The sequence below is a fragment of the Kitasatospora phosalacinea genome, from assembly GCF_000717185.1.
Classification (GTDB): Bacteria; Actinomycetota; Actinomycetes; order Streptomycetales; family Streptomycetaceae; genus Kitasatospora; species Kitasatospora phosalacinea_A.
Map to the genome: position 1 here is coordinate 1 of NZ_JNYE01000059.1, position 47,837 is coordinate 47,837.

General features: G+C 74.2%; 37 protein-coding genes. 24 read left to right on the forward strand and 13 right to left on the reverse strand.

Annotated features, from left to right (window positions below; genetic code table 11):
- Positions 1 to 89 precede the first annotated feature (89 nt).
- The 5 genes from OO57_RS23665 to OO57_RS23685 form a co-directional block, all read right to left on the reverse strand.
- Complete coding sequence (locus OO57_RS23665; RefSeq protein WP_033254637.1) at positions 90 to 1,103, reverse strand: ABC transporter permease; 1,014 nt, start codon at positions 1,101 to 1,103, stop codon at positions 90 to 92.
- Positions 1,100 to 1,996, reverse strand: coding sequence for an ABC transporter ATP-binding protein (locus OO57_RS23670; protein ID WP_033254638.1), 897 nt, complete (start codon positions 1,994 to 1,996; stop codon positions 1,100 to 1,102). The genes OO57_RS23665 and OO57_RS23670 overlap by 4 nt, the downstream gene beginning before the upstream one ends.
- Positions 1,993 to 2,382, reverse strand: a complete 390-nt coding sequence (locus tag OO57_RS23675) for a GntR family transcriptional regulator (protein WP_033254639.1) — start codon at positions 2,380 to 2,382, stop codon at positions 1,993 to 1,995. The genes OO57_RS23670 and OO57_RS23675 overlap by 4 nt, the downstream gene beginning before the upstream one ends.
- A gap of 179 nt (positions 2,383 to 2,561) precedes the next feature.
- Positions 2,562 to 3,119, reverse strand: coding sequence for an acetate uptake transporter (locus tag OO57_RS23680; RefSeq protein ID WP_033254640.1), 558 nt, complete (start codon positions 3,117 to 3,119; stop codon positions 2,562 to 2,564).
- A 278-nt stretch (positions 3,120 to 3,397) separates the two neighbouring features.
- Entirely contained in the window at positions 3,398 to 5,947 is a 2,550-nt protein-coding gene (locus OO57_RS23685) for a SpoIIE family protein phosphatase (protein ID WP_033254661.1), read from the reverse strand.
- Positions 5,948 to 6,466: 519 nt separating this feature from the next.
- Between OO57_RS23685 and OO57_RS23690 the strand changes: the two genes are divergently transcribed.
- The 9 genes from OO57_RS23690 (at position 6,467) to OO57_RS42820 (ending at position 19,311) form a co-directional block, all read left to right on the forward strand.
- Positions 6,467 to 10,930, forward strand: coding sequence for a HAMP domain-containing protein (locus OO57_RS23690; RefSeq protein ID WP_051778159.1), 4,464 nt, complete (start codon positions 6,467 to 6,469; stop codon positions 10,928 to 10,930).
- Positions 10,931 to 11,132: 202 nt separating this feature from the next.
- A complete protein-coding gene (locus tag OO57_RS23695) occupies positions 11,133 to 11,768 on the forward strand; it encodes a response regulator (RefSeq protein WP_033254663.1) in 636 nt (211 codons plus the stop codon).
- Between the two features lie 120 nt (positions 11,769 to 11,888).
- Positions 11,889 to 14,573 carry a DNA translocase FtsK gene (locus tag OO57_RS23700; RefSeq protein ID WP_033254641.1) on the forward strand — a complete coding sequence of 895 codons (2,685 nt, stop codon included), beginning with the start codon at positions 11,889 to 11,891 and terminating at the stop codon, positions 14,571 to 14,573.
- Positions 14,574 to 14,730: 157 nt separating this feature from the next.
- Complete coding sequence (locus tag OO57_RS23705) at positions 14,731 to 15,591, forward strand: helix-turn-helix domain-containing protein (protein ID WP_234337469.1); 861 nt, start codon at positions 14,731 to 14,733, stop codon at positions 15,589 to 15,591.
- 83 nt (positions 15,592 to 15,674) lie between these two features.
- Entirely contained in the window at positions 15,675 to 17,147 is a 1,473-nt protein-coding gene (rimO, locus tag OO57_RS23710; protein WP_033254642.1) for a 30S ribosomal protein S12 methylthiotransferase RimO, read from the forward strand.
- Positions 17,144 to 17,776, forward strand: a complete 633-nt coding sequence (pgsA, locus tag OO57_RS23715; RefSeq protein WP_033254643.1) for a CDP-diacylglycerol--glycerol-3-phosphate 3-phosphatidyltransferase — start codon at positions 17,144 to 17,146, stop codon at positions 17,774 to 17,776. Before rimO ends, pgsA begins: the two co-directional genes overlap by 4 nt.
- On the forward strand, positions 17,769 to 18,254 hold the full coding sequence (locus tag OO57_RS23720; RefSeq protein ID WP_051778155.1) for a CinA family protein: 486 nt from the start codon (positions 17,769 to 17,771) through the stop codon (positions 18,252 to 18,254). Before pgsA ends, OO57_RS23720 begins: the two co-directional genes overlap by 8 nt.
- Before the next feature lie 315 nt (positions 18,255 to 18,569).
- Positions 18,570 to 18,938: a helix-turn-helix domain-containing protein gene (locus tag OO57_RS23725; protein ID WP_033254644.1), complete on the forward strand. Its 369-nt coding sequence runs from the start codon at positions 18,570 to 18,572 to the stop codon at positions 18,936 to 18,938.
- A gap of 52 nt (positions 18,939 to 18,990) precedes the next feature.
- A complete protein-coding gene (locus tag OO57_RS42820) occupies positions 18,991 to 19,311 on the forward strand; it encodes a hypothetical protein (RefSeq protein ID WP_033254645.1) in 321 nt (106 codons plus the stop codon).
- Here the strand turns inward: OO57_RS42820 and OO57_RS23735 are convergent.
- Positions 19,296 to 23,921 (reverse strand): ATP-dependent helicase, encoded by a 4,626-nt coding sequence (locus OO57_RS23735; RefSeq protein WP_033254646.1) that lies wholly within the window; start codon positions 23,919 to 23,921, stop codon positions 19,296 to 19,298. The genes OO57_RS42820 and OO57_RS23735 overlap by 16 nt on opposite strands.
- Positions 23,922 to 24,071: 150 nt before the next feature.
- On the opposite strand from OO57_RS23735, the gene OO57_RS23740 reads away from it, so the two are divergent.
- The 7 genes from OO57_RS23740 to rny all read left to right on the forward strand — a co-directional run bounded on the left by OO57_RS23740 (position 24,072) and on the right by rny (position 31,763).
- Positions 24,072 to 25,688, forward strand: a complete 1,617-nt coding sequence (locus OO57_RS23740; RefSeq protein WP_033254647.1) for a S8 family peptidase — start codon at positions 24,072 to 24,074, stop codon at positions 25,686 to 25,688.
- A gap of 50 nt (positions 25,689 to 25,738) precedes the next feature.
- Positions 25,739 to 25,933 carry a DUF3046 domain-containing protein gene (locus tag OO57_RS23745; RefSeq protein ID WP_033254648.1) on the forward strand — a complete coding sequence of 65 codons (195 nt, stop codon included), beginning with the start codon at positions 25,739 to 25,741 and terminating at the stop codon, positions 25,931 to 25,933.
- Between the two features lie 34 nt (positions 25,934 to 25,967).
- A complete protein-coding gene (locus OO57_RS23750; protein WP_081973905.1) occupies positions 25,968 to 27,449 on the forward strand; it encodes an AI-2E family transporter in 1,482 nt (493 codons plus the stop codon).
- 139 nt (positions 27,450 to 27,588) lie between these two features.
- Positions 27,589 to 27,894 (forward strand): hypothetical protein, encoded by a 306-nt coding sequence (locus OO57_RS23755; protein WP_033254649.1) that lies wholly within the window; start codon positions 27,589 to 27,591, stop codon positions 27,892 to 27,894.
- Between the two features lie 187 nt (positions 27,895 to 28,081).
- A complete protein-coding gene (recA, locus tag OO57_RS23760) occupies positions 28,082 to 29,191 on the forward strand; it encodes a recombinase RecA (RefSeq protein ID WP_033254650.1) in 1,110 nt (369 codons plus the stop codon).
- A gap of 4 nt (positions 29,192 to 29,195) precedes the next feature.
- Positions 29,196 to 30,140 (forward strand): regulatory protein RecX, encoded by a 945-nt coding sequence (locus OO57_RS45890; protein WP_234337470.1) that lies wholly within the window; start codon positions 29,196 to 29,198, stop codon positions 30,138 to 30,140.
- A 219-nt stretch (positions 30,141 to 30,359) separates the two neighbouring features.
- Positions 30,360 to 31,763 (forward strand): ribonuclease Y, encoded by a 1,404-nt coding sequence (gene rny, locus OO57_RS23770; RefSeq protein WP_033254651.1) that lies wholly within the window; start codon positions 30,360 to 30,362, stop codon positions 31,761 to 31,763.
- A gap of 120 nt (positions 31,764 to 31,883) precedes the next feature.
- On the opposite strand, the gene OO57_RS23775 is transcribed toward rny, so the two are convergent.
- From OO57_RS23775 to OO57_RS23795, 5 genes are all read right to left on the reverse strand, one after another.
- Positions 31,884 to 33,554, reverse strand: a complete 1,671-nt coding sequence (locus OO57_RS23775) for an FAD-dependent monooxygenase (protein ID WP_051778156.1) — start codon at positions 33,552 to 33,554, stop codon at positions 31,884 to 31,886.
- A gap of 107 nt (positions 33,555 to 33,661) precedes the next feature.
- Positions 33,662 to 34,489 (reverse strand): amino acid ABC transporter permease, encoded by an 828-nt coding sequence (locus tag OO57_RS23780; RefSeq protein ID WP_033254652.1) that lies wholly within the window; start codon positions 34,487 to 34,489, stop codon positions 33,662 to 33,664.
- Complete coding sequence (locus OO57_RS23785) at positions 34,486 to 35,136, reverse strand: amino acid ABC transporter permease (RefSeq protein WP_033254653.1); 651 nt, start codon at positions 35,134 to 35,136, stop codon at positions 34,486 to 34,488. The genes OO57_RS23780 and OO57_RS23785 overlap by 4 nt, the downstream gene beginning before the upstream one ends.
- Before the next feature lie 43 nt (positions 35,137 to 35,179).
- A complete protein-coding gene (locus OO57_RS23790; protein ID WP_033254669.1) occupies positions 35,180 to 36,103 on the reverse strand; it encodes a glutamate ABC transporter substrate-binding protein in 924 nt (307 codons plus the stop codon).
- Positions 36,104 to 36,179: 76 nt separating this feature from the next.
- Positions 36,180 to 36,962: an amino acid ABC transporter ATP-binding protein gene (locus OO57_RS23795; RefSeq protein WP_033254654.1), complete on the reverse strand. Its 783-nt coding sequence runs from the start codon at positions 36,960 to 36,962 to the stop codon at positions 36,180 to 36,182.
- Positions 36,963 to 37,355: 393 nt separating this feature from the next.
- Between OO57_RS23795 and OO57_RS23800 the strand changes: the two genes are divergently transcribed.
- Together OO57_RS23800 and OO57_RS23805 are read left to right on the forward strand one after the other, a co-directional pair.
- Positions 37,356 to 38,096, forward strand: a complete 741-nt coding sequence (locus OO57_RS23800; RefSeq protein WP_033254655.1) for a response regulator transcription factor — start codon at positions 37,356 to 37,358, stop codon at positions 38,094 to 38,096.
- A 7-nt stretch (positions 38,097 to 38,103) separates the two neighbouring features.
- Positions 38,104 to 39,543 (forward strand): sensor histidine kinase, encoded by a 1,440-nt coding sequence (locus tag OO57_RS23805; RefSeq protein ID WP_033254656.1) that lies wholly within the window; start codon positions 38,104 to 38,106, stop codon positions 39,541 to 39,543.
- Between the two features lie 6 nt (positions 39,544 to 39,549).
- On the opposite strand, the gene OO57_RS23810 is transcribed toward OO57_RS23805, so the two are convergent.
- The gene (locus OO57_RS23810) at positions 39,550 to 40,575 is read right to left on the reverse strand and encodes a TAXI family TRAP transporter solute-binding subunit (RefSeq protein WP_033254657.1); all 1,026 of its coding nucleotides are present in this window, start codon (positions 40,573 to 40,575) and stop codon (positions 39,550 to 39,552) included.
- A gap of 73 nt (positions 40,576 to 40,648) precedes the next feature.
- On the opposite strand from OO57_RS23810, the gene miaB reads away from it, so the two are divergent.
- Together miaB and OO57_RS23820 are read left to right on the forward strand one after the other, a co-directional pair.
- Positions 40,649 to 42,139, forward strand: a complete 1,491-nt coding sequence (gene miaB, locus OO57_RS23815) for a tRNA (N6-isopentenyl adenosine(37)-C2)-methylthiotransferase MiaB (RefSeq protein ID WP_106974086.1) — start codon at positions 40,649 to 40,651, stop codon at positions 42,137 to 42,139.
- Positions 42,140 to 42,313: 174 nt separating this feature from the next.
- Positions 42,314 to 43,006, forward strand: coding sequence for a hypothetical protein (locus OO57_RS23820; RefSeq protein ID WP_033254670.1), 693 nt, complete (start codon positions 42,314 to 42,316; stop codon positions 43,004 to 43,006).
- Positions 43,007 to 43,028: 22 nt separating this feature from the next.
- Here the strand turns inward: OO57_RS23820 and OO57_RS23825 are convergent, their stop codons facing one another.
- Positions 43,029 to 43,250 (reverse strand): antitoxin, encoded by a 222-nt coding sequence (locus OO57_RS23825; RefSeq protein ID WP_033254659.1) that lies wholly within the window; start codon positions 43,248 to 43,250, stop codon positions 43,029 to 43,031.
- A gap of 108 nt (positions 43,251 to 43,358) precedes the next feature.
- Here OO57_RS23825 and miaA point away from each other — a divergent pair, with 108 nt between their 5' ends.
- From miaA to OO57_RS23845, 4 genes are all read left to right on the forward strand, one after another.
- On the forward strand, positions 43,359 to 44,336 hold the full coding sequence (gene miaA / locus OO57_RS23830) for a tRNA (adenosine(37)-N6)-dimethylallyltransferase MiaA (RefSeq protein WP_051778157.1): 978 nt from the start codon (positions 43,359 to 43,361) through the stop codon (positions 44,334 to 44,336).
- Between the two features lie 252 nt (positions 44,337 to 44,588).
- Complete coding sequence (locus OO57_RS23835; RefSeq protein ID WP_033254660.1) at positions 44,589 to 45,074, forward strand: hypothetical protein; 486 nt, start codon at positions 44,589 to 44,591, stop codon at positions 45,072 to 45,074.
- 60 nt (positions 45,075 to 45,134) lie between these two features.
- The gene (gene dapF / locus OO57_RS23840; protein ID WP_234337471.1) at positions 45,135 to 46,013 is read left to right on the forward strand and encodes a diaminopimelate epimerase; all 879 of its coding nucleotides are present in this window, start codon (positions 45,135 to 45,137) and stop codon (positions 46,011 to 46,013) included.
- Positions 46,014 to 46,189: 176 nt separating this feature from the next.
- Positions 46,190 to 47,837 (forward strand): RelA/SpoT family protein (locus OO57_RS23845; RefSeq protein WP_033254673.1); only part of this gene is annotated, 1,648 nt, incomplete at its 3' end.

Below are 47,837 nucleotides of genomic sequence, written 5' to 3' on the forward strand. Positions count from 1 at the left end.
GGGCCGACAAATCCGCTGGAGGACAGCCAGTCGGCGTCGGTCAGCCGGTGGGTCAGACCCGCCGGAGGAGCCACTACACATCCTCACTGTCAGCCGAGGCGGCGCAGGCGCCAGGAGGTGAGGGCGGCGAGGGCGGCGGCGAGGGCGAGGTAGAGGCCGGTCTCGGCGAGTTGGAAGGTCCAGTAGCGGTCGGCGGGCTGGTAGTCGACGGCGACGTACAGGTCGGCCTCGGCCAGGCAGGCGCTGTCCGGGGGGTGTTCGTCGGAGCGCGGGCAGGGCTGGGAGGCGAGGGTGAGGACGCGGCCGGTGGCGTCGCGCACGGGCAGCGGGGTGCGGTCGGAGAGCACCCAGCCGTCGGGGACGTCGAAGGTGGCGAGCATGCGGGCGTCCGGGCCGAGGTGGCCGCTCGGGGTCTCGAAGCCGGCGAACGAGCCCAGGCGGCCCGGCCCCTTGTCCAGGGCGGCCAGTTCGTGGACGGGCTGCTGCAGGTGCGGGCGGACGGCCAGCGGCACCAGGACCTGGACGGCGGTGAAGACGGCCAGCGTGACGGCCATCGCGGCGAGGGTGCGACGCAGGAACAGGCCGGTGCAGGTGCCGAGCGCGACCGCGAAGGCGGCGTAGCCGAGCGGGACGAGGCCGCGCAGGTCGAACAGCAGCGGCTGGAAGCGGTCGCGGTCGAAGCGGTCGAACGGGGCGGCGTACCAGGTCACCAGCAGGCTGAGCAGGCCGGTGACGAGGACCGCGGCGGCAGTGGTGAGCAGCAGTTTGGCGGCCAGCCAGCGGCCGCGCGGGACGCTCTGGTTCCAGACCGTCCGGTGGGTGCCGGTCTCCAGTTCGCGGGCGATCAGCGGGGCGCCCCAGAACGCGCCGATCAGTGCGGGGGCGAGCAGCACGAGCGCGCCGGCGGCGAGGTAGGCGTTGCGCTTGCTGCTGATCACCCGTTCCAGGTCGAAGCACGCGTTGATGCCGCAGTCGGTGGGCAGGCCGTGGATCTGGTGGCGCAGCCGGACGCCGTCCACCAGCAGGTAGGCGGCGGCGAGGACGAGTACGGCGGCGGCGGCGAGGAACTGGGCGCGCTGCTGGCGCCAGGTCAGCCAGGTCATCGTTGCGGCTCCGGTACGGGACGGGGGTCGGCGGGCGCGGACGGGGCGGACGGGGCGGACATGTGGTGCAGGACGAGGTCCTCCAGGCCGAGCGGTTCCATCACCCAGGACGGGTCGTCGAGGTGCGCCTCGGCGCGGACGGTGAAGGTGCTCTGCCGTTCGGTGTGCTCGGCGCGCAGGACGTGCAGGGCGGCGGGCAGGGTGTCGGCGTCGCGGCGGGCGGTGGTGAGCCGGAAGTGGGTGGCGAGCAGGTCGTCGATGCCGCCCTGGGCGCGGACCCGGGAGTCGGCGAGCACGACCAGGTGGTCGCAGACCCGTTCCAGGTCGGAGAGCAGGTGGGAGGAGAGCAGCACGGTGGCCTGCGGTTCGGCCTCGGCGACGAACTCCATCAGGCCCTGCAGGAAGGCGCGCCGGGCCAGCGGGTCGAGGGCGGCCACCGGTTCGTCCAGCAGCAGGAGTTCGGGCCGTTTGGCGACGGCCAGGGCGAGGGCGAGCTGGGCGCGCTGGCCGCCGGAGAGGCGGCCGGTCTTCTGGGCGGGGTCGAGTCCGGCCTGCCGGACGCGGCGCTCGGCGAGGGCGGCGTCCCAGCGGGGGTTGAGCCGGGCGCCCAGCCGCAGGTGGTCGGCGACGGTGAGCGCCGGGTAGAGGGGGGTGTCCTGGGCGACGAAGCCGACCCGGGCGAGCTGGCCGGGCGGGGCGCCGAACACCTCGATGGTGCCGCTGGTCGGGGTGAGCAGGCCGCAGGCGAGCTGCAGCAGGGTGGACTTCCCGGCGCCGTTCGGGCCGACCAGGCCGACGACGCTCCCGGCCGGGACGCTCAGCGTGCAGTCGGTGAGGGCCGGGCGGCGGCCGTAGCGCTTGTGCAGCGCCCGGGCTTCGACGATCGCGGTCATCGCTCCTCTTCGGTGGGACTTCGGACGGTCTGGCGGAACAGCGCCTCGATGGACTCCTCGTCCAGCCCGGCGGCCCGGGCGGCGGCCAGCCAGCGGATCAACTCCCGCCGCAGCGGCTCGTGTTCGGACACCGCGGGGGCGCCGAGGGTGCCGCTGACGAAGGTGCCGACGCCGGGCTTGGGGGAGACGAGCCCCTCGTTCTCCAACTGGCGGTACGCCTTGAGCACGGTGTTGGGGTTGATCGCGACCTTGGCCGCGACATCCTTGACCTTCGGCAGCCGGTCCCCCTCGGACAGCAGGCCCAGGCGCAGCGCCTGCCGCACCTGGTGGACCAGTTGCAGGTAGGGGGCGACGCCGGACCGGGGCTCGATGCGGAACTCGATCACCGCAACCTCATTTATCTAGGTTCCTAGCACTATAGAACTGAAGGGCCGTCAGCCCTGTCAAGTGAATGATCGCAAACGGGAGTTGACCTGCGGACATGCCGGAGCCCGGGCGCCGTGGGGGTGGCGTCCGGGCTCCGGGACGAGCAGCGAGCGGGTGGTGCGGTGCTGCGGTGGTCCGACTACTTGACCGGCAGGGCGACCTTGCCCCAGCGGCCGCCGGTCAGTTCGGCGGTGGCCGAGTACCAGGCGGCCAGGCCGGAGACGGCGGCGACCCAGCCGCCGACCTTGCCCCAGCCGCTGGCCTCGCTGAACACCCCGATGGCGCTGAGCACCAGGGAGACGGTCAGCAGGCCGTAGACGGCGCGGGTGAGCTGGCCGGCGCCCCAGGAGGCGGCGGTCAGGGTGAGCGCCAGCAGCGCCCACAGCAGCAGGAACAGGCCCGCGGAGTTCTTGCCGACGGCCGGGCCGGCCGCGGCCCAGGTCGCCCAGAAGGCGCCCAGGGTGGTGAACGCGGTGCCGCTGAAGCGGTCGCCGCCGCGGAACTGCCAGAGGCCGGCGACGAACAGCGTCACGCCGCCGACCAGGTGGGCCAGCGAGGAGGCGCCGCCGGCCGAGGTGCCGCTGAGGACACCCGTGCCGAGCAGGCCGTACGCCAGCAGAGTCAGACCGAGGGCCAGGTAACCGAGCGGACCCGCGTCAGCGGATCGGGCGTTCGCCCCGGAGGCTTCATTGCTCACCGGAGGCTCCTTTCACTCTGCGCCAGGGCATGGCGGGATCACGGTGAAAAGTGGGTGCGTGCGAGGTGGTGCCGGGTGCCGGGTCGTGGGCGCACCGGAGAGAGGGTGCGGCGGCTGCGGCGAACGAGAGAACCGGCGGCGCGGCCGCCGGTCATGCCCTCCGGGGTGGAAGCCCCCGGTGCTTACGGTGTACCCGGCGCCCCGGTTTTGTACCCTTGTGAATCACGCAGAATGAGCAAGTGTGAGCAAACCGTGACCAGTTCGGGCGGGCGACTCGGTCAGTTCCGGCGCTGGGTCGGAATGCGCAGCGTCAGGATCGCCATGTCGTCGGACGGCGGCTCGGGCGCGAAGCGCTCCACCGCCCGGTGCACCCGGGCCGCGACCGCGCCCGCGGTCAGGCCCGCGCAGCCGGTCAGCACCTCGGCCAGGCCGTCGTCGCCGAGCATCCGGCGGCCCTCCCGGCGCTCGGTCACGCCGTCCGTCACGCACAGCAGCACCTCGCCCGGGGCGAGCACCAACTCCTCGGCGGTCAGGTCGAGTTCGTCCATCACGCCGAGCAGCGGCTGCGGCGAGGCGGCCTGGTCGACCTGCCCGTCGGTGCGCAGCCGCAGCGGCAGCGGGTGGCCGGCGCAGACCAGCGACAGGACGGTCGAGCCGTCCTCGCGGGGCGTCAGCTCGCCGTACAGCAGGGTCAGGAAGCGGGCCCGGCTGCCCTCGTCCAGGATCGCCGCGTTCAGCCGGGTCAGGACCTGCGGGGCGCTCAGGCCCTCGCGGGCCAGCAGGCGCAGCGAGTGGCGGGCCAGGCCGGTGACCGAGGCGGCCTCCGGGCCGGTGCCGCAGACGTCGCCGATCGCGAAGCCGTAGGTGCCCTCGCGGATCGGGAACAGGTCGTAGAAGTCGCCGCCGACCTCGTTGCCCTCGCCCGCGGCCTGGTAGAAGACCTCCACCTCGACGCCCGGGATCTTCGGCAGCTCCGGGGGCAGCAGGGCGCGCTGGAAGGCCTGGCTGGTGGCGGTGCGCTCGGAGTACAGGCGGGAGTTGTCCAGGGCCAGGGCGGCCCGGCGGGAGAGGTCCTCGCCGAGCTCCAGGATCTCCTGGCGGAACCGGACGCCGCGCCGGGTGCCGAGCACCAGCAGGCCGATCACCCGGTTGCGGGCGGACAGCGGCAGCACCACCGTCTCGCCGAGGTCCGGGCCGACCGGGTGCCCGAGCGCCCGGGCGGTCTCGGCGGGCGCCGTCCACGGGCGGGCGCCGGGGCTGGGCACCGCCTCCGGGGCGGGGGACTTGTCGAGCAGGGCGCGCAGCGCGTCGATCCGGTCCTCGTCCTCGTGCAGCACGAAGGCGAGTTCGGCGCCCGCCGCCACGTCCGGCGTGGTGTAGACGGCGCACCAGGAGGAGAGGGTGGGGACGGCCATCTGCGCCATCAGGGCGAGCGTCTGCTCGTGCTCCAGGGTGCCGGCCAGCAGGTCGGAGGCCTCCACCAGGAAGGACAGCGAGCCGCGCCGCAGCCGCTCCAACTCGCTCAGCCGGGCGCTCTCCAGGGCCAGCGCGATCCGGTCGGCGGCGAACTGCAGGCGCAGCGCGTCCTCGTTGTCGTAGCGGCCGGGGGCGGCCGCGGCCACCCCGAGCGAGCCGGTCAGGCGGCCCTCGACCTTGAGCGGGACGGTGATCAGCGAGCGCAGCTCGGTGCCGTCGAGCAGCGGGGCGGCGCCGGTCGGGCGGACCGCCAGGTCCTCGTGGACGGCGGGCAGCCGGGCCGAGTCGAAGCGGCCCGCACCGGCGTCGATCGGCATCCGGGAGAAGCGCCGGGACGGGCCGGACAGGCCGGTGGCGGCGCGCAGTTCGAACTCGGTCTCGTCCTCGCTGGTGAGCAGCAGGTAGGAGGCGTCGGCGTCCAGCAGGTCGCGGGCGCGCTCGACGATCCGCTGCAGCAGGCTGGACAGGTCGTCGGGGGAGACCGGGCCGACCAGCAGGTCCAGCGGCTCGACGGCGGTGGCGGCGCCCTCCACGGCGCTGCCGGGCGTGCCGGGGGTGCGCAGCACCGCGCGGTCGGCCTCCCGCACCAGCACGCACAGCACGGTCGGGGTGCCGCCGCTGTCGCGCAGCCGCACGTGGGTGCCGTACACCTCCTGCACCGCGCCGTCGCCGCCGCGCACCGCGTACGAGCCCTCCCAGCGGGCCAGCCGCAGGGTGTCGCCGAGGCCGAGGCCGGGGGTCTGCGGCCAGACGGCCAGTTCGGCCCAGGGGCGGCCGAAGACGGCGTCCGCGGGCCGGTGGAAGAGCGACTCGGCGTCGGCGTTCCAGTGCCGCACCCGCCCGTGGTCGTCGAGCTGCACCACGGCGACCCGCACCGGCCCGTCCGCGGCCGGGAGTTCGCCGCCGGGCAGGCTGGGCAGCGCGTACCGGGTGCCGGGGCGCTGCTCGGGCAGGGCGAGGCGGAACCAGACGGTCTTGCGGCCGGCCGCGTACTCCACGCCCCAGCTGCTGGACAGCGCCGAGCACATCAGCAGGCCGCGGCCGCCCTCGCCGTCCGGGTCGGCGTACCGCTCGGAGTTCATCGTCACGTTGGCGAAGGAGGGCAGGCCGCGCTCCGGGTGCCGGTCGCTGACCTCGATCCGGACGGTCTCCTCCTCGCGCAGGCAGGCCACCTCGGCGGCCGTCCCGGCGTGCACCACCGCGTTGGTGACCAGCTCGCTGACCAGCACCACGGCGTCGTCCACCACCTCGGGCACGCCCCACCCGAGCAGGGCGTCCCGGACGAAGCCGCGGGCTGCGGCGGCCGACCGGTCGACCGGTTCGAAGGTGGCGGCTGCGCGCGCGGTGACCACGGCCACGTCTCCTCTGCTGCTGGTCCGGTGGATCGCCGGGGCGGACGGTTACGGGTGGTGCGGCGGACGCGGGGCGGCGTCGCCTCGGCCCGGTGCGGCCCTCCACCCTACTTTCCGGTTGGTACCCAGTGGGGCCGGGGCGCCGAAACAGGCACCTGGGGGTGATTTCGTTCACCACTTTCCCTGCTCGCCGGGAAAACCCTCCGCAACCGGTCCGACACCGGGTGCCAGTGCTGTCACACTGGGGGGTCCGCGTGCCGTCACCGCCGCAGTACGGTCGACAGGGACGGCGCGGGAGCGACGGCCGGACGCCTTCTCCTCCCGCGGCGGTGAACCGAGTCAGGACCTGGGAGGGCCCCGTTGAGTTCGGCGACCAAGGACGTGTCCGGTACGACGACCGCCGCTGCGCGCGGCGCCCGCCCGGTGCCGCCGTCGCGGGCCGGCGGCGGGCGGCGCCCTGGCCCGGGGCGCGGCGCGGAGCCCGCGGAGCTGCGCAAGCTGCTGACCGCACTGACCGCGATGCGGGACGGCAACTTCCGCCGCCGGCTGACCTTCCCCGGCGACGGCCTGCTGGCCGAGATCGCCGCGGTGTTCAACGAGGTCGCCGACCGCAACCAGCACCTGACCGGCGAACTGGCCCGGGTGCGCCGGGCGGTGGGCCGCGAGGGCCGGCTCTCCGAGCGGCTGGAGAGCGGCGTCGGCGAGGGCGCCTGGATGGCGGCCGTCGACAACTGCAACGCGCTGATCGACGACCTGGCCCGGCCGATGGCCGAGGTCGGCCGGGTGCTGTCCTCGATCGCCGAGGGCGACCTGACGCAGACCATGGAGCTGCGCTCGCTGCACACCACCGGGGCCAGCTACCCGCTGCGCGGCGAGTTCCTGAAGGTCGGCCGGACGGTCAACGGCCTGGTCGACCAGCTGTCGGAGTTCACCGACGAGGTGACCCGGGTGGCGATCGAGGTCGGCACCGAGGGCAAGCTCGGCGGCCAGGCCCGGGTGCGCAGCGTCTCCGGCTCCTGGAAGGACCTGTCGGACTCGGTCAACACCATGGCCGGGCGGCTGACCGCGCAGGTCCGCAACATCGCCGAGGTGACCACCGCGGTGGCCCGCGGCGACCTGTCGCGCAAGGTCACGGTGGACGTCGACGGCGAGATGCTGGAGCTGAAGAACACCGTCAACACCATGGTGGACCAGCTCAACTCCTTCGCCGCGCAGGTCACCACGGTGGCCCGCGACGTGGGCACCGAGGGCCGGCTCGGCGGCCAGGCGCAGGTGTCGGGCGTGGCCGGCGTGTGGCGCGACCTGACCGACTCGGTGAACTTCATGGCGGCCAACCTGACCGCGCAGGTCCGCAACATCGCCGAGGTGACCACGGCGGTCGCCAAGGGCGACCTCTCGCGCAAGATCGAGGTCGACGCCCGGGGCGAGATCCTGGAGCTGAAGAACACCATCAACACGATGGTCGACCAGCTGTCCGGCTTCGCCGAGCAGGTCACCCGGGTCTCCCGCGAGGTGGGCACCGACGGCATCCTCGGCGGGCAGGCCCAGGTGCCGGGCGTGGCCGGGGTCTGGAAGGACCTCACCGAGAACGTCAACTCGATGGCGAACAACCTGACCAGCCAGGTCCGCGGCATCGCGCAGGTCACCACCGCGGTCGCCAAGGGCGACCTGTCGCAGAAGATCCAGGTCGACGCCCGGGGCGAGATCCAGGAGCTGAAGAACACCATCAACACGATGGTCGACCAGCTCTCGGCGTTCGCGGACGAGGTCACCCGGGTCGCCCGGGACGTCGGCACCGAGGGCATCCTCGGCGGCCAGGCCAGCGTGCCGGGGGTCTCCGGCACCTGGAAGGACCTCACCAACTCGGTGAACCTGATGGCCAACAACCTGACCAGCCAGGTGCGTTCGATCGCGGAGGTGACCACCGCGGTGGCCCGCGGCGACGTCTCCAAGAAGATCACCGTCGACGCGAAGGGCGAGATCCGCGAGCTCGTCACCACCGTCAACACCATGGTCGAGCAGCTGTCCGCGTTCGCCGACGAGGTGACCCGGGTGGCCCGCGAGGTCGGCACCGACGGCATCCTGGGCGGCCAGGCCCGGGTCTCCGGCGTCTCCGGCATCTGGCGCGACCTGACCGACAACGTCAACCTGATGGCGTCCAACCTGACCAGCCAGGTCCGCAACATCGCCGAGGTCGCCTCCGCGGTGGCCCGCGGCGACCTGTCCAAGAAGATCGCCATCGACGCGGCGGGCGAGGTCGCCGCGCTCGCCGACACCCTGAACACCATGGTCGACCAGCTCTCGGCCTTCGCCGTCGAAGTCACCCGCGTCGCGCGCGAGGTGGGCACCGACGGCATCCTGGGCGGCCAGGCCAGCGTGCCCGGCGTCGCCGGGATCTGGAAGGACCTGACCGAGAACGTCAACCTGATGGCCAACAACCTCACCGGCCAGGTCCGCAACATCGCGCTGGTGATCACCGCCGTCGCCCGCGGCGACCTCTCGCAGAAGATCGACGTGGACGCCCGCGGCGAGATCCTGGAGCTCAAGACCAGCATCAACACCATGGTCGACCAGCTCTCCGCGTTCGCCGACGAGGTCACCCGCGTCGCCCGCGAGGTCGGCACCGACGGCCGCCTCGGCGGCCAGGCCCGCGTCCCCGGCGTGGCCGGCACCTGGCAGGACCTCACCGAGTCGGTGAACGAGCTCGCCAACAACCTGACCCGGCAGGTGCGCGCGATCGCCCAGGTCGCCACCGCCGTCACCCGCGGCGACCTGTCGCCGCGGATCAACGTGGACGCGTCCGGCGAGCTCGACGAGCTCAAGGACAACATCAACCAGATGATCGCCAACCTGCGCGAGACCACCCGGACCAACAAGGAGCAGGACTGGCTCAAGTCCAACCTGGCCCGGATGTCCGGCCTGCTGCAGGGCCGCCGCGACCTGTCCGCCGTCGCCTCGCTGATCATGAGCGAGCTCACCCCGGTGGTCTCCGCCCAGCACGGCGCCTTCTTCCTCGCCCAGCCGGCCGGCCGGGCCGCCGAACTCGTCACCGAGGACGACGACGAGAACGACGTCGTGCTGCGCCTGATCGGCAGCTACGGCTACCACCGGCGCACCATGCCCACCACCTTCCGGCTCGGCGAGGGCCTGATCGGGCAGGCCGCCGTGGAGAAGCGGGCGATCGTCCTGAAGGAGACCCCGCCCGGCTACCTGAAGATCTCCTCCGGCCTCGGCGAGTCCTCCCCGGCGCACGTGGTGGTGATGCCGGTGCTGTTCGAGGGCCGACTGCTCGGCGTGATCGAACTCGCCACCTTCTCCAGCTTCACCACCGTCGCGCTGGACTTCCTCAACCAGATCGCCGACCAGATCGGCGTCACCGTCAACACCATCTCGGTCAACACCAAGACCGAGGGCCTGCTGCTGGAGTCCCAGCGGCTCACCGCCGAACTCTCGATGCGCTCCGCCGAGTTGGAGGCCCGCCAGGAGGAACTGGAGCGCACCAACGAGGAGTTGCAGGAGAAGGCCGAGCAACTCGCCCAGCAGAACCGCGACATCGAGATCAAGAACAGCGAGATCGAAGAGGCCCGGCAGATCCTGGAGGAGCGCGCCGAGCAGCTCGCGCTGGCCTCCCGCTACAAGAGCGAGTTCCTCGCCAACATGTCGCACGAGCTGCGCACCCCGCTCAACTCGCTGCTGATCCTGGCCAAACTGCTCTCCGACAACAACGAGGGCAACCTGTCGGCCAAGCAGGTCGAGTTCGCCGAGACCATCCACGGCGCGGGCTCCGACCTGCTCCAGCTGATCAACGACATCCTCGACCTGTCCAAGGTCGAGGCCGGCAAGATGGACGTCCGCCCGGCCCGGATCGCCCTCGTCCAGCTGGTCGACTACGTGGAGGCCGCGTTCCGGCCGCTGGCCGCCGAGAAGAACCTGGACTTCGCGGTCCGGGTCTCCCCGGACCTGCCGGTGACCCTGCACACCGACGAGCAGCGCCTGCAGCAGGTGCTGCGCAACCTGCTCTCCAACGCGGTGAAGTTCACCGACGCGGGCGCGGTCGAGCTGATGATCCGCCCGGTCGCGGGCCAGGAGATCCCGCAGCACGTGCGCGAGCAGCTGCTGGAGTCCGGCACCATGGCCGACCCCGACGAGCCGCTGATCGCCTTCTCGGTCTCCGACACCGGCATCGGCATCCCCGGCAACAAGCTCCGCGAGATCTTCGAGGCGTTCAAGCAGGCCGACGGCGGCACCAGCCGCAAGTACGGCGGCACCGGCCTGGGCCTGTCGATCAGCCGGGAGATCGCCCGGCTGCTCGGCGGCGAGATCCACGTCGAGAGCGAGATCGGCCGCGGTTCCGCCTTCACCCTCTACCTGCCGCTGCGCAGCGAGGGGCCCGAGCCGGTCACCCTGGAGCGCGCGGGCGCCCCGCGCGCCCTCGAAGCCCCCCGCACCCCCGCCGAGCAGTGGACCCAGGAGGCCCGCGGGCTGGTCGAGGAGCGCCGCCGCTCCACCGCCGAGCGCCGCCGCCCCGCCGCCGTCCCGCGCGCCGCCGAGGAGGCCGTCCCGCGCCAGGGCGAACCCGCCCGGCCGACCGGCGCCCCGCCCCGCTTCGACGGCGAGCGGGTCCTGATCGTCGACGACGACATCCGCAACGTCTTCGCCCTCACCAGCGTGCTGGAGCAGTACGGCCTGACCGTGCTGTACGCGGAGAACGGCCGCGAGGGCATCGAGATGCTGGAGCACAACGAGGACGTCGCCCTGGTGCTGATGGACATCATGATGCCCGAGCTGGACGGCTACGCGACCACCGAGCACATCCGCCGGATGCCCCGCTTCTCCGGCCTGCCGATCATCGCGCTGACCGCCAAGGCGATGAAGGGCGACCGCGAGAAGAGCCTCCAGGCGGGCGCCACCGACCACATCACCAAGCCGGTGGAGACCGACCACCTGCTGGCGGTGATGCGCCAGCACCTGCCCGTCAGGTGACCGCCACCCGCGGGGGCCCGCTCCGGCTGGCACCCGCGGGCGGGAACCCGGTAGGGTCACCCGTCGTTGCCAACAGTGACCGTACGGTGACGCCCGGCACCGGGCCTGTGGCAGGCAAGGGGGTACGGCTAGCATGACCGGGGCAGTGGTGGGCGGCACGAAGGTGCCGGCCCTCGGGAAACAACCGGCAGGAGGGCGGGTCCTGGTGCAGAAGGCGAAGATCCTCCTGGTCGACGACCGTCCGGAGAACCTGCTCGCCCTGGAGGCGATCCTCTTCGCGCTCGACCAGACCCTGGTGCGCGCCGCCTCCGGCGAGGAAGCGCTCAAGGCCCTACTCACCGACGACTTCGCGGTCATCCTGCTGGACGTCCAGATGCCCGGCATGGACGGGTTCGAGACCGCCGCGCACATCAAGCGCCGCGAGCGGACCAGGGACATCCCGATCATCTTCCTGACCGCGATCAACCACGGTCCGCACCACACCTTCCGCGGCTACGCGGCCGGTGCGGTCGACTACATCTCCAAGCCCTTCGACCCGTGGGTGCTGCGGGCCAAGGTCTCCGTCTTCGTCGACCTGTACCAGAAGAACACCCAGCTGAAGGAGCAGGCCGCGCTGCTGCGCCTGCAGCTGGAGGCGGGCGCCGAACCGGCCATCGGCGGGGCGCTGCTGGGCGAGCTGTCGGCCCGGCTGGCCGCGGTCGAGGAGCAGGCCGAGGCGCTCACCAAGCAACTGGAGGCGGGCTCCGACGGCGGCGCCGCGGCGACCGCCGCGCACCTGGAGCGGAAGATCGCCGGCCTGCGCGGGGCGCTCGACGCGCTGCGCCCGGGCTCCGGCTGACGGGCCGTCAGGGTCGTCCGTCCGGGTGGTTCCCGGGCGGTTGACGGCGGGTCGGTGACACAACCCGCCGAAGTGCGCCCGCGCATGTCCGCGGCCCGGGTGCGCCGGTAGGCTGCCCCCATGGCCACACGAACGCCCGGAAGCGCCGCCGCACGCACGAGCAAGCCCGGGCCGGCCAAGGGCGCGCCCGCCAGGAAGGCGGCCCCGGCGAAGAAGGCCGCGCCCGCCAAGAAGGCCGCGCCCGCGAAGAAGGCGGCCCCGGCCAAGAAGGCGGCCCCGCCGCCCCCGCCGAAGCGGCCGATACTCTTCCGGGCCCTCCGGGCGCTCTGGCTGGGCCTGGCGCACTCGGTGGGCGCGGTGTTCCGCGGCTTCGGCCACGGCGCCCGCAACCTGCACCCCGAGCACCGCAAGGACGGGGTGGCGCTGCTGCTGCTGGCGCTCGCCCTGGTGACCGCCGCCGGGACGTGGTTCAGCCCGCAGGGCTGGCTCGGCGAGGCCGCCACCAACGTGGTCTCCGGCCTGTTCGGCCGACTCGACGTGCTGGTGCCGCTGCTGCTCGGCGTCCTGGCCGTCCGGCTGATGCGCCACCCCGAGGTGCCGGAGGCCAACGGCCGGATAGCGATCGGCCTGAGCACCCTGGTGGTCGGCGTCCTGGGCCTGGTGCACATCGGCTGCGGCGGCCCGGCGATGGGCGCGGGCGCGACGAGGATCCGGCAGGCCGGCGGCCTGCTCGGCTGGGCCGCGTCCACCCCGATGATGGCCGCGGCGGGCCCGCCGCTGGCCGTCCCGCTGCTGCTGCTGGTCGCGTTCTTCGGCCTGCTGGTGGTCACCGCGACCCCGGTCAACCGCATCCCCGAGCGGCTGCGGTTGCTCGGCGTGCGCCTGGGCGTGGTCGAGCCGCTGCCCGGCGACGAGGCGCTCCTGGACGCCGACGCGGCGGCCGGGGAGCGCGCGTACTCCACCGCCCCGCCCGAGGACGCCGACCCGGACGCGCTGCCGATCACCGTCGAGGGCGACGAGCTCTCCGCCCGCCGCAGGCGCCGCCGCCGCAAGGGCGAGGACGACGCCCCCGACGCCGAGCCGCTCTCCCTGGAGAAGGACCCGTACCAGACCCGCGACCTCGCGGCCGGCGTGGCCGCCGACCTGGACGGCGCGCTGCTGTACGGCGTGCCCGGCTCGCCCGCGGTGGCCAGCATGCTCGGCCAGGTCAAGGACAACACGGCGCCGCCGGAGGAGCCCTGGAGCCCCGAGGTGCCCGCCGCCCGGGCCGCCGACGGCCCCGGCGCCCCCGAGGGCCACGGCGAGGCCCCGGCCCGGATGGAGCAGCTCCAGCTCTCCGGCGACGTCACCTACGCGCTGCCCCCGCTGGACCTGCTGGAGCGCGGCGCCCCCGGCAAGGCCCGCTCCCAGATCAACGACGACGTGGTGGCCCAACTCAGCGGCGTGTTCGCCGAGTTCAAGGTCGACGCGCGGGTCACCGGTTTCACCCGCGGCCCGACGGTGACCCGCTACGAGGTCGAGCTCGGTCCCGCCGTGAAGGTCGAGCGGATCACCGCGCTGGCGAAGAACATCGCCTACGCGGTGGCCACCCCCGACGTGCGGATCATCTCGCCGATCCCCGGCAAGTCCGCGGTCGGCGTGGAGATCCCCAACCGGGACCGCGAGATGGTCACCCTCGGCGACCTGCTGCGCTCGCGCACCGCCGCCGAGGACACCCACCCGATGGTGGTCGGCATGGGCAAGGACGTCGAGGGCCACACCGTGATGGCCAACCTGGCGAAGATGCCGCACGTCCTGGTGGCCGGCGCGACCGGCGCGGGCAAGTCCTCCTGCATCAACTGCCTGATCACCTCGGTGCTGGTGCGCGCCACCCCCGACGAGGTCCGGATGGTGCTGGTCGACCCCAAGCGGGTCGAGCTGACCGCGTACGAGGGCATCCCGCACCTGATCACGCCGATCATCACCAACCCGAAGAAGGCCGCCGAGGCCCTCCAGTGGGTGGTGCGCGAGATGGACATGCGCTACGACGACCTGGCGGCCTACGGCTTCCGGCACGTCGACGACTTCAACGCCGCCGTCCGGGCCGGCACCGTGCAGCCGCCGCTGGGCAGCGAGCGCGAGCTGACGCCCTACCCGTACCTGCTGGTGATCGTCGACGAGCTGGCCGACCTGATGATGGTCGCCCCGCGCGACGTCGAGGACTCGGTGGTCCGGATCACCCAGCTCGCCCGCGCCGCGGGCATCCACCTGGTGCTGGCCACCCAGCGCCCCTCGGTGGACGTGGTCACCGGCCTGATCAAGGCCAACGTGCCGTCCCGGCTGGCCTTCGCCACCTCGGCGATGGCCGACTCCCGGGTCATCCTCGACCAGCCCGGCGCCGAGAAGCTGATCGGCAAGGGCGACGCGCTGTTCCTGCCGATGGGCGCCTCCAAGCCGGTCCGGATGCAGGGCGCCTTCGTCACCGAGGCGGAGATCGCCAAGGTCGTCCAGCACTGCAAGGACCAGCTGACCGCCCGCTACCGGGACGACGTGGTGGTCGGCGGCGGGCCGAAGAAGGAGATCGACGAGGAGATCGGCGACGACCTCGACCTGCTGATCCAGGCCGCCGAGCTGGTCGTCACCACCCAGTTCGGGTCGACCTCGATGCTCCAGCGCAAGCTGCGGGTCGGCTTCGCCAAGGCGGGCCGGCTGATGGACCTGATGGAGTCCCGCGGCATCGTCGGCCCCAGCGAGGGCTCCAAGGCCCGCGATGTCCTGGTCAAACCCGACGAACTGGACGGTGTACTGCTGACCCTCCGGGGGTAGGCGGCGGGCGGTCGCGCGGCCCGTGGCCGCGGTGACCGCCCGTCAGGTTCTGTTGCGAGACTGTGGCACGTTCGGGCCCCCTCCGGTTGAGAAACGTTCCACCCCCACCCCTAGACTGGTGCCTCAGCAGGTGGCCTCCGCTCGAAAGGCGTGCCCAGTGACCATCGGCAAGTCCCCCCGCCGCTCCGCCCCCGACTCCTCCGCGCCCATCCCCGCCGAGGAGTCGAGTCGTGCCACCACCGACGGGCCGAGCATCGGGCGGCAGCTCGCCAGGGCCCGGATCGACGCGGGCCTGACGGTCGACCAGGTCAGCACCCGCACCAGGATCCGGGTGCCGATCGTGCACGCCATCGAGTCCGACGAGTTCGAGCGCTGCGGCGGCGCCTTCTACGCCCGCGGCCACCTCCGCCTGCTGGCCCGCGAGGTCGGCCTGGACGGCGAGGCGCTGGTCGCCCGCTACGACGCCGAGCACGGCGGCCCCGCCGCCCGGCCCGCCGGGCAGCTGCTCGACACCGGCCCGATCAAGGTCCGCGACCACAACCGGCCGAACTGGACCGCCGCGATGGTCGTCGCGATCCTCGCCGTGGTCGCGCTGATCGGCTACAACCTGGTCGGCTCCTCGTCCTCCGGCGGCCAGCAGCCCGGCGCGGCCAGCGCCCCGCTGCCCTCCGGCGTCTCCGCCCCGGCCACCGGCTCCCCGTCCGCGCAGCCGCCCGCCCCCGAGAACAGCGTCGCCGCGATCGCCGCCGCGCCCGCCGACAAGGTCACCGTCAAGCTGGTCGCCGGGCCGGACAAGAGCTGGGTCACCGCCAAGGACGGCAGCGGCAAGTCGCTGTACTCCAACAACCTGGAAGCCGGCCAGGACCAGACCTTCACCGACCCGAAGAAGATCACCCTGGTGATCGGCAACGCCGGGGCCGTCCACCTGTTCGTCAACGGCAAGGACCTCGGCCCGGCCGGCCAGGACGGCCAGGTCGTGCACCTCACCTACACCCCCGGCGACCCGCAGGCGGGCTGAACCGGGACGGATCCACCCGCCGCAGCAACGCGCGCGCCCTCCGGGGGGAACTCCACCGGGGGGCGCGCGTTAATCTTGGCGTCATGCCTGAAACCCGCACTGTCGCCCTGGTCACGCTCGGATGCGCCCGCAACGAGGTCGACTCCGAGGAACTCGCCGGGCGACTCGAGGCCGACGGCTGGCGACTGGTCGACGACGCCAGCGAGGCCGACGTCGCCGTCGTCAACACCTGCGGGTTCGTCGAGGCCGCCAAGAAGGACTCCGTCGACGCCCTCCTGGAGGCCAACGACCTCAAGGGGCACGGCCGCACCCAGGCCGTGGTCGCCGTCGGCTGCATGGCCGAGCGCTACGGCAAGGAGCTCGCCGAGGCCCTCCCCGAAGCCGACGGCGTGCTCGGCTTCGACGACTACGCCGACATCTCCAGCCGCCTGAACACCATCCTCTCCGGCGGCCACGTCGAGGCCCACACCCCCCGCGACCGCCGCAAGCTGCTGCCGCTCACCCCGGTCGAGCGGCAGGCCGCCGCCGCCGAGATCGCCCTGCCCGGCCACGGCGCCCCCGCGGACCTCCCCGAGGGCCTGGCCCCCGCCTCCGGCCCGCGCACCCTGCGCAGGCGCCTGGACGACGCCCCGGTCGCCTCGATCAAGCTCGCCTCCGGCTGCGACCGCCGCTGCTCGTTCTGCGCCATCCCCGCCTTCCGCGGCTCCTTCGTCTCGCGCCGCCCCAGCGACGTCCTGAACGAGGCGGTCTGGCTGGCCGGGCAGGGCGTGCGCGAGGTCGTCCTGGTCTCCGAGAACAACACCTCCTACGGCAAGGACCTCGGCGACATCCGCCTGCTGGAGACCCTGCTCACCGAGATCGCCGCGGTCGAGGGCATCGAGCGGGTCCGGGTCAGCTACCTGCAGCCCGCCGAGATGCGCCCCGGCCTGATCGACGTGATGACCGGCACCGACAAGGTCGTCCCGTACTTCGACCTGTCCTTCCAGCACTCCGCGCCCGCCGTGCTGCGCCGGATGCGCCGCTTCGGCTCCACCGAGCAGTTCCTCGGCCTGCTGGAGTCGATCCGCGCCAAGGCCCCCGAGGCCGGGGCCCGCTCCAACTTCATCGTCGGCTTCCCCGGCGAGAGCGAGGAGGACTACGCGGAGCTGGAACGGTTCGTCACCCACGCCGGGCTCGACGCCATCGGCGTGTTCGGGTACTCCGACGAGGAGGGCACCGAGGCCGCCGGGTACGACGGCAAGCTCGACCAGGACACCGTGAACGACCGGGTCGCCCGGCTCTCCAAGCTCGCCGAGGAGCTGACCGCGCAGCGCGCCGAGCAGCGCATCGGCAGCGAGGTCACCGTCCTCGTCGAATCCGTCGAGGACGGGGTGGTGGAGGGCCGGGCCCTGCACCAGGCCCCCGAGACCGACGGCCTGACCACGCTGCTCGGCGCCCCGGACGCGGTGGTCGGCCGGTTCTACCGGGCTGTTGTCACCGGCACCGAGGGCGTCGACCTGGTCGCCGAGGCCGTCGCGGCCACCGAGGCGCCGGAGCTCGCCGGAGCCGAGGTATGACCAAGGGGCCGGGGGCCCCGGCCGCCACCCGGCCGACCCCGGCCGCCGTCCCGCCGCAGCCGGGCGTGTGGAACATCGCCAACGTGCTGACCATGTTCCGGCTGGTGCTCGTCCCGGTCTTCGCCGCGCTGCTGTTCGCCGACGGCGGCCACGACCCCGAGTGGCGGGCCTTCGCCTGGGCGGCCTTCGCCGTCGCGATGATCACCGACGTCTTCGACGGGGCGCTGGCCCGCCGCAAGGGCCTGGTCACCGACTTCGGCCGGATCGCCGACCCGATCGCCGACAAGGCGATCATGGGCACCGGCCTGATCGGCCTGTCCGTGCTCGGCGACCTGCCCTGGTGGATCACCGTGGTCATCCTGGCCCGCGAGCTCGGCATCACGCTCATGCGGTTCTGGGTGATCCGCTACGCCGTCATCCCGGCCAGCCGCGGCGGCAAGCTCAAGACCCTCGCCCAGGGCACCGCGGTCGGCATGTACGTCCTGGTGCTCACCGGGCCGCTGGCCACCGCCCGCGCCGTGGTGATGGGCGTCGCGGTGCTGCTCACCCTGGCCACCGGCCTGGACTACGTGCTGCAGGCGGTCCGGCTGCGCCGCGAGGGCATCGCCAAGGAGCGCCGCGGTGGGTGAGCGCCCGGCCGCGGCCAGGGCGCTGGCGGCGCTGCGGGCCGACGGCGCCACCCTGGCCGTCGCCGAGTCGCTCACCGGCGGCCTGCTGGCCGCCGCCCTGGTCGACGTCCCCGGCGCCTCCGCGGTGTTCCGCGGCTCGGTCACCGCGTACGCCACCGAGCTGAAGGCCTCCGTCCTCGGCGTCGACGAGGGCCTGCTCGACGTGCACGGCCCGGTCCACCCGGTGGTGGCCCGGCAGATGGCCGAGGGCGTCCGCCGCCTGCTCGGCGCCGACTGGGCGCTGGCCACCACCGGCGTGGCCGGCCCCGACCCGCAGGACGGGCAGCCCGTCGGCACCGTGTACGTCGCCCTCGCCGGACCGGCGGGAACAGAAGCGCTCCGGCTCCGGTTGTCGGGTGGGCGTGACACGATCCGGCACGGCTCGGTGGACGCCGCGCTGGAGCTGCTGCTCCGGCGGCTGGCACCGGGCGACGCCTGAGCCTCGCCGAACGGCCCGTCGGCCGCGGTGAAAACCGGCGAACCCACCGCACCAGGCGGGGGATCGTGTTACACCGGATGCTCCGGCCGGACGGAAGCCGACCGGGGGGAATCCCGTCGACCCGGCGTCGACCGTGCGTCCGGAGCCGGACATCCACCCGTCACGAGGGGTTCGACGGCTCCGGAGGGGAAGAATCAGGGAGGGGGCGCCTTGCAGCCCAGAGTGAACACGACCCCGCCCCCCGCACGGGATGCTGGCAAGGCGGTACGGTGGGGTCGTGACATCTCGATCCGCAGTCCGAGGAGGGAGGCACCGATGATTCTGCTCCGTCGCCTGCTGGGCGATGTGCTGCGTCGGCAGCGCCAGCGCCAGGGCCGCACACTCCGCGAGGTGTCGGCAGCCGCCAGGGTTTCGCTCGGGTACCTCTCCGAGGTCGAGCGGGGTCAGAAGGAGGCGTCCTCCGAGCTGCTCTCCGCCATCTGCGACGCGCTCGACGTGCGGATGTCGGAGGTCATGCGGGAGGTCAGCGACGAACTGTCGCTCGCCGAACTTGCGGCGATGGCCACCCTCTCGGAGGGTGATCTGCTGAGGCCGGTGCTCGAACCGGTTCCGCTGCCGGCCCCCGGTGTCGACCGGGCCGGTTCCATCTCGCCCAAGGCGGCGATGGACGTGGTGGCGGCCTGACCGGACCTCGACCGCCCCGCGGACGCGGGGCGCCGGGTGAAGGAGGGCCACGATGCGGAGTGCGCGCAGTGCGCTGCTGCTCGGTGCGACGGCACTGGTCGGCCTGGGCCTGATACTGCTGCTGGTGAGCGGCACCGCGATACACGGCGGTGCCGCTCTCGGCGTGCTCGCGGCCGGGTGGTGGGGGCTCGGGCTGGTCCCGGTGCACGCCAGGACGACGCCCCCCGAGCCGCGGAAACGGGAAACCGACCCGGCGGCACCGGACCGGGCCGGTTCGGACCGGGCCGGGGCGGACCGGGCCGGGGCGGACCGGGCCGGGGCGGACGGGGCTCCCCGGACGGGTGAGGCGCCGCCCGGCTACCGCAGCCGGTAGCCCTTCGGGGTGGGGTGGAAACCGGCCGTTTCCAGCTGCGGGCCCAGCGGGCTGGTGAGGGCCGGGTGGCCGTTGACGCGCTCGACGGTGAGCGGACCGGCCAGCGCGGCCAGCGCGGCGGCCAGCGCGGGCCCCTCGGCGTTCCAGGCCAGCAGCGACCTGCCGCCGCGCTCCAGGTACAGCACCAGCTCGCCGTCGACCAGCGCGACCAGTGAACCCGCCTTGCGGCCCGGCCGGTGGGCGGCCGCGGTGTCCGCCGGGGGCTCCGGCCAGGCCAGTGCCGCGCCGTACGCGTTGGCCGGGTCGGCGGCGGCCAGCACCAGGGCCTGCGGGGGCTGCGCCGCGGTCTCGGCGGCCCAGGCGTCGCCCGTTGCCCGCTCCAGCCGGGAGTTGACAGACCGGAGCCGGTCCGCGGCGCCGTCCATGGCGAACTGGGCGCCGCCGAGGCCCTCGACGAAGTAGCCCCGGCGGGCCCGGCCGCGCTCCTCGAACGCCGACAGCACCCGGTAGACGCCCGCGAAGCCGCCCGGGACGCGCTCGGCGGCCACCGCGCCGCGGGTCAGTACGCCGTGCCGGTCCAGCAGGGCCTGCGCCCGGGCGGCGGCCCGCACCGTCGCCTCGCCGCCGAACGCGGGCAGCAGCGACCAGCGGCCGACCGCGGTCGGCGGGCCGGTGCGGGAGGCCGGGCGGGCCAGGCCGCGCCCCGCGCCGCCGTAGCGGCCGCGCGGGGTGGCGCGCGGTGCGCGGTGCGCGGTGGCGCCCGCGGTGCGGCCGGAGCCGAGCAGGCCGCGCAGCGGGGCCAGGGTGTCGTTGGTGACGTACCCGGCCCAGACCAAGTCCCACAGGGCGTCGGCGATCTCGGCGTCCGGGGTGTCCGGGACGCGCTCGGCGAGCTGACGGAAGAACGCGCCGTAGCCGCCGGTCAGCGCCTCCAGCAGGGCCGCGTGCACCGGGCCCGGGGTGAGCGGCAGCGGCTCGGGGCGCAGCAGGTGGGCGTTCTCCGGCAGGTGGAGGCTGACCCAGCCGTCCTTGCCGGGCAGCGCGCCCGCGCCGGACCAGCCGATCTCGCCCGCTGCCATCAGCTCGTCCAGCAGGGCGGGGGAGTAGTCGGACAGCCGGGCGGGCAGCACCAGCTTCTCCAGGGCGGAGGCGGGCAGCGCGGTGCCCTGGAGCTGCTCGACGACCCGGTAGAGGCCGTCGGCGCCGCGCAGCCGGTGCCCGGCCAGGTGCTGCCACTGCGGGAGGAACGCGGCCAGCGCCTGCGGCGGGACGGCCTCCACCTCGTGCCGCAGGGCGGCCAGCGAGCGGCGGCGCAGGCGGCGCAGCACCTCGGCGTCGCACCACTCCGGGGCGGTGGCGGAGCCGTCGGGCCGGAACTCGCCGCGGACCAGGCGCCCGGCGGAGGTGAGGCGGTCCAGGGTGCCGGTGACGACGGCGGTGCCGAGGCCGAAGCGCTCCGCGGCGTCCCCGGCGGTGAACGGGCCGTGGGTGCGGGCGTGCCGGGCCAGCAGGTCGCCCAGCGGGTCCCTGACCGGCTCGGTGAAGGCCTCGGGGACGCCGACCGGCAGCGGGGTGCCCAGGGCGTCGCGCAGCCGCCCGGCGTCCTCGACCGCGGCCCAGCGCAGGGCGCCGCCGATCCGGACCTGGATCGCCCGGCGGGCGGACTCCAGCTCCAGCGCCCACAGCGGCTGCGCGCCGCGGGCGGCGAGCTCGGCCTCGGAGAGCGGGCCGAGCAGGCGCAGCGCGTCGGCGACGCCCTCGGCGTCCCGGATCCGGCGCTCGGGGGTGAGCCGCTGCAGCTCGGCCTCCAGGTCGGCGAGGACCTGCGGGTCGAGCAGCTCGCGCAGCTCGGCCTGGCCGAGCAGTTCGGACAGCAGCCGGGAGTCCAGCGCCAGGGCGGCGGCGCGCCGCTCGGCGATCGGGGAGTCGCCCTCGTACAGGAACTGGGCGACGTAGCCGAACAGCAGGGAGCGGGCGAACGGGGACGGCTCGGGCGTGGTGACCTCGACCAGACGCACCGCGCGGGACTCCAGGTCTCCCATCAGCTCGACCAGGCCGGGCACGTCGAACACGTCCTGCAGGCACTCGCGGACGGCCTCCAGGACGATCGGGAAGGAGCCGTACTCGGCGGCCACCTCCAGCAGTTGGGAGGCGCGCTGGCGCTGCTGCCACAGCGGGGTGCGCTTGCCGGGGTTGCGGCGGGGCAGCAGCAGGGCGCGGCCGGCGCACTCGCGGAAGCGGGCGGCGAACAGGGCCGAGCCGCCGACCTGGTCGGTGACCAGCTGCTCGACCTCGGCGGCGTCGAAGACCGCGGCGTCGGCGCCGACCGGGGCCTCGTCGGCGGGCGCCCCGGCGGCCGGGGCGGGGACCGGGGCGGCGGGGAAGGCGGGGAAGTCGGCCAGCAGGTCGGCGTCCGGCAGGCGCAGCACGATGCCGTCGTCGGCGTGCATCACCTGCGGGTCCAGGCCGTGCTTCTCGCGCAGCCGGGCGCCGATGGCCAGCGCCCACGGGGCGTGCACCTGGGCGCCGAACGGGGAGTGCACGACGATCCGCCAGTCGCCCAGCTCGTCGCGGAAGCGCTCGACCACGATGGTGCGGTCGTCGGGCAGGTGGCCGCAGGCCGCGCGCTGCTCGGCGAGGTAGGCGAGCAGGTTGGCGGCCGCCCAGTCGTCCAGCCCCGCCGCGCGCAGCCGGGCGGTGGCCGCCTCCGGCTCCAGGGCGCCGACCTCGCGGACGAACGCGCCCACGGCGCGGCCGAGTTCGAGCGGGCGGCCGAGGGTGTCGCCCTTCCAGAACGGGAGCCGGCCCGGGACACCGGGGGCGGGGGTGACCAGCACCTTGTCGTGGGTGATCTCCTGGATCCGCCAGGAGGTGGTGCCCAGGGTGAAGACGTCCCCCACCCGGGACTCGTAGACCATCTCCTCGTCCAGCTCGCCCACCCGTCCGCCCCCCTTCTTGGGGTCCGCGCCCGCGATGAAGACGCCGAACAGGCCGCGGTCGGGGATCGTGCCGCCGGAGGTGACGGCCAGGCGCTGGGCGCCGGGGCGGCCGGTGACCGTCCCGGCGACGCGGTCCCAGACCAGGCGGGGGCGCAGTTCGGCGAAGGCGTCGGACGGGTAGCGGCCGGCCAGCATGTCCAGGACGCCGTCGAACGCGGACTGCGGGAGGGAGGCGAACGGGGCGGCGCGGCGGCACAGGGCGAGCAGCTCGTCGACGTCCCAGACGTCCAGCGCGGTGATCGCGACCAGCTGCTGGGCCAGCACGTCCAGCGGGTTGCGGGGCACCCGCAGGGCCTCGATCCGGCCGCTGCGCATCCGCTCGGTGACCACGGCGGACTGCACCAGGTCGCCGCGGTACTTGGGGAAGAACACGCCCCGCGAGACCGCGCCGACCTGGTGGCCGGCCCGGCCGACCCGCTGCAGGCCGGAGGCCACCGAGGGCGGGGACTCGACCTGCACCACCAGGTCGACGGAGCCCATGTCGATGCCCAGCTCCAGGCTGGAGGTGGCCACCACGGCGGGCAGCCGGCCGGCCTTCAGCTCCTCCTCCACCAGCGCCCGCTGCTCCTTGGAGACCGAGCCGTGGTGCGCCCGGGCCAGCACCGGCGGGGCGCCCGCGGCGGCGCCCGAGCCGCCCATCAGCTCGGCGGGCGCGTGCGCCCCGGGCAGCGGGGCGCCGGTGGCCCGCTCGTGGGCGATCTCGTTCAGCCGGTTGCACAGCCGCTCGGCCAGGCGGCGGGAATTGGCGAACACGATGGTCGAGCGGTGCGCCTGCACCAGGTCGACGATCCGCTCCTCGACGTGCGGCCAGATCGACGACTGCCGCTGCGGGTCGGACTCCTCGGCGGGGGCGGCGGGCAGGTCCGCCAAGTCCGGGACGGGGACGACCACGGACAGGTCGAAGCGCTTGTCGCTGCCGGGCTGGACGATCGCCGCGCCGCGCCGCGGGCTGAGGTAGCGGGCCACCTCCTCGACCGGGCGGACGGTGGCGGACAGGCCGATCCGGCGGGCCGGGCGCTCCAGCAGCTCGTCCAGCCGCTCCAGGCTGAGCGCCAGGTGCGCGCCGCGCTTCGTCCCGGCGACCGCGTGCACCTCGTCCAGGATCACCGTGTCGACGCCGCGCAGGGCCTCCCGGGCGGCGGAGGTGAGCAGCAGGAACAGCGACTCGGGGGTGGTGATCAGGATGTCCGGCGGGTGGGTGGCGAAGCGGCGGCGGTCGGCGGCCGGGGTGTCGCCGGAGCGGACGCCGACCTGCACCTCGGGCTCCGGCAGGCCCAGCCGGACGCCGGCCTGCCGCAGGCCCGCGAGCGGGGCCCGCAGGTTGCGCTCGACGTCGACCGCGAGGGCCTTCAGCGGGGAGACGTAGAGCACCCGGCAGCGGCGCTTCGGGTCGGCCGGGGGCGGGGCGGCGGCGAGCCGGTCCAGCGCGGAGAGGAAGGCCGCCAGCGTCTTGCCGGAGCCGGTCGGGGCGACCACCAGCACGTCCGTCCCCAGCCGGATCGCCGACCAGGCCCGGGACTGCGCCTCGGTGGGGGCGGCGAACGCCCCCGTGAACCAGGCCCGGGTGGCCGGGGCGAAGCCTTGCAGCGGGTCAGCGTCGGAGGTGGCCATGACCCCATGGTGCCCCGACACGCTGACAGGTCACGGAACGGTCACCGTCTGACCCAACTCCGTGCAGCAAATCGTACAAATCGCTCATATCGTGAGGATCCGGACCCGATCCCCGGAGTCCGGCCCTGCCTGACGAGCGGAGACCGTGCGATGGAGCAGGTGAGCCAGGCCCACAGCAGCACCCCCGCCACCCGCCGGCGCCGCAGCGTCCGGGTGCTCGGCGCGACGCTGCTCACCGGACTGCTGCTCGGCGGCGCCGTCCCGTACGTCACCGGCAACGGCGGCACCTACCTCAGCTACCTGGTGCTGGACGAGCGCACCGACGCGCAGGGCGCCGAGCACGCCGCCGACCAGGCCCGGGCGCTCGGCGGCAAGGTCGTCCAGGACTACCCGCAGATCGGCGCGGTGCTCGCCTACGCCGGGCCGCGGTTCGCCGAGGAGCTGCGCGGGCGGCCCGGGATAGCCGCGGTCGGCGCCACCCGAACCGTCCCGGTGCCCTCCCCGCCCCGGCCGCTGGCCGGCTCCGGGTTCACCACCGACACCGGCGTCCGGACCGGGGCCGGAGCTGGAACCGGGGCCGCCGGGGTCGCCGCCGCCGCGCCGCCCGCCGCGGACGACGCGGTCGAGGGCGCCGACGACTCCACCGCCACCGTGCCCGACCCCGGCGAGCAGACCGACTGGAACCTCGCCATGATCGGCGCCCTCGACCGCCCCGCCGGACGGGCCGCCGCCCTGCTGCGCCCGGCGGTCGCCGACCGCGGCACCGACCCCTCCGCGGACCGGGCGGGCGCGCTGCCCACCGCCCAGCAACTGTCCAGGGTCACCGTCGCGGTGCTGGACTCCGGCGTCGACGACACCCACCCCGACCTGCGGGCCGCCGTCGACCCGGCCGCCTCCGCCTCCTGCGCCGACGGCCGCCCCGACCCCCGCAGCGGCGCCTGGCGGCCCGACGACGCGATCAACGAGAGCGGCCACGGCACCCACGTCGCCGGGATCGTCGGCGCCGCCCGCGACGGCCACGGCGTCACCGGCGTCGCCCCCGGCGTGCGGATCGCCGCCGTCCGGCTGCTCGGACCGCTCGGCCAGTACTACGCCGAGAACATCGTCTGCGGCATGCTCTGGGCCGCCGACCACGGCGCCCGCGCGATCAACGACAGCTACTTCGCCGACCCGTGGAAGTACAACTGCCCCGAGGACGCCGACCAGGCCGCCCTCGCCGCCGCCGTCGGCCGGGCCGTCGCCTACGCCCAGCGCAAGGGCGCCGTGGTGGTAGCCTCGGCCGGCAACGACGGGCAGGACCTCAACTCCGGGCGCACCGACCGCCGCAGCCCCAACGACCGCACCTCCGGCCCCCCGGAGGACCGGCAGCTCGGCACCGAGTGCATCCGGCTGCCCGGCGAACTGCCCGGCGTGGTCACCGTCACCGCCGTCGAACGCAACGGCCTGCCCGCCGCGTACAGCAACTACGGGCGCGGCAAGGTCTCCATCGCCGCCCCCGGCGGCGACCCCGACGGCGGCACCCAGGGCGCGGTCGTCTCCGACTGGCCCGGCGGCCGCTACGCCGCCCTGGCCGGGACCTCGATGTCCGCCGCGCACGTCACCGGCGCCGTCGCCGTCGTCGCCGCCCAGCACCCCGACTGGGGTCCGGAGCAGATCACCGCCGCCCTCGCCCGCGCCGCCGACGACACCTGCACCCGCTCCCTGCCGCTCGGCTGCCGGGACCGCGACTACTACGGCGCCGGGATCCTCACCCTGCCCGCCGGCTGAGGCCCGGGCCCGGAGCCGGGCGACCGCCCCGCTGCCCGATACTGGGGCGCATGAGGCTGACCGAATTCTGGCGACGGATGCACGAGCACTTCGGCGAGGCGTACGCGGAGTCCTTCGCGCAGGACCACGTGATGGGCGAGCTCGGCGGCCGCACCGTCCGGCAGGCGCTGGAGGCCGGGTGGGAGGCCAAGGACGTCTGGCGGGTGGTCTGCGTCACGCAAGGGGTGTCGCCGCAACTGAGGTGAGATTATTCGCCCCGGTGTGGGTGAGACTGTCCCGGTGGCGAGCAGCGCAGAGAACCCCGAACCGACCGCCTCCGAACCGACCGCCTCCGAACCGAACGCGCCCACCTACCCGAACGCGTCCGCCGGGCCGAACCCGTCCGGCGATCCGTCCGGCGCTCCGTCCGTCGACCCGGGGTCGGACACCACCGCCCGGGCCGCCGACGCGGTCGCCGAGGCCACCGCCGACGCCGACGCCGACGCCGCCAATGCCGGGGCCGGGGCCGCGGGCACCACGGCCGTCGCCCGGATGCTGCGCCGGGCCGAGCTCGGCGGCGGCGCGATGCCCCGCTGGCTGCCCAGGGCGATGCTGCTGGCGCTGCTCGGCCTCGGCCTCTTCCAGCTCGCCGACTGGGCCTTCCACCAGCTGATCGACCTGTTCGTGATGCTGCTGGTGGCGTTCTTCCTGTCGCTGGCGATGGAGCCCGCCGTCGACCGGATGGCCGCCCGCGGGGTGCGCCGCGGGCTCGGCACCTTCCTGGTGTTCACCGGCCTGGCCCTCGCCGTGGCCGGGTTCCTGGCCTCGCTCGGCACCCTGCTGGTCGACCAGATCACCCAGATCGCCGGGCGGCTGCCGCAGCTGCTGCAGGACCTGATCAACTGGATCAACCGGACCTTCCACACCGACCTGTCGCTCGACCAGCTCCAGCACCAGGTGCTCAAGGACTCCGGCACCATCGAGAAGTACGCCCAGCAGGCCGCCGACAACGTCTGGGGCGTCACCGGCACCGTCATCGGCGGCCTGTTCCAGGCGTTCACCGTCGGCCTGTTCACCTTCTACTTCACCGCCGAGGGCCCCCGGGTGCGGCGCACCGTCTGCTCGCTGCTGCCGCCGTCCAAGCAGGGCGAGGTGCTGCGGGCCTGGGAGATCGCCCTCGCCAAGACCGGCGGCTACCTGTACTCCCGGGCCCTGCTCGCGCTGATCTCCACGCTCGCCCACTGGGTGTTCTTCGCGGCCATCGACCTGCCGTACGCGGCGGCGCTCGCCGTCTGGGTCGGCGTCATGTCGCAGTTCGTGCCCACCATCGGCACCTACCTGGCGGGTGCGCTGCCGGTGCTGGTCGGGCTGACCGTGCAGCCGGTGGACGCGCTGTGGGTGCTGGCCTTCGTCACCGTCTACCAGCAGATCGAGAACTACCTGCTGCACCCGCGGATCACCGCGAAGACCGTCGACGTGCACCCCGCCGTCGCGTTCGGCTCGGTCATCGCCGGGGCCGCCCTGCTCGGCGCGGTCGGCGCGCTGATCGCCATCCCGGTCGCGGCGACCCTGCAGGGCTTCGTCGGGACGTACGTGCGCCGTTACGAGGTCGAGGACGACCCGCGGATCGACCGCGGGGAGGAGCGGCGCGAGCGGCGGCGGCACACCGTCCGGCGGCTGCGGCGGATGGTCTCGGGCGGCGAGCGGGAGGGGACCGAGGGGCGGGAGCAGACGGAGGGGACGCGGGGGCGGGAGCGGCGGGAGGAGCCGCCCGGCGAGTGAGCGCTCCGGGTTCCGGGCGGTTCCGGGCGGGCGCCGGTCGGGTGACGGCGGGGCGGGCCCGGGCCGTGTCGGGCCGTCCGGGGCGGGCGCGCTGCCTAGCGTCGGGCCGGAACGGGTGTCCGGGGAAGGCGGGACGGCGATGCGGCGGAGTGCGGCGACGGTCTGGGCGGTCCTGGTGCTGCTGGCCACCGGCTGGTGCGCGACGGCCGGAGCGGCACCGCTGCCGCCGGGGCCGCCGCCCGCGGCGCCGTACGTCCGGGCTGCGGCGGTGCCCCTCCCGGCGCCTCCGCCGGGTGCGGGCGCGGTGGCCGTTCCGGTGCCGCCGCCGCTGCCGGATGCCGGGGCGGAGGAGTTCGGGGCGGAGGAGCTCGGGACGGTGCTGGTCGGGGCGGCGGCGCTGCTGGTGCTGGGGGTGGTCGCGCTGGTGTTCGCCCGGCGGGAGTGAGGGCGGCGCGGTGCGGCGGGGCCGGGGCGGGGCGGCTGAAGTGCGAGACTGGAATCGAACGTGTGTTCTTTGTACTCTTCGGCGCGGAGTTTTCCACAGGCCGAGCCCGTCCGGGGCCGATTGTCGGTGGGACGCGCTAGCGTCGGTGACGATGAAGCGCACAGGACAGAACCCGAGGGTGGAAGCCATGGCAGGAACGGATCGCGAGAAGGCCCTGGAGGCCGCACTCGCCCAGATCGAGCGGCAGTTCGGCAAGGGCTCGGTGATGCGCCTCGGCGAGAAGGCGAACGAGCCGGTCGAGGTGATCTCCACCGGGTCCACCGCCCTCGACGTGGCGCTCGGCGTGGGCGGCATCCCGCGCGGTCGCGTGGTCGAGATCTACGGCCCGGAGTCCTCCGGCAAGACCACCCTGACCCTGCACCTGGCCGCCAACGCGCAGAAGGCCGGCGGCACCGTCGCCTTCGTCGACGCCGAGCACGCGCTCGACCCCGAGTACGCCAAGAAGCTCGGCGTGGACACCGACGCGCTGCTGGTCAGCCAGCCGGACACCGGCGAGCAGGCGCTGGAGATCACCGACATGCTGATCCGCTCCGGCGCGATCGACCTGGTGATCATCGACTCGGTGGCCGCGCTGGTGCCGCGCGCCGAGATCGAGGGCGAGATGGGCGACTCGCACGTCGGCCTCCAGGCCCGCCTGATGAGCCAGGCGCTGCGGAAGATCGCCGGTGCGCTGAACCAGTCGAACACCACCGCGATCTTCATCAACCAGCTGCGCGAGAAGATCGGCGTGATGTTCGGTTCGCCGGAGACCACCACCGGTGGCCGCGCGCTCAAGTTCTACGCCTCGGTCCGCCTGGACATCCGGCGCATCGAGACCCTGAAGGACGGCACCGAGGCGGTCGGCAACCGCACCCGCGTCAAGGTGGTCAAGAACAAGGTCGCCGCGCCGTTCAAGCAGGCCGAGTTCGACATCCTCTACGGCGTGGGCATCAGCCGCGAGGGCGGCCTGATCGACATGGGCGTCGAGCACGGCTTCATCCGGAAGTCCGGCGCCTGGTACACCTACGAGGGCGACCAGCTCGGCCAGGGCAAGGAGAACGCCCGCAACTTCCTGAAGGACAACCCGCAGCTGGCCGACGAGATCGAGGCCAAGATCAAGGGCAAGCTGGGCATCGGCCCGAAGCCCCCCGAGGCCGAGGGCGACGCCGCCCCCGCCGCCCCCGCGGTGGAGATCCCGGCCGCCGCGGCCCCCGCGAAGGCCGCGGCCAAGAAGACGGCGGCCGCCGCCAAGAGCTGATCCGTTGACACCGCACCAGACCCACCACCCGACACCGGGCCCGTCCGAGGACGGGCCCGGTGCGGGCGTTTCCGGGGTCGAGAACGAAGACGAGTACGAGTACGGGGACGAGTACGGTCCGCCGGACTGGTTCGCGGCCGTGGCCGAAGGAGTCGGCGCCGAGGGGGAGCCGGCCGGTCCGCCGGACCGGTTCGCGGCGGAGGAGCAGCCGGGGCCGTCCCCGGTGGGCGAGCTGCCCGGGCTGGTCCGGGCGTCCGAACTGCCCGGCGGGCGACGGCGGCGGCGCAGTGCGCTGGGGGAGCTGCCGGAGGCGGCGCCGGTGGCGGCGGAGCGGCCGCGGCGGCGGACGAAGTCCGAGCGGGCGGAGCGCGGCGAGCGGGCCGACGGCGCGGGCGGGGCGCGGGAGCCGCGGACGGGGCGGCGCGGGCGGGCCGTCGAGCCGGAGGGCGATCCGGCGGAGCGGGCCCGGGACGTCTGCCTGCGGCTGCTCACCGGGGCCGCCAAGTCCCGCAAGCAGCTGGCCGATGCGCTGCGCCGCAAGGAGATCCCGGAGGAGGTCGCCGAGCAGGTGCTGGACCGGCTGGAGGAGGTCGGGCTGATCGACGACGCGGCCTTCGCCGAAGCCTGGGTGGAGTCCCGGCACGCGGTGCGCGGGCTGTCCCGGCGGGCGCTGGCGCAGGAGCTGCGCACCAAGGGCGTCACCGGGGAGACCGCCGAGCGCGCCCTGCTGCAGGTGGACGCCGACGACGAGACCGAGGCGGCCCGGGCCCTGGTGGAGCGGAAGTTGCGCTCCACCGCCGGGCTGGAGCGGGACGTGCGGATCCGGCGGCTGGTCGGGGTGCTGGCCCGGCGCGGCTACGCCGAGGGCCTGGCGTTCCGGGTGGTGCGGGAGGCGCTGGACGCCGAGGGGGCGGAGGAGTTCGACGGGATGGAGGGGGCGGAGGACTGAGGGCAAAGAGGGCGGACTGAGGGAAGGCTGAGTGAAGGCTGAGGGGGCGGGGGCCGGGGCGACTGGCGATGCGATTTGATGACTGGAGGTCAGATCGTTGGGGCCAATTCTCGATCGCATCTTGACCGTTTCGTAACCTCGGCCTAGCCTCACACTCAGTGGCAGGACGATCGCGGAGGTCGCCTCAGCGGCAGCGTGAGCAGGACGGGGAGTGGCCGGATGGGCATCGCTCAGGGCACCGAAACGGGTTCCTCCCTGCTGCTGGCGGCCGGAGTGCTGATCGGCGCCCTGGTGCTGGTGCTGGCCGCCGGGTTCCTGATGCTCCGCCAGCGCCGCGCCGAGCTCGACCGCCGCGAGGAGCGGCTCACCGCCGAGCTGCACCGGCTGCACCAGCACGAGGACGAACTCGCCACCCGCGCCGCCGAGGCCGAGCGGGTGCGCGGCGAACTCGCCGCGCAGGCCGACGAGAACCGCCTGCTGCGGGAGCGCACCGCCGGGCTGACCGCCGTGCAGGCCCGCGAGGAGATCGTCCGGGCCGCCGAGTCGGAGGCCCGCCGGGAGGCCGCGCTGACCGTCCGGGAGATCGAACGGCGGGCGGTCACCGAGGGCGAGGGCCGGGCCCGGGAGATCATCGCCTCGTCCATCCAGCGGCTGGCCGCCGAGCACACCGCCGACACCGTGGTCACCACCCTGCGGCTGCCCAGCGAGGACATGAAGGGCCGGGTGATCGGGCGCGAGGGCCGCAACATCCGCGCCTTCGAGGCCGTCACCGGCGTCAACCTGATCGTCGACGACACCCCCGGGCTGGTGCAGCTCTCCTGCTTCGACCCCGTCCGGCGGGAGAGCGCCCGGCTCACCCTGGAGGCGCTGCTGGTCGACGGGCGGATCCACCCCGCGCGGATCGAGGAGGCGCACGAGCGCAGCCGGGCCGAGGTCGAGCGGCTGTGCGTCCGGGCCGGGGAGGACGCGCTGCTGACCGTCGGGATCGGGGCGGGCAGCGAGATGTCGCCCGAACTCGTCCGCACCCTGGGCACGTTGCGCTACCGCACCTCGTACGGGCAGAACGTGCTCGGGCACCTGGTGGAGTCCGCGCACCTGGCCGGGATGATGGCCGCGGAGCTCGGCGTCGACCCCGAGCCGGTGCGACGGGCCGCGCTGCTGCACGACATCGGCAAGGCGCTCAGCCACCGGGTGCCCGGCAGCCACGCCGCGATCGGCGCGGAGTTCGCGCGGCGGCACGGCGAGGTGGACGAGGTCGTGCACGCGATAGCGGCGCACCACGGCGAGATCGAGGCGAAGACCGTGGAGGCCGTGCTCACCCAGGCCGCCGACGCGTGCTCGGCCGGGCGGCCGGGGGCCCGCAAGGAGTCGGTCGAGGCGTACGTGCGACGGCTGGAGCGGCTGGAGGAGATCGCCCGGGCGCACGAAGGGGTCACCAAGGTCTACGCGATGCAGGCCGGGCGCGAGGTCCGGGTCATGGTGCAGCCCGAGGCGGTGGACGACCTGCGGGCGCAGGAGATCGCCCGGGAGGTCGCCCGGCAGGTGCGGGAGGAACTGACGTACCCGGGGCAGATCCGGATCACGGTGGTGCGGGAGTCGCGGGCGACGGAGGTCGCCCGGTAGCGCTCGGCGCAGCGCGGCGCGGGGCGCGAGGGGCGGGCAGCTCGGGGCGCCCCGGGGCGGGGTGGTTGCGGTCTTCTCCGTGACGGCGGTGGGTGGTCGGGCGCGCAGTTCCTCGCGCCCCTACCGGGTCTTCTCCTGTTCCAGGCCCGGTTTGGGGGTGAGGGGGGCGGTGAGGGCGTGCAGGGTCTCGGGGTGGAGGCCGGGGGTGGTGCCGAGGAGGTGGCCGTCGGGGCGGACCAGGAGGACGGTGTGCGGGGCGGCGCCGGGGTAGGTGTCGGTGACCAGGACCTCGGTGGGGACGGGCAGGGCGGCGGCGAGGTCGGCGAGGCGGGGCATCAGGCCGGCGCCGAGCCAGTGCTCGGCGGACCAGACGGCGGCGCCGGGGGCGACCAGGACGAGCAGGAAGGGGCCGCCGAGGCGGGCCCGCAGGGTCTCCGCGGTGCCGTCGGCGGTGACCACCGGGAGGTCGGGGACCAGCACGCCGGGGGCGGTCGCCGGGAGCTGTTCGGTGAGCGCGGTGCCGCGGCCGGAGCCGCGCTGCTCGGGGACGCGCGGGGCGACGCCGGAGGGGGCGGCCGGGTAGGCGGGGGCGCCGCCGAAGCGGCCGGTGCCGAGCTGGCCGTCGACGAGCAGCGGGGCGTGCTTGCGGAAGGAGCCGGAGAACAGCGAGCGCCGGGTCTCGGCCCAGCCGCGCAGCGGTCGCAGCAGCGGCATGCTCTGGTCGACGGCGCGCAGCCGGGCGCCGACCGCGCCGCGGCGTTCGGCCTCGTAGCCGTCGAGCAGGGCGCGGTCGGCGCGGTCGCCGGTGGGGGGCAGGTGCCAGGCGAGGGCGAGCCGCCAGGCGAGGTTGTCGGCGTCGCGCAGGCCGTCGGCGAGGTTCTGCATGCCGAGGGCGCCGTGCAGGTGGGCGGCGTCCCCGGCGAGGAAGCTGCGGCCGGTGCGGAAGCGGGCGGCGAGGCGCTGCTGGTAGGTGTGGTCGGCGGCGGCGAGCAGTTGGTGGGGCGGGAGTTCGCCGCACCAGCCGGTGAGCGCGGAGGTGACCCGGGTGAGCAGGGTGTCGCCGGTGACGATGCCGGGCCAGGTGGCGTGCGGGTCGACGGGTTCGGTGGGCTGGGGGCGGCCGGGGGGCAGCCGCCAGTCGAGCCGCCACAGGCCGTCGGGCAGCGGGCGGGCGGAGGCCTCGCGGTCGCCGCGCCACGGGGGTTCGCGGTGCAGCCGGGCCTCGCCGGGGAAGGGCAGGTCGACCCGGACGGTGGCGACGGCGTGCCGGTCGACGGCGGGGCGGCCGGGGAAGCGGACCTTCAGCAGCCGGCGGACGGTGGAGCGGGCGCCGTCGCAGCCGACCAGGTGGCTGCCGCGCCACCAGGCGTCCTGCCCGGCGGATTCGGTGCGGACGCTCACCCCGTCGCGGTCCTGGGCGAGTTCGACGACCCGGTGGCGCGGCAGCAGGCGGATCAGCGGGGTGGCGGCGACGGCGTCGCGCAGGCCGCGCTGCAGGCGGTGCTGGGCGAGGTGCAGGACGGGTTCGGCGTCCAGCGGCAGGCGCAGCACCTCGGCGCGGCGGCGCCAGACGGTGAAGGCGTCCCAGCGGGCGGCGTCGGAGCCGACCCGGGTGTAGCCGATCCGGGCGAGGAAGGCGGCGGTGTCGCCGCCGAGCACGACGGTGCGGGGGCTCTCCGGGCTGACGCCGGTGCCCTCGTCCAGGACGGTGCTGGGGACCTCGTTGCGGGCCAGCGCGAGTGCCAGGGCGAGCCCGACGGGCCCGGCCCCGACGATGATCACCGCGTCCATGTCGGGGCCTTCGGGCGGGCGGCGGCGGCCGCCGGTGGGTCAAGTGCCGGGTGGGAGGTCCCAGGTGGTGTCACGAAGAGCAATGCAACAGATCACCTGGGTGTCCGTCAAGCAGCGGCTGCGACCCGACGGTTCGCGCCGCGGCGGCCGCGCGACTCCAGCCAGTGCGCCAGGCCGCTCAGGGCGAGGCACATCGCGATGTAGATCGGGGTGATCACCAGGACGACCGGAATGTACGGGTAGCCGTCGGAGTTGGAGGCGATCAGCTTGCCCGCGTACAGCAGCTCGGGGTAGGTGATGATGTAGCCGAGCGAGGTGTCCTTGAGGGTGACGACCAGCTGTCCGATGATCGCGGGCAGCATCGTCCGGACCGCCTGCGGGACGAGCACCAGGCTCATCACCTGGGTCTTGCGCAGGCCCAGGGCGTAGCCGGCCTCGGACTGGCCGCGCGGGACGGCGTTGATGCCGGAGCGGATGACCTCGGCCTGCACGGCGCCGTTGTACAGGGTCAGGCCGATGACCAGGCCCCACATCGGCTGGGCGGTGAACACCGCCTGGTACAGCGCGAAGATCATGATCACCAGCGGCATGGCCCGGAAGAACTGGACCACGGCGGTGCACACCGCGCGCACCGGGCGGTGGTCGGAGAGCCGGCCGACGGCGAGCAGGGCGCCGAGGACCAGCGAGCCGACCGCGGCCAGGCCGAACGCCTTCAGGGTGGCCAGCACGCCGTCGAGGATGCGCTGCTGGACGGCGCTGTACTGGAACGGGTCCCACAGCCAGCCGTCGAACTGGCCCTGGTCGATCAGGGTGGTGACCACCCACCAGACCAGGCCGACGACGCCGAGCACGCCGAGCAGGCCGGCCAGCCGGTAGCGCATCCGGGCCCGCGGGCCGGGGACGTCGTACAGGACGGAGGCGGAGCGGGTGCTCATCGGACCACCGCCGTGCGCCGCTCCAGGGCGGAGAAGACCGCGCCGACCGAGAAGCTGATCACCAGGTAGGCCAGGGCCAGCCAGAAGAAGAGAGCGAAGATGTCGTAGCCCTTCTCGGTCAGGGTCTTCTGGACGCTGAACAGCTCGAACACGTTGAAGGCGCCGGCCACGGCCGAGTTGCGGGGCAGGGCGATGAACACCGAGCCCATCGGCGCGATCACCGCGCGGGCGGCCTGCGGCAGGACCACCAGGCCGAGAGTCTGGCCGAAGCCCATCCCGAGCGAGCGGGCGGCCTCGGCCTGGCCCAGCGGCACGGTGTTGATGCCGGCGCGCAGCACCTCGCAGACGAAGCTGCCGGTGTAGATGCTGAGCGCGGCCACGGCGGCCGTGAAGCTGCTGATGTGCACGTCCAGCCGCGGCAGCACGAAGGTCACCGCGAAGAACATCAGGGTCAGCGGGGTGTTGCGGAACACCGTGACCCAGGTGGTGCCGAAGGTCCGCAGCACCGGGACCGGTGAGACTCGGAAGGCCGCCAGCACGACGCCCAGCAGCAGTGCGAACAGGGCGCTGAGCGCGCTGAGTTCGATCGTCCCCAGGAACCCGCGGACGAACAGCGAGAAGTTGCCGTCCTCGAACGGTATGCCCATGCCGGCGGCCCTCCTTTCTCGGTACCGGTGTCCTGTCGGGACGTCAGGAGGCGGTGGTCGGGTCCAGCGCGGGGACGGACGGCGCCTCGGCACCGGACAGGCCCAGGGTGGCGTCGTACGCCTTCTTCCAGTCGCCGTTGTCCTCGTGCTTCTTGAGGGCGTCGTTGATCGCCTTCTGCAGCACCGCGTCGCCCTTCTTCAGGCCGACGCCGTAGCGCTCCTGGGAGAAGGTCGCGCCGACGACCTTGAGCTGGCCCTGGTTCTTCGCCGCGTAGCCCTTGAGGATCGCGTCGTCGGTGGTGACGGCGTCGACCTCCTTGGTGAGCAGCTTCTCCACGCAGAGCGAGTAGCTCTCGAACTGGGTGACCTTGGCGCCGTACTTCTGGATGTTGGCGACCGAGGTCGAGCCGGTGACCGTGCAGACCGCCTTGTCCTTGGTGGTCTCGGCGCTGGTGATGTCGGTGTTGTCCTTGTTCACCAGCAGGGACTGGCCGGCGATGTAGTACGGGCCGGCGAAGTCGATCGTCTTCTTGCGGTTGTCGTTGATCGAGTAGGTGCCGACGTAGTAGTCGACCTGGCCGCCGGCCAGCGAGGTCTCGCGGGCGCTGGAGTTGATGGTGGTGAACTGGATCTGGTCGGCCGAGAAGCCGAGGTCGGCGGCGATCATCTTGGCGATCTCGATGTCGAAGCCGTTGCGCTTGCCGGTCTGCACGTCCTCGAAGCCGAGGAACGGCTGGTCCGACTTGGCGCCGATGCGGAGCTTGCCGTTCTTCTTGGCCTCGACCCAGGTGGGCGAACCGTCCAGCTTGGCGTCGGCGTTGACCTGGTAGGTGGGCAGCTGCGGGGCGGCCGAGCCGCCCTTGGTGCCGGCGGAGTCCGAGTTCGGGGATCCGTCCTTGCCGCAGGCGGCGACCGCCGTCAGGGCGAGCACGGACAGGGCGGCGGCGACGGTACGGCGGGCCTTCATGCGGTCGTTCTTCTCCTCGGTAGGGGCCATCGCTGGCTCCGGGCAAATTCGAACTGACGCTAGAACAACACGGGACTCAGTGGTGCAGGATCTTCGAAAGGAAGTCCTTGGCGCGGTCGCTGCGCGGCGCGGTGAAGAACGCCTCGGGGGTGTTCTGCTCGACGATCCGGCCGTCCGCCATGAACAGGACGCGGTTGGCGGCCGAGCGCGCGAAGCCCATCTCGTGGGTCACCACCACCATGGTCATGCCCTTGGCGGCGAGCGAACGCATCACCTCCAGCACCTCGTTGACCATCTCCGGGTCGAGGGCCGAGGTGGGCTCGTCGAACAGCATCACCTTGGGGTCCATCGCCAGCGCGCGGGCGATCGCCACCCGCTGCTGCTGGCCGCCGGACAGCTGGGCGGGGAACTTGTCGGCCTGCGCGCCGACGCCGACCCGCTCCAGCAGTTCGCGGGCGGTCTTCTCCGCCTCGGCCCTCGGCACCCGGCCGACCTTCACCTGGGCCAGCACCACGTTCTGCAGCACGGTCTTGTGCGCGAACAGGTTGAAGGACTGGAACACCATGCCGACCTGGGCGCGCAGCCGGGCCAGCTCGCGGCCCTCCGCGGGCAGCGGGCGGCCGTCGACCTCGATCGTGCCGGAGTCGATCGTCTCCAGCCGGTTGATCGTGCGGCACAGCGTGGACTTGCCGGAGCCCGACGGGCCGATCAGCACCACGACCTCGCCCTGGGCGATGTCCAGGTCGATGTCCTGCAGCACGTGCAGCGCGCCGAAGTGCTTGTTCACCCCGCGCAGCGACACCAGCGGGGTGCCCCGGCCCTTCTCGGGCACGCTCGGGTCGGCACTGTTCTCGGTCATCGCGGCTCGCTCCCTCGTCCTCCGAACCCGGGCCAACTCGCAGGGGCCGCAGAGCCGGTGATGGTCCGTCTGATGTCCGGGGGCCGGAGCCGGCGGAGCCCTCGGCCCCCGGACTGGGGTGACTTTAGACAGGTACACGACTCCTCGTCAGCCGATCTGAGCTGAACTTGAGGATCACGGTTCGGCTACGCCGGGTAGTCGGGAGGTAGCGGATACCGGCTGGGTAACGGACCGGGCAACCCGGTTGACCGGGTGACCCCCGATGGGGGTGGATGCCAGGATGGGCCGGTCCCGATCCGGGCACCACCGGGTCGGGCGTCGGGCCGCCGAGCGTCCGGACGCGTGCGAACGACGACCGTGCCGACTCCACCCGCGCCACCGGAAGGGAACCCGATGCGCCTGCTCCTGGTCGAGGACGACGACCGCGTGGCCGCCGCCCTGGTCGCGGTGCTGGGCCGGCACGGCTTCCAGGTCCGGCACGCCCGCAGCGGCCACGAGGCGCTGGACGCGCTGGTGCCCGACGGCAGCGACCCGTACCGGGTGGTGCTGCTCGACCTCGGGCTGCCCGACCGCGACGGCTTCGAGGTGTGCAGCCGGATCCGGGCCGGCAGCGGCGTGCCGGTGATCATGGTGACCGCGCGGGCCGACATCCGCTCCCGCATCCACGGCCTCAACCTCGGCGCCGACGACTACGTGGTCAAGCCCTACGACATGGGCGAGCTCCTGGCCCGCATCCACGCGGTGGCCCGCCGCGGCACCCCCCGGCCCGCCGAGGAGAGCGGCCCCGAACCGGCCGGACCGCTCGCCTCCCGCGGCATCGAGATCGACCGCGAGCGCCGCCGGGTCTCCGTCGAGGGCCGCGACGTCCCGCTCACCCGCAAGGAGTTCGACCTGCTGGCGCTGCTCGCCCAGAGCCCCGGCGTGGTCTACCGCCGCGAGCAGATCTTCAGCGAGGTCTGGCGCTCCGGCTGGGAGGGCAACGGCCGCACCCTGGAGGTGCACATCGGCTCGCTGCGCACCAAGCTCGGCCTGCCCGGCCTGGTCGAGGCCGTCCGCGGCGTCGGCTACCGGCTGATCCCGGGCCAGCCCGACGGCGAGCCCGGCCCCGTCGGCGACGGCCCGGCGGAGCGCTGACCGCACCGTGCGCAACCGCCTGCTCGGCATCCTGATCGCCCTGATGGCCTGCGTGCTGGCCGCGCTCGGGGTGCCCCTGGCCTACCTGATCGCCGCCTCCGAGCAGTCCAAGGTGGTCGTCGACCGGATCGACGACGCCGCCCGCTTCGCCCAGGACCTGCCCACCCAGGGCCGCCCCAGCGCCAGCGCCGTCAAGGGCGACCCGCAGCCCGGCCCCGGCGACAACGGCCGGCTGTACGCCCTCACCAGCGAGGCCAGCCGCTACCACGAGCTGTACGGCGTCCGGATCGGCGTCTTCCAGCGCGACGGCAGCTCCGTCGCCGTCGCCCCCGCCGACTGGCGGCCCCCCGCCGCCGGGCCCGGCCGCCAGGCCTACCAGGAGGCGCTGGCCGGCCGCCGCAGCCACAACCCGCCCCAGGTCTGGCCGTGGACCCCCGACCGCACCCTGGCCGTCGCCCTGCCCGTGGTCCGCGACGGCGACGTGGTCGCCGTGGTGCTCACCGAGTCGCCCACCAGCGGGCTGCGCTCGCGCATCCTGCACCGCTGGATGGTGCTGGCCGGGGGCGAGGCGCTCGCCATGATCGTCGCCATCCTGCTCGCCGTCCGGCTCACCGGCTGGGTGCTGCGCCCCGTCAGCACCCTCGACCGGGCCACCCACGACATCGCCACCGGACGGCTCGGCGCCCGGGTCGCCCCCAGCAGCGGACCGCCCGAACTGCGGCGCCTGGCACGCTCGTTCAACGACATGGCGGACCACGTGGTGCTCGCCATCGACCAGCAGCGGGCCTTCGTCGCCGACGCCTCCCACCAGCTGCGCAACCCGCTCGCCGCGCTGCTGCTGCGGGTCGAGCTGATCGGCCTGGACCTGCCCGAGGGCCACGAGGAGGAGCTCGTCGCCGTCCGCGAGGAGGGCGCCCGGCTGGCCCGGGTGCTCGACGACCTGCTCGGCCTCGCCACCGCCGAGGGCTCCCGGCCCGAACCCGAACCCGTCGACCTGGCCGGACTCGTCCGCACCCGGGTCGACGCCTGGGCGCCGCTCGCCGAGCAGCGCGGCGTCGCGCTGCACTGGGAGGGCCCGCCGATGGCGCACGCCTGGGCCGACCCGATCGGCTTCGGCAGCGCGCTGGACGCCGTCCTGGACAACGCGCTCAAGTTCACCCCGGCCGCCAGCACCGTCCGGGTCGGCCTGCTGATCGGCAAGGACGAGGTCACCGCCACCGTCACCGACGCCGGACCGGGCCTCACCGAGGAGGAGCTGGCCCGGGTCGGCGACCGGTTCTGGCGCTCCTCCCGGCACCAGAACATCGACGGCTCCGGCCTGGGCCTGTCCATCGCCCGCACCCTGCTGCTGGCCGGCGGCGGCGGCCTCGACTTCGCGGCCGCCGAGCCGAACGGCCTCACCGTGCGGCTGGTGGTGCCGCGCCGCCGCCGCTGGCCCGGCGCCTGACCGGGGTCAGGGCTTCACGGACAGGTAGTAGCGCTCGGCGCCCTCGTGCAGCGGCAGCGGGTCGGTGTACACCGCGGTGCGCAGGTCCACCAGCTGCGCGGCGTGCACCCGGCGGCCGATGTCGTCCCGGCTGTCGATCACCGCCCGGGTCAGCGCCTCCACCAGCGCCGGGTCCACGTCCGCCCGGGTCACCAGCAGGTTCGGCACCGCCACCGTGGGCACCGCCACCCGCTCCGGCTGCACGTCCGGGTACGCGTCCGCCGGGATGGTCGCCGCCCGGTACGCGTCCACGCCCGGGCCCGCCTGCTGGTGCAGCCGGTCCGACAGGTCGCCCATCGGCACGATCCGGATCGGCATCCGCTCCGAGAGGTCCGACAGCGCGGTCGTCGGCAGGCCGCCGGACCAGAAGAACGCGTCCAGCTGCTTCGCCTGCAGCTCGTCCGCCGCCTGGACGACGCTGACCGCGCCCGACCGGACGTCCCGGTCCGGGTCCAGGCCCGCCGCCTCCAGCAGCCGCCGGGTCACCAGGTTCACCCCCGACTTCGACTGCCCCACCCCGACCCGCAGCCCCCGCAGGTCCGCCACCGAGTGCACCGGCGAGTCGGCCGGCACCACCAGCTGCATGTAGTCGTCGTACAGCCGGGCGATCGCCCGCAGCCGGGGCTTCTCCGGGCTGTCGAAGGAGGCCACCGCGTCCGCCGTGGCCACCGCGAAGTCGTCCCGGCCCGACACCAGCCGCTCCAGGTTGTCCATCGACCCCTCGGAGTTGTCCAGCTGCACCTTCAGCCCCGGCAGGTGGCCGCCCATGTACTGCTGCAGCAGCACCCCGTAGCGGTCGTACACGCCGCCGACCACCCCCGTCGCGAACGCCACCCGGCCGTGCGGCCCCGAGGCCGAGCGCGCCGAGGACGCCCACCAGCCGCCCGCACCCCCGGCCACCAGCAGCAGCACCGCGGCGACCCGGGACAGCCGGCCGCGCAGGACGGCGCGCAGCCCGGCACCCGGACGGGGGGAGAGGTTCGCAGCAGCCATGCCGTGGATACTGCCAGCCCCCACCGCCCGGCGGGAGGCCCGCCCCGCTGCCCGTACCCTTGGCCCTGTGGGTATGGAGGAGAGCTTGCGAACTTACAAGGTCGTCACGTACGGCTGCCAGATGAACGTCCACGACTCCGAGCGCCTGTCCGGGCTGCTGGAGGAGGCCGGCTACGCCAAGGCCGACGGCGAGGGCGACCCCGACCTGGTCGTCTTCAACACCTGCGCGGTCCGCGAGAACGCCGACAACAAGCTGTACGGCAACCTCGGCCGGCTCGCCCCCGCCAAGCAGGCCAACCGCGGCATGCAGATCGCCGTCGGCGGCTGCCTCGCCCAGAAGGACCGCGAGACCATCGTCCGCAAGGCCCCCTGGGTCGACGTCGTCTTCGGCACCCACAACATCGGCCACCTGCCCGCCCTGCTGGAGCGCGCCGCGGTCGAGCGCAAGGCCCAGGTCGAGATCCTCGAATCGCTGGAGACCTTCCCCTCCACGCTGCCCACCCGGCGCGAGTCCGCGTACGCGGCCTGGGTCGCGATCTCGGTCGGCTGCAACAACACCTGCACCTTCTGCATCGTCCCCGCCCTGCGCGGCAAGGAGGAGGACCGCCGCCCCGGCGACGTCCTCGCCGAGGTCGAGGCGCTGGTCGCCGAGGGCGTCGTCGAGGTCACCCTGCTCGGGCAGAACGTCAACGCGTACGGCTCCGACCTCGGCGACCGGGAGGCCTTCGGCAAGCTGCTGCGGGCCTGCGGCCAGGTCGAGGGCCTGGAGCGCGTCCGCTTCACCTCGCCGCACCCGCGCGACTTCACCGACGACGTGATCGCCGCGATGGCCGAGACGCCCAACGTGATGCACCAGCTGCACATGCCGCTGCAGTCCGGCTCCGACACCGTCCTGAAGGCGATGCGGCGCTCCTACCGGCAGGAACGCTTCCTCGGCATCATCGAGAAGGTCCGGGCCGCGATGCCCGACGCCGCGATCTCCACCGACATCATCGTCGGCTTCCCCGGCGAGACCGACGAGGACTTCGAGCAGACCCTGCACGTGGTCCGCGAGGCCCGCTTCGCCAACGCGTTCACCTTCCAGTACTCCAAGCGGCCCGGCACGCCCGCCGCCGACATGGCCGACCAGGTGCCCAAGGCCGTGGTCCAGGAGCGCTACGACCGGCTGATCGCCCTCCAGGAGGAGATCTCCTGGGAGGAGAACAAGAAGCAGGTCGGCCGCAGGCTGGAGATCCTGGTCGCCGAGGGCGAGGGCAAGAAGGACGACCGCACCGACCGGCTCTCCGGGCGCGCGCCCGACAACCGGCTGGTGCACTTCACGCGCCCGGAGGGCGGGGTGCGGCCCGGCGACATGGTCACCGTCGAGATCACCTACGCCGCCCCGCACCACCTCCTCGCGGAGGGCCCGGCGCTCGGCGTCCGGCGCACCCGGGCGGGCGACGCGTGGGAGAAGCGGCAGGCGGCACCGGCGGCGAAGCCCGCGGGCGTGATGCTGGGGCTGCCGAGCATCGGCGCGCCGAAGCAGGTGGCGGCCGCGCCGAGCGGGGACGGCTGCGGCTGCTGAGGGCTGCGCGAGCCGGGGCGGTGCGAAGCCGGGGGCGCAGGGCAGTGCAAGTTCGTGTCCTGCGTCGCGATCCGGCTGTGCGTGCTCGCTCGGCCGCGCCGTTCCTCGCGCCCCCGGTTTCGCGTTCCCGGGCTTCGCGTTCCCGGCCGGTGCCCTCCGCGTAGAGTGATCGACATGCTTGCTGCCGCCGCCGTGTGCCCCTGCCCGCCGTTGCTCGTGCCGGAGGTGGCCGCCGGTGCCGCGGGTGAGGTGGCGGAGCTGCGGGGGGCGTGCCTGGCGGCGGTGGGGGAGTTGGCCGGGGTCGACCTGGTGGTGGTGGTCGGGGCCGGGGAGCGGGCCGGGGTGTGGACGGAGGGCGGGGCGGGGTCGCTGCGCCGGTACGGGGTGTCGAAGGCGGTGCGGCTGCCGCTGGGCGGGGTGGACGGTCCGGAGCTGTCGCCCGCGCTGACGGTGGGGGCGTGGCTGCTGGAGGAGGCGGGCGTCCGGGTGCCGACGCACGCCGTCGCGGTGCGGCCGGACACGGGGGCGGAGCGGCTGCTGGGCCTGGGCCGCGGGCTGGCGGAACTCGCCGACCGGGTGGGCCTGCTGGTGCTCGGGGACGGCAGCGCCCGGCGTTCGGTGAAGGCGCCCGGGTACCTGGACGAGCGGGCCGAGGGGTACGACCGGGCGGTGGCGCGCGCGCTGGCCGGGGCGGACGCGGCGGCGCTGGCCGGGCTGGACGCGGAGCTGTCGGCCGAGCTGATGGCCGGGGGGCGCGCCCCGTGGCAGGTGCTGGCGGGCGCCGCGGAGGGTGCCGCGCTCAGCGGTGAGCTGCGCTACGAGGACGCCCCGTACGGCGTCGGCTACCTGGTGGCCTCCTGGTGCTGAGCGCCGGGCGCCGGGCGGGGCGTCAGTCGTCCTTGGGCTTGGCGGCGAAGTCGTCGCGGGCGTGCTTGGTCGCCGAGGTGCCCTTCACGATCTTGTCGGAGTACTTGTGCTTGGTGGCCTTGTCGATCGCCTCGCCGGTCTTGTCCACCATGCTGTCGAGCTTGTCGCCGTGCTTCCCGGCCAGTTCGCTCGCCTTTCCCTTGAGTTCCTCGGCCTTGCCCTTGAGGTTGTCCATCAGGCCCATGGGTGCGCTCCTCGCATATCGGGTCATTCCCGTACCGGATATAGCTGATCCTCCCCGGTCGACGGCGGTGCGACACGGCAGGTGCCCGGCTTTTGCGAGACTGGTGGGGTGAGCGGTTCCTCTTCCTCCTCTTCTGCGCGCCCCGACGTCCTGCCCCGGGTGGTCTCGGTGGTCGGCGCGACGGCGGCCGGCAAGTCCGACCTGGCGGTGGCGATCGCCCGGGAGCTCGGCGGGGAGGTGGTGAACACCGACTCGATGCAGCTCTACCGGGGCATGGACATCGGCACCGCCAAGCTGACCCCGGCGGAGCGGGGCGGCGTCCCGCACCACCTGCTGGACGTGTGGGAGGTGACCGAGACCGCCTCGGTGGCCGAGTACCAGGCGCTGGCGCGGGCGGAGATGGACCGGCAGCTGGCGGCGGGGCAGGTGCCGGTGCTGGTCGGCGGCTCGGGCCTGTACGTGCGGGCGGCCGTGGACGAGATGGAGTTCCCGGGGACGGACCCGGCGGTCCGGGCCCGGCTGGAGGAGGAGCTGGAGCGGGTCGGCCCCGGCGCGCTGCACCGGCGCCTGGCGGGGCTGGACCCGGCGGCGGCGGAGGCGATCCTGCCCAGCAACGGGCGGCGGGTGGTCCGGGCGCTGGAGGTCATCGAGATCACCGGGCGCCCGTTCACGGCCAGCCTGCCGACCCAGCGGGCGGTGTACGGGGCGGTGCAGATCGGCGTCCGGGTGCCGCGTCCGGAGCTGGACCGGCGGATCGAGCTGCGGGTGGACCGGATGTGGGAGGCCGGGCTGCTGGACGAGGTGCGCGAGCTGGAGGAGGCCGGGCTGCGCGAGGGGCTGACCGCGAGCCGGGCGCTCGGCTACCAGCAGGTGCTGGCGTTCTTCGCGGGGGAGTGCACCGAGGACGAGGCCCGGGCGGAGACCGTGCGGGCGACCCGGCGGTTCGCCCGGCGGCAGGAGTCCTGGTTCCGCCGGGACGACCGGATCCACTGGCTGGACCGGCCCGAGGGCGCCGATCCGGTCGAGCTGCTGGGCCGGGCACTGGAACTGATCGACCGTCCGGCGGGGCCCGGCGAATCGGGCTGACCGGCGCGTTTCGGCTGCCGGACGGCCCGATCCGGCCAGGCTCGCGGCGTCTGCACCGGCAGACGCAGGTGCAGGAGGCACCGGCGGTCACGGCGGGATCACGTCCTGGCATCGGATCACCCGATCAAGCCGCGGGACCCCCTGCCGGGGTGTTGGTACGTGCCATCATCGGTAGCACCGAGGCCCGGCACGCGGGCCGGCCTCACCGCCCGCGAGCCCCGGAGCTCGTGTCGAGCCGTCAGGGGAGGCCGCGTGTCAACGGGTACCGGCCCCGAAACCGATGAGCTGCTCGGCGACGTCTCCGACGGGTCCGAGACGCTCCCCGAGCTCGCCGTCCCCACCACCTCGTACGCGGTGGCGCTGCCCGCCATCGACGACCTGGCCGCCGCGCCGGGCGTGGTCCACGAGCGGGACATCCGGCCGCGCCGCCGACTGCGCTGGTGGCAGATCCTGCCGATCGCCGCGACGCTGATGTTCGGCTCGCTGATGTTCGCCTTCCCGCTGGCCTTCGGCAGCGAGGGCGCGACCGCGATGATCGGGATGCTCGGCCTGCTGATCTCCTCCGCCTCGGTCGGCTGGGGCGCGATGGCCGCCCGCCGGGCCGGCTACAAGTGGCCGGGCGTGCCCCGCCGCGGCAGCGCCGAGCGGGCCGGGTGGAAGGCCATCGTGCTGTACACCCTGCTGGCCGCGGCGGCGGTGGCGCTCGCCCTGTGGCGGGTCGTCCACCTGCGCGGCTAGGCCCCGCCGGGCCCCGCACCGCGGGCCGGGCGCCCGACGGCCCCCGTTACCATCGGCGGTGTGAGCGAGCGCAGCGGAATCAGCGGAACGGCCTTCCTCAAGGGGCACGGCACCCAGAACGACTTCGTGATCGTCCCGGACCCGGACGGTCGGATCGACCTGTCGGCGGACACCGTCGCGGAGCTGTGCGACCGGCGGGCCGGGATCGGCGCGGACGGCGTGCTGCGGGTGGTCCGCTCGGCGGCCGAGCCCGCCGCGGCGGGGATGGCCGGGCGGGCCGAGTGGTTCATGGACTACCGCAACGCGGACGGGTCGATCGCCGAGATGTGCGGCAACGGGGTGCGGGTGTTCGCCCGGTACCTGGTGCACGCCGGGCACGCGGAGCCGGGCGCCCTGGCGGTGGCCACCCGCGGCGGGGTGAAGGAGGTGCGGATCGCCGAGGACGCCCCGGACGGCACCCCGGGCGAGGTCACCGTGGACATGGGCCGCGCCGTCCTCCCCGGCCCGGACGGCATCACCGTCACCGTGGACGGGCGGACCTGGCCCGCGCTGAACGTCAACATGGGCAACCCGCACGCCGTCGCCTTCGTCGAGGACCTGGACCACGCGGGCACCCTGCTCGACGCCCCGGCCACCGCCCCCGCGGGCGCGTACCCGCAGGGCGTGAACGTGGAGTTCGTGGTGGACCGCGGCGAGCGGCACGTGGCGATGCGGGTGCACGAGCGCGGCTCCGGCGAGACCCGCTCCTGCGGCACCGGCGCCTGCGCCGTCGCGGTGGCGGCGATCCGGCGCGACGGCGTCGACCCGGCGGCCACCGGCGAGGCGGTGCGCTACACGGTGGACGTGCCCGGCGGGCGGCTGGTGATCGAGGAGTTCCCGGACGGCCGGATCGAGATGACCGGCCCCGCGGTGATCGTCGCGGAGGGCGTGCTGGCCTGACGGCAGGTCAGCGCGATGCGGCGTCAGCTCCCGCTTCCCACCGCGCTCTCCGGTTAATCCGCCCGTTCGGGTGATCCGGGTGACAGAGGGGAAGCGGGGGCTCGCGCAACGTGCTCTGCTCGGTAGCATGGACCACCGGGTCGGCCGTCGCTCCGGTGTTGCTGCCGGAGGTGCAGATGACCATCCGCTCCGAGTTGGCGGGCTCGCCGTCCAAGCAGCAGGCGAGCCGCTTCAGCCGTGCGGCGCTCGGCCGGGCCGGCCGGGCGGCGCTGCTCGCCACCGGGCGGACGCCCGTCCCCGACGCCATCGAGCCGATCGTCCAGGCCCACCGGGTGCACCACCCGCAGGCCGACGTACCGCTGCTGACCAGGGCGTACCGCCTCGCCGAGGAGAGCCACCGCGGGCAGACCCGCAAGAGCGGCGAGCCGTACATCACCCACCCGCTCGCGGTGACGATGATCCTCGCCCAGCTCGGCGCGGACACCACCACGCTGGTCGCCTCGCTGCTGCACGACACCGTCGAGGACACCGAGGTGACGCTGGAGCAGGTCGCCGAGGACTTCGGCCCCGAGGTGGCGTACCTGGTCGACGGCGTCACCAAGCTGGAGAAGGTCGACTTCGGGGCCGCCGCCGAGCCCGAGACCTTCCGCAAGATGCTGGTCGCCACCGGCGACGACGTCCGGGTGATGGTGATCAAGCTCGCCGACCGGCTGCACAACATGCGCACCATCCGGCACATGAAGCCCGCCAGCCAGGTGCGGATCGCCAACGTCACCCGGGACGTGCTGATCCCGCTCGCCGAACGGCTCGGCATCCAGGTGGTCAAGGCGGAGCTGGAGGACATCGTCTTCGCCACCCTGCACCCCGAGGAGTACGAGCACACCGGCGCGGTGGCCGGCGGCTGGACGGACGGCGTGCTCGCCCCGTTCGCCGCCGAGCTCGGCCGCCAGCTCGCCGAGGCCGGCATCCCCTCCGCCGTCACCGTCCGGCCCCGGCACCTGGTCTCGCTGCACCGGGTGATGATCAAGCGCGGCGCCGGGCCGGACGGCGCCGGGCTGCGGCCCGCCGACTTCGGGCGGCTGCTGGTGGTGGTCGAGGAGAACGCCGACTGCTACGCCGTGCTCGGCGAGCTGCACACCTGCTGGACGCCGCTGCCCGGCGAGTTCAAGGACTTCGTCGCCGCCCCCAAGTTCAACCTGTACCAGTCGCTGCACACCGCGGTCGCGCTGCCCGGCGGCGAGGTGGTCGAGGTCCTGGTCCGCACCCGGCGGATGCACGAGGTCGCCGAGACCGGCGTGGTCGCCCTCGGCGACCCGCGCGCCGCCGACCGGCAGGGCGCCGCCGACGACCCCGAGGACCGCACCGACCCCGCCCGCCCCGGCTGGCTGGCCCGACTGCTCGACTGGCAGCAGGACACCCCCGACCCGGACGCCTTCTGGTCCGCGCTCACCGCCGACCTGCGCGACGACCGCGAGATCACCGCCGTCACCGAGGACGGCGCCACCCTGCACCTGCCGGCCGGCTCCAGCTGCCTGGACGCCGCCTACCTGCTCGGCGAGGAGACCGGCCACCGGTGCATCGGCGCCCGGGTCAACGGCCGGCTCGCCGCGCTCTCCACCGAACTGCGCGACGGCGACGTGTTCGGCCTGCTGCTCGCCCCCGACGGCGAGGACAGCGGGCCCGACCCGCAGTGGCTGGAGTACGTCCGCACCCCCGGCGCCCGGCTCGCCGTCGCCCGCCGCCTGGCCGCCCGCCCGGCCCCCCGCCCGCCCGTCGCCGAACTGCCCGGGCAGCCCGCCGCCGGCAGCGCCCCCGCCCCCGCCG

Coding starts and splice junctions, on each gene's coding strand:
- OO57_RS23810 (WP_033254657.1), bottom strand. CDS start 40,575: ATGGCTGCTGCGAACCTCTCCCCCCGTCCGGGTGCCGGGCTGCGCGCC.
- OO57_RS23795 (WP_033254654.1), bottom strand. CDS start 36,962: ATGACCGAGAACAGTGCCGACCCGAGCGTGCCCGAGAAGGGCCGGGGC.
- OO57_RS23775 (WP_051778156.1), bottom strand. CDS start 33,554: ATGGACGCGGTGATCATCGTCGGGGCCGGGCCCGTCGGGCTCGCCCTG.
- OO57_RS23740 (WP_033254647.1), top strand. CDS start 24,072: ATGGAGCAGGTGAGCCAGGCCCACAGCAGCACCCCCGCCACCCGCCGG.
- pgsA (WP_033254643.1), top strand. CDS start 17,144: ATGACCAAGGGGCCGGGGGCCCCGGCCGCCACCCGGCCGACCCCGGCC.
- miaB (WP_106974086.1), top strand. CDS start 40,649: ATGGAGGAGAGCTTGCGAACTTACAAGGTCGTCACGTACGGCTGCCAG.
- OO57_RS23820 (WP_033254670.1), top strand. CDS start 42,314: ATGCTTGCTGCCGCCGCCGTGTGCCCCTGCCCGCCGTTGCTCGTGCCG.
- OO57_RS23700 (WP_033254641.1), top strand. CDS start 11,889: ATGGCCACACGAACGCCCGGAAGCGCCGCCGCACGCACGAGCAAGCCC.
- OO57_RS23785 (WP_033254653.1), bottom strand. CDS start 35,136: ATGGGCATACCGTTCGAGGACGGCAACTTCTCGCTGTTCGTCCGCGGG.
- OO57_RS23735 (WP_033254646.1), bottom strand. CDS start 23,921: ATGGCCACCTCCGACGCTGACCCGCTGCAAGGCTTCGCCCCGGCCACC.
- OO57_RS23755 (WP_033254649.1), top strand. CDS start 27,589: ATGCGGCGGAGTGCGGCGACGGTCTGGGCGGTCCTGGTGCTGCTGGCC.
- rny (WP_033254651.1), top strand. CDS start 30,360: ATGGGCATCGCTCAGGGCACCGAAACGGGTTCCTCCCTGCTGCTGGCG.
- OO57_RS23790 (WP_033254669.1), bottom strand. CDS start 36,103: ATGAAGGCCCGCCGTACCGTCGCCGCCGCCCTGTCCGTGCTCGCCCTG.
- OO57_RS23725 (WP_033254644.1), top strand. CDS start 18,570: ATGATTCTGCTCCGTCGCCTGCTGGGCGATGTGCTGCGTCGGCAGCGC.
- OO57_RS23670 (WP_033254638.1), bottom strand. CDS start 1,996: ATGACCGCGATCGTCGAAGCCCGGGCGCTGCACAAGCGCTACGGCCGC.
- OO57_RS23690 (WP_051778159.1), top strand. CDS start 6,467: ATGCGGGACGGCAACTTCCGCCGCCGGCTGACCTTCCCCGGCGACGGC.
- OO57_RS23665 (WP_033254637.1), bottom strand. CDS start 1,103: ATGACCTGGCTGACCTGGCGCCAGCAGCGCGCCCAGTTCCTCGCCGCC.
- OO57_RS23780 (WP_033254652.1), bottom strand. CDS start 34,489: ATGAGCACCCGCTCCGCCTCCGTCCTGTACGACGTCCCCGGCCCGCGG.
- recA (WP_033254650.1), top strand. CDS start 28,082: ATGGCAGGAACGGATCGCGAGAAGGCCCTGGAGGCCGCACTCGCCCAG.
- OO57_RS23745 (WP_033254648.1), top strand. CDS start 25,739: ATGAGGCTGACCGAATTCTGGCGACGGATGCACGAGCACTTCGGCGAG.
- OO57_RS23800 (WP_033254655.1), top strand. CDS start 37,356: ATGCGCCTGCTCCTGGTCGAGGACGACGACCGCGTGGCCGCCGCCCTG.
- rimO (WP_033254642.1), top strand. CDS start 15,675: ATGCCTGAAACCCGCACTGTCGCCCTGGTCACGCTCGGATGCGCCCGC.
- OO57_RS23825 (WP_033254659.1), bottom strand. CDS start 43,250: ATGGGCCTGATGGACAACCTCAAGGGCAAGGCCGAGGAACTCAAGGGA.
- OO57_RS42820 (WP_033254645.1), top strand. CDS start 18,991: ATGCGGAGTGCGCGCAGTGCGCTGCTGCTCGGTGCGACGGCACTGGTC.